Below are 57671 nucleotides of genomic sequence, written 5' to 3'. Positions count from 1 at the left end.
AGGTTAAATAGCCCTTTTATGATCAGTCCTACTCCCAGAGTTAAAATTCCCAAGGCAAAATTGACTAAAAATTCTGTCCATCCTCGGTGCTTGTCCAGTTTGCTATGTGCTGAATTTATAAGTGTTTTACATGTGGATTCAAATTTATTATAAGCTTGTGGACTAGGAGAGCTAAAATAGAGGTCTCCAGCTATTGCTATGTTCATATGGAGGTCATTTGCTGCGTTCCAGGCTTTGTCCAATGCGTCAAATTTTTCAAGGTTGGAAATGTGTTCATTTCGGCGTTTGGCAAGATCATCCATTTTGTTTTTAAGCGAATCGAGATGTTTTTGAAACTCTTGTTGCGCTAACAGTATTTTCATTGATAGAGGCTTATCACTGTTTGTTCGTTGTTCTTCATCATCCTGTCCGAGTGCAATTTGCCCTGTTGCCAGCATATGTGCCAATTGCTCACGGGTATCTGAAATCTCGTCTTCAGGATGAACATTTTGAGTATCTTGCGCTAATTGCTGGCCTGCAGGCAGAGTTAGCTCTACCTTGTCGCGTGCCCAAAGTTCTTCATCCTGAAGTCGTCTCGCTAATTGCTCACTTTCAATAAGGTTTTTTTCACGTTGTTCCATCTCAAAACGCTCAATAGCCTGTAATGCCTCAGCAAATTCTCTGTTTGAATCTTGCTCATTAGGCAGTGTAGCTTCAACGTTTACAGGAAAAAAAGATTTTGGCACAGGTGCCATAAGCCGATTGATTAATTGTTGTTCTTCTGCGTTTAATGTTGGTTTAAATTCGTCAAGAGCTCTTATCCATTGCTCAAATATTAGATTGTGTTCCACTTCTAGAAAGTCATATTCCTCAATGAATCGGCGGGTAATTTCAGATAAGCCGTTCCCTAATAATCGAATAGCATAAATTTTGGGAACTGAATTAATGTTATTAAGGTATTTGAGTATTTGAGCCACTGCGATATGTAGTTCCGCAAATTCAGTTTCAAATTGTATTGACTCATTGTGCTTCTCCTGAGTCCGTGCAGTAATCTGAACATGCTTTTTTAATAATTCGAAGCCAAAAGGATTGACTCCAATGTTTTGACCTAAAAGTTGAATGATTTCATTGAGTTGGGTGTCGTCCTGGTTTTGAATATCAAGACTTTCCAAGCCTCTATCTGTGCGTTCCCAATGGCCACCAAATTGCGCACCATCTATTCCTCCTTGATGAAATATATGAACTGTGGACAGTGCATTGGAGGCTAACAATTGAGTGGTTTCCCCTACCTGAGGATGATAAATCAAACTTAGACCTAATTCTTTACTGACGTATTGATACACTTCGTCAGGAGCCAAACTGGCGTAACGACTGGTATCAGGTTGTACTTCTGTCATGCTGTTGATATACAGTTCAGGCGACGTGTCACTCGCTGCGGCCAGACTGGGAAGAAGTTCGTCATGGGCCATGTGTTCTTTCATAAACGAACGTAATACCGGGCCTAATATGATTTGCGTATCAAATGCATTATAACAATTCAATATGCCGGCGAATGTGCTCCAGGTAAATTCAGCAGGATCAAATCCATAAAACACCGCGAATTTATCTTTTAAAATAGAATAACCCGCTGTATGTTGATTGTCATAGAGCTCATTTTCCCCAAATTTTAAAACTTCCAATTTTATTTCAGGAGTAAGTGCATGTAATGGACAGTTATTCAATACTGCTGAGAGTTTGGGAAATGGCATTGGTTGTACTCCAATTTAACATCAAGAAATTATAGGGTAGTTACGTTAAGGAATTATTAAGGATGCACCAAAATTAGGCACAAAGGCAATAGGTTGGATGAGTTTTTGGCGTAGAGGAAAGAAGCTTTTGATAATAACCTATGGATCTGCGAATTGGGTATATCACCTGGCTCAGTTTTTCTCTACAATAGAACTTTAAATCAAATTAATGTAATTATGTATAAACCATTAGCTCTTTTTATAGGGTTACGTTACACCAGATCCAGAAAAAAAAATCATTTTGTCTCTTTTATATCATTAAGCTCGATGTTGGGTATTGGCATGGGAGTGATGGTATTAGTGACCGTCTTGTCCGTTATGAATGGCTTTGATCATGAAATTCATAAACGATTTTTTGGCATGGCGCCAGAAATTACTATCTCTGGACCAGATGAAAAATTAACGGATTGGCCTGCCCTGGAAAATAAAATCAAAGCCATCCCTCAGATCAAGGCGATTGCTCCTTATGTTGGTGGTCAAGGTTTGTTGACTCATGATGGGCAAGTTTTACCTATAGTGCTTACAGGTGTATTGCCCGAAAAAGAAATTGCAGTAACTCATCTTAATGATAAGTTGCTGGCTGGAGATATGAACAACCTGAAGCATTTTGGTATTATCTTGGGTAAAGGTCTTGCTGACACCCTTGGCGTGATGATGGGAGATAAAGTGACCATCATGATTCCGCAAGCAACAGTAACTCCGGCAGGCATGATTCCTCGTTTTAAACGATTTACAGTAGCGGGTGTGTTTTCTGCAGGTACTGGATTTAACTTTGATACCAAACTGGCCTTTATCAACCTGGCTGATGCCCAAAAACTGTTGCAGTTAGGTGATGATGTCACGGGCCTTAAAATGAAGATTGATAATGTTTATCAGGCTCCTGAACTTTCAGAGCGCTTATCCAATCTATTAGGTGAAGAATATCAGGTAGGAAATTGGACTCAACAATTTGGTGCATTTTTTGAAGCAGTAAAAATGGAAAAAACCATGATGTTTCTTATATTAATGCTCATCATTGCAGTTGCTGCATTCAATCTGGTTTCTTCGTTAGTGATGGTAGTGAATGACAAACAGGCTGAAATTGCTATTTTAAGAACAATAGGCGCTACACCATCCACTATACTCTGGGTGTTTATTGTTCAAGGGATGATGGTAGGAATAGTTGGCACAGGAATTGGGTTGGCTGGTGGTTTGGTATTAGCAAAAAATGCTACTGCCATAGTCAATTATTTACAGAACCTGTTCAACGTAAAAGTATTGTCTTCAAGTATTTATTTTGTCGATTATTTACCATCAGAAATCTTGTTTAGTGATTTATGGCATGTCTGTGTTATGGCTTTATTAATGAGTTTTGCTGCTACAATTTATCCTGCCTGGCGCGCTTCAAAAACAGTGATTGCGGAGGCTTTGCATTATGAATGATTCTATTTTATACAGTCAAAAATTAGTCAAATCTTATAATGACGGGGCCTCAAGAGTAGACGTGTTGAAAGGAATCGATTTGAGGATAGCGAAAGGCGATAGCGTCGCGATAATTGGCCCATCTGGTTCTGGAAAGAGCACTCTGTTGCACTTGCTGGGAGGTTTGGATAAACCAACAAGCGGTTCAGTCTCCATTAATGATGTGAACTGGCAAAAAATTAGTGAAAAACAGCGTTGTCAATTGCGTAATCAACGGTTAGGATTTGTCTATCAGTTTCACCATTTGTTACCTGAATTCACAGCGCTTGAAAATGTTGCCATGCCTTTATTAATTGCGGGGATGCAAGTCAAGCAGGCAGAGCAAAAAGCCAGTGATATGTTGGATCATGTTGGCCTAAAGCCAAGAATGGAACATAAACCTGCCCAACTTTCAGGCGGAGAGCGGCAGCGAGTCGCAATTGCCAGAGCCTTGGTGCACCAGCCTCACTGTGTTTTGGCAGATGAGCCTACAGGCAATTTGGATCAGGCAACAGCCACTAAAGTGTTTGATTTAATGCTGGATCTGAACAAGCAAATGAAAACAGCTTTAGTGATCGTAACGCACGATCAGCAAATCGCCAAACGTATGGACAGGATTATGATATTGCATGAAGGGACTCTATCAGTGCAGGATTAGTTTATAACAAGGAGCAATAAGGATGTTTAAACGAGTTGATGGAACATTAGAAAAACCGAATGTTGATTTATTAGAGGATACCAAACAAGATACTGCCCCCGTATCACAAAAAATCCCCTTGAGATTTTTTGCTCACAGAAGAGACAGATCCATTTCGTATCCTTTGATCACTAGAAAGGCAGATGGAGCTGAAGAAGGTCAATCTACGGAGCAATCCCGGGAAAGCCAATTAATCAAGTTTCTTAAAGAAAAAGACAGCAAAACTTATGATAGAATAGACTTTGGTACCCCAGTTTTGCGCCAATCTGAGAATAAAAAGCTCGAGGTTTCCGAGTCTGATGGGCGTCAGCAATCGGAACCCCAGCCGGATAATGAAATTACCCAGGTTGAGTATAAATCGCCACGCCCCTAAAATAGAATTAATAATCAGCATGACCTGGTGTGCGTGGGAATGGAATCACATCACGCACATTGGCTACACCGGTAACGTAACTGATTAATCGTTCAAAGCCCAAACCAAATCCTGAATGAGGTACTGTGCCGTAACGGCGCAGATCTCGATACCATTGGTAATGTTCTTTATTCAGGTTGCATTCATCCATGCGTTTATCCAGAATCGCCAATCGTTCTTCCCTTTGGCTTCCTCCAATAATTTCACCGATGCCAGGTGCTAAAACATCCATAGCTGCAACCGTCTTTTCATCATCATTCAGCCTCATATAGAAGCCTTTAATCTCTTGAGGGTAATTGGTTATAATTACAGGTTTCTTGCAGTGCACCTCTGCCAGAAAACGTTCATGCTCTGATTGTAAATCAAGCCCCCAACTGACTGGAAACTCAAATTTGTGGTCAGTGGATTCAAGAATTTTTATGGCATCAGTATAGGTCATTACCTCAAAATCGGAATCTGCTATCAGTTCCAACCGCTCAATACAACCTGGTGCGACAAACTGGTTAAAAAAGTCCATATCATCAGAGCGTTCATCAAGAACTGTTTTGCATAGATAGCGCAGCATCTGTTGGCTTAAATCACAGATGTCGTTTAACGTTGCAAACGCGATTTCTGGCTCGACCATCCAGAATTCGGCTAAGTGACGGCTGGTATTGGAGTTTTCTGCACGGAACGTAGGGCCAAAGGTATAGACTTTGGACATGGCCATACAGTAAGCCTCAAGGTTTAATTGACCGGAAACGGTAAGAAAGGTTTCTCTACCAAAAAAATCCTTCGTGAAATCAATTTGTCCTTGATCATTTTTCGGGATATTCAACAAATCAAGGGTTGAAACTCGAAACATTTCACCGGCACCTTCACAATCACTGGCAGTGATGATAGGAGTATGAATCCAGAAAAAACCTTTTTGATCGTAAAATCGGTGAATGGCTTGAGCCAAACAATGGCGAATTCGGGTTACCGCACTGATGGTATTGGTCCGTGGGCGTAGATGAGCTACGTCTCTCAAAAACTCGAGGGTGTGTCTTTTGGCCTGTATGGGATAGCTGTCAGGGTTTTCTACCCAGCCAGCAACTTCAATGTGCTCCGCCTGGATTTCAAAAAGCTGTCCCTTACCTTGGGACGCAACCAATTTACCGGTAGCAATGATGGAGCAACCCGCGTTCAGTTTTATTACTTCTTCATGGTAATTGGATAAGCTGTCGGTAGCTACTAACTGTATTGGAGAAAAACAGGAGCCGTCATGCAGATTGATAAAGGATAAACCCACTTTAGAATCCCGCCGGGTTTTTACCCAGCCTCTTACAGTAACGGTTTCATCAACGCTGATTTCACCATCCAGACATTGTTTTATAGTAAAGACTTCTGTCATTATGTACTCCAAAATCGATAAAGGCATTTAAAGGGCTGTTGACCTTCCTGCTCAGTTGATAAAATGGTCTGATTTTCGCGTGCCTATCCTTGGATGCTGCGCTTCAATAATCGAACATCAGGCCATTTTGGCTCAAGCTAGCAAAATCGAAACAGCCGCTTGTTTAGTATGTGATGATACACTAAATAAAATCAGTGGGGGAACACTATGTTGCAAAGAGTTTTATTAGTAGTGCTGTGTTTTTGTTCTTTTTTAGCTACTGCTGGCGATACTGTATTAAAACTGTATAGACCATTTGGTGAAGTGGTTGAGCAAATTGCACCTGTAGTCAAAAATAAAGTGTCCGGGGAATGCTTTTCCCAGTCACAGTTAATTGTTCGCGAAGACGCATGGCGTTGTCAGGCTGAAGGTAGAATTTATGATCCCTGTTTTGTCAAAGCCGGGAGCAACCTAATGGAGGCTTTATGCCCTCAGTCACCCTGGGATAGTGACAGTGTGTTAATCCAGGTGAGTGCTCCACTAAATAACGAGAACCATACTCTTCTGGATATGTCGCGCACTTTTCCCTGGGCTATTGAATTGACAAATGGCGAGCATTGTCAGGCGATTGAACCCACCGAGGTCTATGATGCCATGCCCATACGTTATCGTTGCAGTAATGAACATGTTTTAATGGGGTATCTTCAGCGATGCAAGACGGTATGGAGCATGTTAGAGAAAACACCTCAGGGGGTTGTGACTGTTGAATTCAGCAGAGCATGGTTTTAATGCAACAGTTGCTTCGATTTTGTGAAGCTCTATCAGGGCTTGTCCGTAAAGCGATGAGAATTTATTGATGAGTTGTCCATACACCCTGATTCAGGTTTGAATCAATTTAAAATTTACGGAACCTATTCAATCTCTTTGGTATAAGTAAGCTCTGGACATGACTGTTTTTTTGTCATGTTCAGAGATAAGTAATTGAAAAGACATAGTTATTTGCTTTATTTTGGCGAAGCATTTTGAAAAGCCGGAATAGTCAAACAATAGTCGTTTATTGCATTGATTAACGGGTAAGGATCCATAGCAAAATTGAAACGATGCGCATTATAAACCTGTGGTATTAAACAAAGGTCAGCAAGACTGACTTTATTGCTGTAGCAAACCGGTTCGACGCGCTCCAGATGTTTCAATCGCTCTTCAAAGGCATCAAATCCGGTTTTTAGCCAGTGATGATACCAATCCATAACTTGATCTTCATTGGCTTTGAACTGTTCCTTCAGGCGATTGAGTACCCTCAAATTGTTAAGAGGGTGCATGTCGCAAGCCACAATTAAGGCCAACGATTTTAAAGTGGCCTTCATGAGTGGATCTTCAGGAAGTAACGGAATTTCAGGATGGATTTCATCCAGATATTCTATAATCGCCAAGGATTGGTGGATTATGCGACCATCAACCTCCAGACTGGGAACCAGACCTTGAGGGTTTATTTCTTTATATTCTGGCTTATTCTGTTCGCCATCATTATGGATTAAATGCACTTCCTTTTTGTCATAGGCAATATTTTTGAGATTCAGAGCAATGCGAACTCTGTAACAGGCCGTAGAGCGGAAATAGTCATACAAAATCATGAAGGATCCTATTGATGACGTTGAACGGTTTGGTCTATTGCGCCAAAAATATTGTTGCCCTGTTCATCCAGCATTTCGATTCGAATGGAATCTCCAAAACGCATGAAAGGTGTTTTGGCTTCGCCTGATTCAATGATTTCCAGCATTCTTTTTTCAGCGATACACGAAGACCCTTTGCTGCGATCCAGATTGGATACTGTTCCAGAACCTATAATGGTACCTGCAGTTAATGTTCTTGTTTTAGCTGCATGCGCAATCAAATCAGGAAAGGAGAAGGTCATATCAATTCCGGCATTAGGTTGGCCAAATAATGTACCATTCAAATGACTTAAAAGTGGCAAATGAACCCGCTGACCATCCCAACTGGAACCTAATTCATCAGGAGTAATTGCTACTGGAGAAAAACTGCTGGCCGGTTTTGATTGAAAGAAGCCGAATCCTTTTGCCAGTTCACCAGGGATTAAATTACGGAGGGATACATCATTAACCAGCATCAAGAGTTTAATATGTTGTTGTGCTTGTTTGCTGTCGATACCCATGGGAACATCATCAGTGATGATGGCAATTTCGGATTCAAAATCAATGCCATAGGATTCACTGGCTACAAGAACGGGGTCTCTGGGGCCAATAAAGGCATCAGAACCTCCTTGATACATTAAAGGATTAGTCCAAAAATCAGCAGGCATTTCTGCTCCTCGTGCTTTTCGGACTAACTCTACATGATTCACATAGGCACTACCGTCAGCCCATTGATACGCTCTGGGAAGAGGGGAGGTGCAGTTTCGAGGTTCAAAATCAAAAGAGCCTTTTAGCGATTGTTCATTCAGCTGACGATAGATGGCTTTCAGGTCGGCTTCCACCTGAGTCCAATGATCAAGAGCATACTGTAAATTGGGAGCGATAGAGGTGACTTTGATTGCGGTGGTCAATGATTGATTGACCACACATAATTCTCCATCACGAGAAGACGATGATTTTAAGCTGGCAAGTTTCATGTAGACCTCTTAATTGTACTCTTTCAGGGTTCCGCGTTTGACTTGATCTCGTTCAATCGCTTCAAATAAAGCCTGGAAGTTACCTTCACCAAATCCCTGGTTTCCTTTACGCTGAATAATCTCAAAAAATACAGGTCCAAAAATATTTTCAGTAAAGATTTGCAACAATAATCCATGTTCTGGATCGACTTCACCATCCATGAGAATTTTTTCAGCATTCAGTTGGCTTACTGGTTCTTGATGCCAGGGAAGACGTGTATCGAGCATTTCATAGTAGGTATCCGGAACATCAAGGAATTTAACGCCTTGATTTCTTAAACTATGAACGGTTTTATAGATATCATCAGTAGATAAAGCGATGTGCTGTATGCCTTCCCCTTTATATTCATGCAGGAATTCTTCGATTTGAGAGAGATTATCCTTGGATTCGTTCAATGGAATCTTGATTTTTCCACAAGGACTTCCCAAGGCTCTACTGACCAAACCGGTCATTTTTCCTTTAATATTAAAAAAACGAATTTCCTGAAAGTTAAACAGCGATTCATAAAATGCAGCCCATTTATCCATGTTACCTCGGTAGACGTTATGGGTCAGATGATCGATGTGAACCAGACCGTTGCCAATAACGGGAGCGGTATTTTTTATGTTCCATTTTTGGGCAAAGGGTTGATGAGTGTCATCAACAAAATAAATGACGCTACCGCCTATGGCTTCAATAGCAGGTAAACCGTGATGAGCATGAGCAGAATCTTCAAATGCAGTAGCCCCATGAGATATGGCGTATTGAAAAGCAGCCTTGGCATCTTTAACCTTGAAGCCCATTGCACAGGCTCCTGCACCGTGAGTTACGGCATGAGCTGCTGCCTGGCATTGGGTTGCTGCATTAACTATAAACTCTATATCACCTTGTTTAAATAATGTAATGTCCTGTTCCTGATGAGTTGCAACGGGCTGGAACCCCATATCAATAAATTGTTGATGTAATTTATTTTTATCTGGCCCTGAAAATTCCAAAAAGGCAAAGCCATCTAATCCGCAGGGGTTATTATTTGTGTGCATTATCAGGTTCTCCTTGTCTATATGTCACATTATGCTACTCGACGGGTTGTACCAGAAATAATCCATCAGCTATTGCTAATAAACTAATATGAACTCGTTGATCGTTTTTAATCAATTCATTCAATTTTTTAATTTCCCTTGTCTGCCCGCTTACATCATTGGGATTGATCACATTACCATCCCAGAACACATTATCTATGGCGATTAATCCTCTGGGTTGAATCAATTTTAAAGCCAACTCATAGTAATTAAGATAATTGGTTTTATCCGCGTCAATGAATATAAAGTCAAATTGGTGTTCCCAACCCTCGTTTAATAAGGCATATAACGTGTCTTTTGCCGGACCAAGCCGTAATTTGATTTTATGATCTTGCTGGGCAGCCCGCCAAAATGGATGTGCTCTTTTAGTCCATTCAGCGCTTATATCGCAGGTAATCAGCTGTCCGTCATCGGGTAAGGCAAGTGACATTGCCAGCGCGCTGTAACCAGTAAAGGTTCCTAATTCCAGAACTTTTTTTGCCCGGATCAGCCGGATCAGGAATTGCATGAATTGCGCCTGCTCTGGTGCAACCTGCATATTAGCCAGCTCCATAGTTGATGTTTCTTTGCGCAAATCTTTTAAAACAGAGTGTTCACGCAAGGATTTATCAAGCATGTATTCATACAATTCAGGGGTAAGAGTTAACTGTTTCATCTAACTACCCAATCAAGCCAGTTTTTCTTGAGCTAAAGTATCTGCAATTTCGCTGGCAGGTAAATTATCTTTAGCTGAACGGGTAAATATTTCAGTTAATGAAGTATAAATGCCGTCGATCTGGTCATTTACTTTGTCTTCAGGAGTATGCAAATATTTGGATGCGGCAAAAATTAAACCGCCAGCGTTAATGACATAATCCGCTGCAAACAAGATGCCCTTTTCATGCAGTTTTTTACCATGGTATGTGTGTGCCAGCTGATTGTTCGCTGCGCCTGCAATAATGGTCGTCTGAAGTTGAGGAATCGTAATATCATTTATGATTGCGCCCAGTGCACATGGAGCAAATACATCGCAGGGTACTTTATGGATGACGTCGGTACTTATGGGTTTCGCGCCAAATTCATTTACTGCTTGCTCCACAGCTGCAGAAGAAATATCGGCAACAGTAAGCGTCGCTCCTAATTCATGCAAGTGCCTGGCCAGTAAATAACCTACATGACCCAGTCCCTGAATGGCAACATGAAGTCCTTTCAGGTTGTCTTTACCTAGTTTAAATGCTACCGCTGCCTGAATACCACGTAAGACACCTTTAGCTGTAGATGGCGACGGATCCCCATTGTGTTTGGACAGGCTGGCTACATAATCTGTATGCTGGGCAATGATGTCCATATCATTTAAAACAGTTCCACTGTCCAGGGCTGTAATGTATCTGCCATTTAGCTCGTTAACAAATTTGCCAAATTGATGCATGTATGCGTCGCGGTTAAATGTGCCTTTAGGTTTTATAATTACCGATTTTCCACCACCCAGGGGGAGATTTACTGACGCAGCTTTAAAACTCATGCCTCGTGCCAGACGCATGGCATCTTTCAGTGCTGCTGCTGTGTTGGGGTATTCTATAAAACGGCATCCGCCCAAGGCAGGACCCAGCTTCGTGTTGTGAATGGCTATCATGGCCTTCATTCCGGTTTCAGGATCGACTTTAAAGTGTAGATCGCCGAAACCATGGGACAATGCGTACTCGAGGAAATCATCTTCTGCTATTGTTTGATTGTTATTTGTTATATTGTCAACAGACATCATTTATTCGGCTCCTCTTGCAATAATTTGCGACAAGTTATAGACCTATTCGAAAATTAAATCAATGGTAAGATTTCAACAAGTGGGATAAACGATTGTATTTGGGGCACCTTGAAAAAAATTGTTCTAAAATTTAAGGAATTAGTTTTGGGATCGCTATCTTTTTGAACAGGAGAATGATTTGGTATCTTGGGGGTTGGTGGTATACACTATTTTAAACATTTATTCTGAATGGAGATAATCATGAAACATGCTGCCGGTATTCTTGCTTTAATGGCATTTACCCCTATTGCATTAGCTGGTGATGATGTTCCTGAATTGGTTCTTGATAAAGTTTTGTTTCAGATTTCTGCCAAACAATGGGTAACCACTCAAACTGCCTTGTTAAATGTTAACATTAATGTGACATTGAGTAGTGCTGATTTGGTGAAGGCTCGCGCTGACATTATGGACAGTCTGAATAAAATTGCCAAGGGTGATTGGCATTTGGTTGAATTTGATCGCTCTCAGGACAGCTCCGGGTTGGAAAAACTTTTTGTGCAGGCTCAGGCGAGAGTGGATCAATCTGCTTTAACGGATATTTATCACAATGCCAAGTCGGTCAGTATGCCTGGGGCCAAATATGAAATAAGCGGTGTCGAATTCAAACCCAGCCTGGAAGAAACTCAGGCCGTTCGGGCCAAAGTGCGTGAAAAATTATATCAGCAGGTTAATGAAGAAATTGCTCGAATGAATAAAGCTTATCCTACTCAAAATTACAGTCTGAGTAACCTGGTGTTTTTAGAAGGCGATAACATTCCTCCTCAACCAAGAGCTTATCAGGCAAAAGAAATGAATGCAGTCGTCATGGCAGCTGCAGCTCCAGCACCCTTAACGGTGAGTAATGAGTTGGTGTTGACTGCCTATGTTGAAGCGGCTTCAAACCGTAAGCAGGGGAATTAAATTGTTGGTTGTAGAAAGGGTCATTGGTCATCGTGGAGCATGTGCTTATGCTCCTGAGAATACTCTTGCTTCTTTTGATAAGGCACTGTCTTTGGGCTGTCGTTTCATTGAGTTTGATGTGATGTGCAGTGCTGATGGTGAGCCTTTTCTGATTCATGATGATAATTTAAAAAGAACAACCAACGGACGAGGTGAAGTCGGGCAGGTGGAGTCGGCCTATTTGCAAAGTCTGGATGCTGGTTCCTGGTTCTCCAAACAGTTTAAAGGCGAGAAAATTCCTCATTTCAGAGATGCTTTAAAATGGTTGTCTTTTTCTGATGTTCAGGCCAATATAGAAATTAAACCTTATCCTGGAACAGCCGAACAAACGGCAGTGGCTGTGTTGAGTCACATCCACCGTCATTGGCCTCAAGGAAAGGATTTGCCTTTGGTTTCCAGCTTTGATTGGGAGGCGTTACTTTTATGCAGAACGATTGCTCCTGAGATGCCTTTAGGTTTATTGCTTCACGAGTGGGATGAGCAATGGCTGCAGAAAGCCAAACAACTCGAGTGTTTTTCGGTTCATTTTAATCGAAAAATATTAACTGCGGATCGTGTTAAAGAAGTAAAAGATGAAGGGTACATCGTGTGCGCTTATACGGTGAATCGAAAACGTCAGGCAAACAAATTATTTAATTGGGGTGTTGATGCTGTCTTTAGCGATTATCCAGACTTATTAACATGAAAGGTCTATTCTCATTCCTTTTGGCAATATTGACAGCTGTGGTAGCACAGGCAAAACCTGTTGAGCTGGTGCTGTGGCATGGCATGGCAGGTCATTTGGGTGATGAAGTACGTTTGCTTGCTGAGGAATTTAACAACAGTCAAAAAGAATACAGTATCAAACCCGTCTATAAAGGAGATTATATCGAGACGTTGACCAGTTTTGCTGCTGCATTCAGGGCGCGTCAGGCTCCGTCCATAGTCCAGATCTTCGAAGTTGGCACTGCAATTATGTTGTCTCCGAAAGGAGTCATCAAACCTGTAGAAGCGATGATGCAAGAACAGGGTATGAGCTTGCCTGAAGAGGATTTTATTCAATCGGTACGTGAATTTTACAGCAGGGATGGTCAGTTGATGGCTATGCCTTTTAATCTTTCAGCTCCTGTTTTGTATTACAATCAGGATGTATTGGCAAACGTTGGCTACACCAAGGCTAATTTTCCGCGAACCTGGGATGAGATGGAAGTACTGGCCGAGAAAATTAAAAAAGCCGGTTATCATTGCACTTATACTACTGCATATCCAGGGTGGATCCTGTTTGAGTCTTATCTGGCAATTCATGGTTTGCCTATTACAGCTACCAATCCAGTCCGGGCCGTTTTCGAAACGCCTCAACTGGCACGGCATTTTGAACGTTTAAAACGCTGGCATAATTTGCGTTATTTCCGATATGGGGGACGAGTGGATGATGCGACTATTCTGTTTACCAGTAGCGTTTGTCCTTTATTCAGCCAATCATCTGGCGCTTATAACAGTTTGTCCGCGTTGGTTCCGTTTCAATTGGGTGTAGCAGCAATGCCTCTGGATACTCAGGCCAGCAAAGTCAGGCATGCCAATGTTGCTGGTGGCGCTGCTTTATGGGCTGTAGCGGGGCAAAATGAAGTGAATTACAAGGGTATCGCTCTGTTTTTTAAATTTATTGCAAAACCGGAAATTCAAAAGCGTTGGCATGAACATACCGGATATTTGCCCATAGGCTTAAAAGGGCGTTACAGTGAAATTGTCGAATCAAGCCGTCATCCCGCATTATTGATTGCCCGGTCTGATTTGGAAGATAATGTTCAGGCTGGAGCGTTAAAACATACCGGTCCACAAAATCAGATACGTGGTATTAATGATGAGGTATTAGAAGCCATGTTTGCAGGGTTAATCAGTTCTACTGATGCCTTACATGAAGCAGTTGAGCGTTCCAATCACATATTGTCGCGATTTACCCGAAATACTCAATGGGACGACAACAAACCGGCTTCTCCCAAATTAGGGTAGTTCATGCTTTATCAACCGTTTGACTTCATAATCAGTACTTTTTAAGCCGGTATGGTGTTCTAGCTGGGCCCCGTTAACGACAGTGTTGCCTGAGCTTCGGAACCATGTTGTTTCTCTAGCCAATCGACTAACCTGGTGCGAAATGCTAAAAAAAACAATTGAAATCGGCTGGCAGATCGAATTTGAGCTAATTCATCGCTACGATATAAAGTCATCAGTTCATCGGGCGTCGTTAAATTAAGATTGAGAGCAATTTTTTCCATATGGAAACAGAGATCAGTTAGCCCTGGGTTCTCTAATTTAACCTCACCATCAATAATTTCCCTGCCATTTCTTTTAAAGTCTCTCAGGGTGAACCGGTGGTGGTAAAAAAAGAAACAATCTTTCCCGTCAGTATTTTTTAATTGATCATTTGCCCCGGCAACCCTTAGTTCCTCAATTAAATCATCAAAATGATAGAAACAGGCCCAATGGAGGGCGGACATCCCATGGCTGTCTTGTTGATTGACATCACAATCCAGTTCCCTCATTTTTGCTAAAATCAGCCTGGCTGCTGCTCTGTCTCCTAACTTGCAAGCTAATAACAAAGCGGTATTTTCATAAGATGCGCGAATGAGTAACTTGTGATTGGCCAAGCTAAGGGATGTTTCCAGATTTGCCCTGTTGCGCTCAATGACACTCAGATGTAAGGGGGTATTTGATGAAATTTTATCATCGTAGCTTTCTGCGGAAACTTGGGTTAGCTGACAATAAAGTGGCAAAAACTCCAATATGCTCAACTGTGTGTGGTTTTGCTGTAGCTCCAGGTGATATACAGTAAAAAAAGTCCTGATCGAATTTATATGTTCTAATCGTGAGATAACCAGTTGTAATACCTTTTCGTGTAATAAATCATGTTTCAGAAGAAATTTAAATACGGATTCAAGCGTTTCGATTTGTGCTGTGCTATGAAAACAGGACATAAGCTCTTTGAAGATCTTCTGATGAACTACCAGAGTTCCTCTCATTGTGTTAAGAAAGTTGATAATGGCACTAAAATGCATGATGGAGGGGGTTGTTTCGATGAGCCAATCCGCAATAATGGGAATTAATTCGGGTGGAGCAATTCGTGTTAAACTGAACAGTTCAAACAGGAAATACCATTCCGTATATTCATCATATTCATCATATTCATCATGTTCAGATCTTCGATAAATGCGAACAGGGGGAACCATGCTGATATTGGTATAGTATTCCAGTTTATTTTCCTGTGCCAGACGACAAATAACTTCATATGATTTGTCGTCTTTTTCCTGAGTCATCAAGATGGCGCTGATTAAGGCTTTATTCGTTTCTGGTCGGGTATTTTTATCAAGGAATATGTGCAGTGCCCATAGGGGATTAGTAAATTGTCTTTGTCTTATAAAACTGACTAAATGCCCCAAATGAGTTAATAAATCCAATTCGTATGAGACCATGTCGGGGTTGGATCCATAATAGTGCAGTTCTTCCTGGACAATCTGGTCTATTTCATCAAGTTGAATGAATTCCCTATTGATAATGAGTATCAGTTTATCGTGAAGAATTTTTTTTTTGATAACAGAAGCTGATGCAGACATAATTATTCCTTTAACTATTAATTACTGAACATGCATACCATTTCAAAATCATCTTATGTTAAAAAAAATCACTTAACAATGCCTAGAACCCACTTATCTGGAATTGCTTTCTGATCGGACTCATGGAATAAATTTCATCCGCCTATTCATCGTTCAATCAATGAATAACTTTTTTAACTCTCTGATTTAATCTTATTTTTCAATTTTTATTAAAAATAATTCATGTGAATTAATTGACATATACCCATACGGGGTATATACCTATAGGGGTATAGGAGAAAAAATGAATAATCACTCAACTCATGAAAAAGAATTACATCGCTTAAATCGTGCAATTGGTCAACTTGAAGGTATTAAACGCATGATTGAAGAGAAACGTTATTGCATCGACATCTTAACTCAAATTCGAGCAGCGCGAAGTGCTTTGAAATCCATAGAGTTAAGTGTTTTGGATACCCACATTAAAGGATGCCTGGGGCATATTGCCACACTAAGTGATGGGGTAATGCGTGATAAAAAATTGAATGAAATCATTGGATTATTGAAAAAATACGAATAGGTGTACTATGAATCATCATCATACCGGACATCATCACGACACAGCGGAATCTGCTTCATGTTGTCATAAGCATAAAGTACCGAAAGATGCAGAGAAAATAAAGCCAGGTGGTTATTATATTTGTCCAATGCATCCAGAGGTTCGTCAAAACCGGCCGGGTAATTGCCCAATATGTGGTATGGCTCTGGAGCCAGAAGCATTGAGTATTGAAGAAGAGGCCAGTTCAGAGTATCTGGATATGAGGCGCCGTTTTGGAGTAGCTCTCATTTTGACTTTACCCTTGTTTCTATTAGAGATGAGCGGACATTTATTAACCCATAGCATTGCTGGAGGTTTTTCTTCCTGGTTACAACTTATCCTGGCAACTCCAGTAGTTTTATGGTGTGGTTGGCCTTTTTTTCAACGAGGACTGCACTCCCTTAAAACCAGGCAATTGAATATGTTTACTTTAATTGCTATGGGTATTGGTGTGTCCTGGATTTACAGTCTGGTCGCAACCCTGGTGCCTGGTTTATTTCCAGCCGCATTTCAATCGGTCAATGGGCAGGTTGCTGTTTATTTTGAAGCTGCGGCAGTCATTACAACCTTGGTTTTATTGGGACAGGTTCTTGAGTTAAAAGCTCGTGAGCAAACTGGAAGTGCAATTCGCGCCTTGTTGAGTTTAGCGCCAGACACAGCCCATCGTATTGGAGCAGAGGGCAATGAAGAAGAGGTTCCTCTGGAACAAGTTCAGGCTGGTGATCTGCTGCGTGTTCGCCCTGGCGAAAAAGTACCCGTCGATGGGATTTTGATAGAGGGAAAAAGCTACGTCGATGAATCAACGATCACGGGTGAGTCTATGCCAGTGAGTAAAGAAATCGGAGCAAAAATAATAGGTGCTACGATAAACCAAACGGGTAGTTTTGTGATGAAAGCGTCACATGTAGGAAGTGAAACTGTGCTTTCACGTATTGTGCAGATGGTAAGTGAGGCACAACGTAGTCGGGCACCTATAGCTCGTCTCGCAGACAAAGTTTCAGGATGGTTTGTGCCAATTGTCATTCTAACAGCCTTATTGACATTTATCATATGGACACTGGTGGGGCCACAGCCTTCATCCGGTTATGGGTTGATTGCGGCTGTATCGGTTCTTATTATCGCATGTCCTTGTGCCTTAGGTCTGGCAACACCGATGTCAATTATGATTGGTGTAGGGCAAGGTGCACGGGAAGGTATTTTGATCAAAAATGCCCAGGCATTAGAACAGATGGAGAAAGTTAATGTGTTGGTTGTGGACAAAACCGGAACATTGACGGAAGGGCGTCCAGCATTGACTCGCATAGTGAGCATCGGCTCATTCAATGAGCAAGAAATACTGGCAATGGCGGCTTCCCTGGAGCATCAGAGCGAGCATCCGCTGGCTCAGGCGGTTGTTAAAGCAGCAATAGAACAGAAACTCTCTTTTGCTCCTGTAGAAGAGTTTAACGCTTTGCCTGGGAAAGGGGTTACCGGAAGAGTGGGAAGCCACCAAATGATCCTAGGCACTCTTCGTTTTATGCGTGAATCTGGTATCGAAATTACTCCGGAGCTTATTCGAATTGCAGATGAAGAGCGAGCGGAAGGGGCAACGGCAGTATTTTTAGCCATTAACAGAACACTGACCTCAATTTTAATCATTAAAGATCCTATAAAATCAAATACTCTAGCGGTAATGAATGAATTACATCAAAGCGGGATTGAACTGTACATGTTGACTGGTGACAGCAAAAAAACAGCTTTGAGTGTGGCAAACTCTCTGGGTATTAAGAATGTGATCGCAGAAGTCATGCCGGAAGACAAGAGCAGACAGGTGCGTGAATTAAAAAACAAAGGTTTTTTGGTGGCTATGGCTGGAGATGGAGTCAATGATGCACCAGCACTTGCTGAGGCGGATATTGGCATCGCAATGGGAACCGGAACCGATGTTGCGATTGAAAGTGCAGGCATTACTTTATTACATGGTGATCTAGAGGGTATTCTTAAAGCCCGCCGTTTGTCGGTTGCAACCATGCGAAATATTCGACAGAATTTATTCTTTGCCTTCATTTATAACGGGCTTGGAGTCCCTGTAGCTGCTGGACTTTTGTATCCTATGACCGGATTACTTTTAAGCCCGGTTATCGCTGCGGCTGCTATGTCATTAAGCTCAGTTTCAGTAATTGGTAATGCGCTGCGATTGCGCAGGATTAAATTCAACGCCACAAGTGAAAAAAAATGATAAAAAAATACAGTATAATTTGTTTTAACTCGTTTTCTTAAGTGAAACCTTTGAGCCTGCTACTGTTGGTAATTTCAATTGAAGGCTGTATAGTTTAAGTCATTTGAATTATTGATTAGCTCAAAAGGAAGGAATGATGATACGGCTATCAAAAATTGTACTTGTAGCAGCGGTTTCTTTTTATTGTTTGTTAACAGCTTTTGGCAACATCACTGATTATGCTTCAAATCTTCCTGCTGTAGAGAAGGCATTATCAATGACGGACGTATTTCCTGGTTCGAAAATCACCTACAGAGCCATTACAAACCCTGAGCTTCAGCATGCCGCTTATATTGGTATTATCAGCATGGAGACATTAACAACCCTTCTCTGCGCTCTGGGAGCCTGGAAGTTGTTCCGAGCCAGAAAAAAGGAAGCTTCTGTATTTAATCAGGCAAAAAGTATGTCCGTAGCCGGTTTAACTTTAGGATTTTTAACCTGGCAGGTTCTGTTTATGTCCATTGGTGGCGAATGGTTTGGCATGTGGATGTCTCCCATGCTTAATAACGCAATAACAACTGCATTTCATATATTTATTATGATTCTGTCCGTATTGATTTATTTAGTGATTAAGGATGAGTAAATTAAGTGGGTTATTCCAATCCTGTACTGTGAATTTACAGCGCTTTTGCCTTGGTATCCAGAAGGGGGGGGGCGTTAAATCAATGGATCCCGCGGTCTACGCCGCGGGAATTCGGATTTGCTGTGATGACACTCTACATTTCGAATTTTCGCGGCTTTGATCGTAAAATCCCAGGTGACAGCGCTAAAACATTGGAGCAACTATGTCTCAGTATCAGGTGGCTGCCGTTAAATAAATCTAATCCGAATTCCCGCGGCGAAGACCGCGGGATCTAATACTTGAATGTCACCATCATGGATCCCACGGTCTACGCTGCGGGAATTCGTATTTTCCGAGATGACACTCTTCATTTTGAATTTCCGCGGCTTTGACCGCGGATCCAGGATAGCCAGGCTAAAATATTTATAATGGCGCTAAAATTTTATTTAAATCGGGTTTCTGATTGAGCCTGTATTGATAAACAACATAAAATGCCATGACGTTCTTTAAATAATTTCGTGTTTCCTGCCAGGGCAGGGTTTCTATCCATACATCGATCTCTTTAGGAGGATGATTTTTTAGCCAATACACAACTTGCCTTGGTCCTGCATTATATGCTGCGGCTACAAGCACGGGATGATTGCTAAAGCGTTTGGTCAGCTGTTGAAGATATGCGATGCCAATATTGATGTTTTTGTTCGACAGGAACAATTGTTTTTGATCGTTGTATTGAATTTTACTCATTTTAGAGACCAAACTGGCAGTTTGAGGCATAACTTGCATTAAACCCCTGGCTCCTGCGGTTGAGACTACATCTTCTCTGAATCCACTTTCCTGACGAATGATGGCATAGACAAATTCAGGAGGAATTGAATACTGATTTGCATAGGATTTAACCGTGGATTTATAAGCGAGGGGGAATCTTAAGCTTAGTTGGTTATTAAGCGTATCATTGTTACTTAAATAGACTGATTTACCGTGCCATCCCAGTTCACTGTCAACCCAATACACCAAAGCACTGGCCTCGTTTTTGGGCAGCTCGCTAATGAAATCATTCAGTAATCTGCTTGCTTCAACAGTTTGTTTCGAAAGGTACAGTGATTTAATTTGATCGATAATGGGTTGATAGGGCTTTAAGGCCGTTAAACTAGTCGTTGCTTTTTCATTTTCAAAATTAGGAGTTTTCTTTAAGCGTATACTGGCCAGAAAACCGTAGTATTGTCTGCTTTTAGCCAGAGTTTCATAAATTGCCTTTGCATCTGTTGTGTTTCCCTGAGCCTCTAGGGAGCGAGCAAGCCAATATTGCCAGCATGGTGTGTCTTTATTTTTAGAGCTGTTGATAAATTTCGCAACATGTTCCCAGTCCTGATTTTTTAATGCAAAACGGATCTGCCAATCCACCAGTACATCGTTGTAATATTCGGGTTTGACTTTTGCAAACCATTCCATTGCGTCTTCATGGTTTCGCATCGCTTTATAGAGGGCTACATGAGCTAAAAATGCCTGTTTTTGGGATTCATTTAACAGTTTATTGGTTTTTGCCTTTTGCCATAGGGTTATGGCTTTATCCATGTTAATGGACACCATACGTTTTAAACCATAGAGATACAATTGGGCATTGATTTCGCCAGGGGATAGTTTGTTTATATTTGCTGGATTTTGGTGAACATCAGTTAATGATTGCACTTCCGCAATTTGAGGTATTTTATACTGTTTTAAAAGATAACGTGCCAGTTGAATGTTTCGTTTATCAAGAGCAAGCGTGATGCGCTGCGTAATCAGATTTTGATCGAAATTATCATTTTTCAGCATCAAGTCAAATAAAGTATTGCAGGCAGCAGGACGTGAATCACCCGTTAACCAGATAGGAGTCGATTCGTGTAAGGCTTGCTTTTCCATTCCTAAATTAAATTTTGCGATTTGATCATAACACTGCAGATTGATGTCGTTAGTGGGTTGGTAATAGCTCACATAAGTTGCCCAATCTTTGGTACGAGCTAATTCATAAAGCCATTTATCACGTAATTTATTGGATAGAGGGGTTGTACCTTTTACGAACTCAAGGAATTCAGGTGGTGGATTAATGGGGAGATTCTGGTACCAGGCCATAAAGGTGTTAAATCTATCCATGTAAGCTTGGCCCGATAAAGCACAAGCAGAGAAAGTCCAAATCAGTCCACACAACAGCCCAATAATTTTGTTCATAGTTCCTCTTGCAAAACCTGAAAGAAAAAAGCAGCTACAATTTAAATGTTTGCTAATGCCTCACGCATATTTTTTATGGTTTCATGATAACTGGTGCTATTGAATATAGCAGAACCGGCAACAAACTGGTTTGCTCCAGCGCGTGCCAGAACAGCAATATTTTGTGTAGTCACTCCACCATCGACACACAGATCAAGTTGAGGATAAAGCTGATGTATCTGGGTGATTTTACTAATCACTTCGGGAATCAATTTTTGTCCACCAAAACCAGGGTTCACCGTCATGACGAGGACAAAATCAAGATGATGTGCAATCCAGGTAAGATGATCAATGGCTGTTGCAGGATTAAGCACCAACCCCGCTTCACAACCCAGACTTTTAATTAATTGGATGCTGCGATCCAAATGGATTGTTGCATCAGGATGGATGCTAATCCTTCGGGCTCCCGCTTTGGCAAATGACTCAATCAGTGCGTCTACGGGAGTTGCCATCAGGTGTACGTCAATAGGAAGATTGGGAAAACGTTTTACTAAGGCTTCGCAAAAAGTAGGGCCAAAGGTTAGGTTGGGTACATAATGATTGTCCATGACGTCAAAATGAATGTAGTCAGCTCCAGCATTCATCACTGACTCTACCTCCTCCCCAATTCGAGTCATGTCAGCAGATAAGAGGGAGGGTAAAATTTGGTAGCTCATTATGTTATTTCAATAAAGATAATATGTGTATATCATATGCTGTCTGCGAATAACATTCCAGATACACGCTCTGATTCCAGGAATAAGATGAGTCAATACTGGAAGTGATTGGTTCAATTTTTGAACTGAGTATTGAGTATTTGTTCAAGTTATGGCATAATAATCTATGATTTCTGCCCTTGTAATTTTTAAAGTTACCCCCATCTAGTGGAAATTATTGTGATTCAACTCATGTTTTTAGGGAGTGTTTTATGAGTCAAAATTGGCCTACCAGAGACAGAGATTTGCAAACTGCTCGTGTGATTATGGAAGAGTATGCTAATGATCGCGAGAGCGATTCATTGGGGCTTTTTGAAATAGTAGTGGATCAAATCGAAAAGAGAATGAATTTTCGTTTATCGGGTTGGGTGGTTATATTAGCCAAACATTTTTCATCGATGTACGGTGCCAGTCAGGGTGATTTCGTTACTCGACAGGTGATCAGCCGTTGCATTACACAGGGCCAGACCGTCCACTAATTTTAGGGTGTTTAGCCATTTAGGTATGGGCAATATAATCCAGGTTGCCTTGACTTATTGAATTGGATAAAAGCCTGACTGCAGCCATTCTCAGTAATGTTCCTTGAGAATGGCATTTAAAAGGCAATGTTTTTAAAACTCAGCTAAATATCTCTTATAAGATAATTGAAATTCATTCGATTGCTCATACTGTTGCAAGGCCTGATTGATTGATGGCAGTAAATAGTTTTCTTCTTGATTCACGGCTATACCAAGCCCATAACCGTAGACAAAGGGTTGACCTATTACTGTAAACGCGCCGGATGAGTTGGCTGCCCAGTACAATGCTGTAGGATTATCAAAGAGGACATAATCTACGTCGCCTTTTCTTAAATCTTCAAGCATTACTTCGGTATTGGGATATTCTATAACCGTAGGATTAATGATGCCCATATCATTGATTTGGTCTTTAAACACAGTAGCCACTACAACGCCAATTTTTTTATCTTTTAATAATTGCAGACTGAATGTTTGCTGACCTTCATGGGTTTGGTTCGTAAGAAATCGTGAGTAGCTTGATAAATAAGGATTACTGAACCCCACTTTTTTTGAGCGTTCGGCAGTAATTGTTATTGAACTGACGGCTATATCAACTGTTTGATCTTCAACAGCAGCCAATAACTTTTCAAACTTCATCGGTACAAAAGTACAGGTGCGTTGCATGATTTTGCATAGGGCGCTGATCATATCAATATCAAAACCGTAGTAACCCTTATTGGAACCTTGCATAACAAAAGGGGGGGTAAAGCTGTCTATACCGACATTGAGTGGTTCTCCTACTGCGTGTAATGGAGACATCAAAAATATTAGAGTACTCACCAGGATGCAACGTAATAAGTTCATAGTTGGGTTTTCACTTTTAGATAAGATCTGTATATAGAGTATAGCGAGAATATGCTGAACTGGAACAGTAATTTTGGATTTCTGCCAGTTTTCTGAGGAAATAAAATCCGAAAGCAAGGTGATTGATTCAATCGAGGTCTTTATTAATTTTTGAGGGAGGTCAAGCACGGCTGTCCCATTAAAAATATGACGTCTTTCCGAGCGTAGCGAGGAATCTCCTGCAAGGTTGCACGATCCCATTAAAATGCGGCCATTAAAATCATATCAAGAGTTGAGTCTCCCCTGCCAGCCTTTTTCTGCAGGCGCCTAATGCTCATATCCTTAAATTTCTTTAGCGTGTCGAAAGGATATAAAAATCCAGGTACATCTTCTGATGACATCATTAAATTCCTTGTAAAAAAAAGAGTTTAAAAGGTAATGATAATTAATGCATTAATTCAGATTGTGCCAATTTGCAGGAGATTCCTCGCTACGCTCGGAAAGACCTCACATTTTTAATGGGACAACCGTGGGAGGTCAAGGACAATATGTTGTAATGCCACCAGGTCATAAGGTAGTCTTGAAGCTATATCCTAATCATGATTTCAGATTTGCCTATGACACAGCACGTTCTATTCTCCGAACTTCTCGCCTCAAAAGCATGGTTTATTGAAAAACATCTATCGAATCTTGAGCATCCATTAAAAGAACATGTAGAACAATTGCTTTTAATCAGTGATTATTCCTGCCGACAAATTAGCGTGCTGGAGCGTTTATTACAGGAGGATGATTGCAGTTGTTTGTTACTTCGGCAGGACTATTTTAATGCCGTTAATCAATGCAATATAGAGTCAGCTCAGCCTCTTTATTTGAGAGATTTGCGTCAGTTTCGAAACACTCATTTTTTACGGTTACTACTGCTAGAACTTGCTGGAATCGCCAATACCGAAGATGTATTGCGATCCTGGTCTGATTGTGCTGATGCAATTATTATTCATGCTTTGCGCTATTGCAGACACTCATTGTCGTTGCGCTATGGTACGCCTCGGAATGAGCTGGGTGATGAAGTTCTTTTATATGCGCTGGCTATGGGAAAACTCGGTGGTAGGGAACTGAATTACTCCTCGGATATCGATTTGATTTTTGCTTTTGGTGAAGCGGGTTCAACTGATGGTGAAGAGGCCATAACCAATCAGCAGTTTTTTAGCAAGTTGGTACAGCAGTTTATTCAAATTTTGCAAAACGTCACCCCAGATGGATTTGTATTCAGGGTGGATTTAAGACTTCGCCCCAATGGGGATAGTGGGCCTTTGGTTTCAAGTCTTGCCGCAATGGAAACCTATTATCAGGAGCAGGGCAGGGACTGGGAGCGGTATGCTATGGTGAAAGCTCGAGTGATCACGGAATCGCTTAATGAGCCTGTTCCCTGGTATGAACGATTAATTATCCCTTTTGTGTACAGACGATATGTAGATTTCAGTGTTATTGAATCTTTGCGCAGTATGAAATCAATGATTGAGCGAGAGGTACAGCTTAATCCGCGACTTGATGACATTAAGAGGGGACAAGGAGGCATTAGAGAAGTTGAGTTTATCATTCAGAATTTTCAATTGATTCGTGGCGGACGATTACCTCGTTTACAGGTTCAAAATACGATGTCGGCACTTGATGTATTGAAACAGGAAAAACTGCTGCCGCGTAGTGAAGCACTAAGACAAGCTTATCTTTTTTTAAGAAAACTGGAAAATGTATTACAAAGCCTTGGGGATCAGCAGACTCATTCGTTGCCTGATGAGCCGATAAAACAGGCACAGATAATATTGGCTATGGGATTTGCTCAATGGGATGATTTATTAGCCAAATTACAACAATATCAACGCATTATTTCTAATTCTTTTCATTCTGTTTTGGGAAAAGTAGATGATTATGAAGATGAGAAACGAGTGTTGGCCAATCAGTTATCCAGTCTGTGGCAGGGACACGTAGAACAGAGTATGGCAATTAACCTGTTGACCAGTTTGGGTTTTGAAAACGCGCCACATTGTTATCAAATGATTCATGCATTCCGACATGGCCCACGTTGTAGAAGGTTATCTCAGGGGGCGCGGATCAGGCTGGATCGATTTATGGTGATGTTGTTGTCCGAGCTGACTCATTTTACCAATACGGATGAAGTATTATTACAGGTAATGCATTTACTGGAACATATTGTAGGTCGCAGTGCTTATCTGGCTTTATTGACCGAAAACCCAATGGCATTACGAGAGTTGTTGTTTTGGCTAGCTAACAGCCCATTTATTACTTCTTTATTTGTAAATCAGCCGTTTTTGTTAGAGGTTTTGTTAGATCACGAGGAACACTGGCGTCCAGAATCTCGACAAGAATTAGAGTCAATCATCACTGAGAAATTGTCTCACGCAGAGGATATTGAGCTTCAAGAAGAAATTTTACGGCAATTTAAGCTCACTCATTGGTTATTGGCTGCTCGTGCCGAGCTTAATGGTTCAACGAATGCAATCAGGATTGGCAAGTATCTGGCTGATGTCGCTGAAGTAATCGTTACTCAGGTGATGAATATTGCTTGTCAACAATTAAGTCTCCGTCATCCGGAGATGTCCCAAATAAAATCGTCTTTTGCCATTATTGCTTATGGAAAATTAGGCAGCCGGGAAATGAATTATTCATCTGATCTGGATTTGGTATTTCTTCATATGGCTAAACCTGAGGAAGAGGCTTTAATTACTCGATTGACCCAAAAAATATTACACATGTTAACAACCCGAACGCAATCGGGTATTTTGTATTCCGTTGATACGCGCCTTAGACCTTCGGGCTCAGCTGGTTTATTGGTAAGTACCATTGATGCTTTTGTTGAATATCAAAAAGCACAAGCATGGACTTGGGAACATCAAGCATTATCAAGAGCACGCATAGTGGCTGGCAATCGCAAAATAAAGCAGGATTTTATGCGATTAAAAAAAGTGATTTTAGGGTTATCTCGAGAAACGTCTTTTTTGCTAGATGAGGTATTGGCCATGAGGGCTAAAATTGATCAACTTCAGGATCTTGACCCAATCAAACATGCTCCCGGAGGTTTGTTGGATTTAGAGTTTTTAATTCAGTTTTTAGTGCTCAAGACCGGTGACCTGCGATTCGCGCGATACACTCATACTTTGAGTCAACTGGAACAGTTATTTCTAATTCATGTGGTAACAAAAGAGCAATTGACTGTTTTAAAGGATGCTTATCGACATGATCACCATCTCCTGCATCAAAAAATACTTCAGCCTGGAATTGAGTACAGTGACGAGAGAAATAAAGCGGTGTTGGCTGTTTGTAAGGAACTTTATAATTCCTCGCTTTCGCGAGGATAACTGATAAACCAGAGGGGCATTCAGGAACAGGTTGTGGTTGGTTAAACTCCAACTTGCCAACAACCCCAGGTTTTGTAATTTATTACTTCACTTCAGCATACAGATCGTAATCGTCACTATCGACAATAGTGACTTCAACAAAATCACCTACTTTAAGATGTGCGGTTGGTGGAAGATAAACCAGCCCGTCAATTTCAGGTGCATCTGCCTTGCTTCGTGCAACAACCTGATCCGCTGTTATTTCATCAATAAGAACGGTTTGAGTACTGCCAATTTTGTTTTCCAATTTATTTCTGCTGATTTCTGCTTGTAATTGCATGAAGCGATGGTAGCGGTCTTCTTTAATTTCTTCAGGAACGGGATCTGCCAAATCATTCGCTTTGGCTCCTTCGACTGGCGAGTATTTGAAACAACCTACGCGGTCTAGCTGAGCTGCTTCAAGGAAGCTCAATAGTTCGGAAAATTCTTCTTCTGTTTCACCTGGAAAGCCGACGATAAAGGTCGAACGCAAGGTAATATCGGGACAGACTTCTCTCCATGATGCAATCCGTAATAAGGTATTTTCACTACTGGCAGGTCTTTTCATTGCTTTTAAAATACGAGAGTTAGCATGTTGTAAGGGGATATCCAGATAAGGAAGGATTAAGCCATCTCGCATTAAAGGAATGATCTCATCGACGTGAGGATAAGGGTACACATAATGTAAACGAACCCAAATACCCAACTCACCCAATTGTTCACACAAATCATAGAAACGGGTATTAACAGTTTTTCCTTGCCATTCAATGGGCTGATAACGAGTGTCAACTCCATACGCGCTAGTGTCCTGAGAGATGACCAGAATTTCGTTTACTCCAGCTTCTTTCAGTTTTTTAGCTTCTGTTAACACTTGGGTCAAAGGGTAACTTTGTAATTTGCCGCGCATGGTAGGAATAATGCAGAAGGTGCATTTTTGGTTGCAGCCTTCAGAAATTTTCAAATAGGCATAATGACGGGGTGTTAATTTAATTCCTTGTGGTGGAACAAGCTGAGTAAAGGGATCCTTTGGAGGTGGTAAATGTTGATGCACTGCATTTACTACTTCTTCATAGGCGTGAGCTCCACTGATATGAAGCACATCAGGACACGCTTCCTTAATGATGTCGGCTTTGGCTCCAAGACAACCGGTTACGATAACCCGACCATTTTCTGCCATGGCTTCCTTTACTGTATCCAGAGATTCTTTAACGGCACTGTCAATGAAGCCGCAGGTATTAATGACAACTACACCCGCATCCTGATAACTGGAAACCAGTTCATAACCTTGTGCACGTAATTGAGTGATGATTCGTTCCGAATCGACCAAGGCTTTAGGACACCCTAAACTGACAAACCCTACTTTATGATTCATAAAATTCTATCTGTAAAAAAATTGTACGGATTATACCGCAAATCAGCTTTGGTTGTCGACAGTTTCCTGCACTTCAATGGTTCTTGTTAATCGATTTTTTTGCCAGCAGGTTTCTTATTGATTAAAGGCGTCTTCGATGCAGGATGAATCAATTGATTGTTCTGCAGGTAGCGCATAATGAAATCCAAAGTTTCATGAAACTGAGCAGTGGATTGTTCACCTTGAAACAATTTTTTTGCCTCCAGATAATTGTTCCTGCAATAACGCTTTTTATTCATTTTTTCGATTTTCTTATAATGCGTGTTAAAAAACGACACCAGAGGATAAATTAAATCCTTCTCGGTAGCATGTTGCTGCAAGTGATTGTTAAATTCAGATAAGGACATATAGTTAAATGTATAATGATAGTGCTCGGAGAAATAACGACAGATCATGGGTAAATTCGCGTATTCAGCGGCCAGATGATATACCTTGTGTTTGGGATGTTCCTGCAGTGAAATGGCAATAATGTCTTCAGCAGTTTGATCTACTGGCATAAAACTGATTTGATTCGGGATATCGATTGCTACCTGGTGATTTAATAAATACACCAGCGTTCGTGCAACGATGTCTTTATCGGTGTATTGATTTTCAGATGAGGCAGTGACCATGGCGGGGCGGTAAATTTGAATTGGTATGCCCAACTTTTCTGATTGCCATATTAATTGTTCCGCTACCCATTTCGATTCAGCGTATCCAAAATCAACATACTTGAAGGCAGTGTTTCGGGTGTCTTCAACCAATAATCGTTTTGGTGTCCAGCCAAAAATTAATGTAGTTGAAATATAGTGGATGTATTTTAAATGGTGAGTAGCCGCTAATTGTATCATGGTGTTTGTACCATCCACATTACTGGGCTTTAGGACTTCATACCGGCTGAGATAATGGGTCATTGCACCGTTATGATAAATGCTATCAATCGTTTCAGCCAAGTTCTGCCAGTTGCATGGATCCAGACCAAAGTGCTCCTTGGCCAGATTACCGCAAAGAATGCTGACTCGTTGCCCCAGGCCCATTGCCTGACATCTTTCAAGGAGTCCATATTGATCCAGATTTTTAAGTACACGTGATAGTCCTGTTGGTTCATCAGCAGCATTGACCAGAAGTACTAATTGATAGTTTGTCATTTTCAATAGATTGAAACATAAATAAGCCCCTATAAATCCTGTACTGCCAGTAAGTAAACAATGGTGAATGGCGTTTTTGCTACATGCAGGCAGAATGGATGGTTCAACGGTACAATTGAGTCGTGCGTCGTTTTTAATTTGATGATGGGTATTTTTTGAATCTTTTTTAAAGCGTTTTAACCAATTGGCTATTAATCTGTCTCGCTCTTTGATGGATTTTGAGTTGAGGATGTCCTGATATTCTGACCATTGCATGGAGTACAATCTGGAAACCAGTACGTGATCGCTGTATTCAGGGCTGATTTTTTGGATTAACTGGCCGTGCAATTGGGTAAGGATCAGAGAAGTAACTCCTAATTCATAGAGTGTTTTATGATTTTGCGCCGGATCTTGCTTAACCAAATGATTCAAACAAAGCGTGTCTTTTAGCTGTTTTAAGGCAGTAATTGAGTGTTCTTTATATAATTGTTTGCACGCGAGGCGTTTCATTTTTCCTGAAGTGGTTTTGGGCAGTGTATAGCGAGAACATAAAACAAGATCGAAGAGTGAAATGTTGTGATGTTGAAGTATGAATTGAGTCAGAGCCTCCATATCGGGTAAACAATGTGTGTTTGTAACTTCAGCGATAATAACGATTTGGGTTTCGAGATGCTCCTCCCAGGACACTGCAACACAACCATGTGGCTGGATGCCAGGAAACTGTTCAACGGTGTATTCAATATCCTGGGGGTAAATATTGATGCCATTGCAGATAATGATTTCTTTGATTCGTCCTGTTATATAAAGCTGTTGTTGTTCAATAAATCCCAAGTCTCCCGTTTTTAAATAATTTTTGGTACTGCCCGGTATTTTTGCTTTGAAGATTTCTTCAGTAAGCTCGGGTTTATTGTAATAGCCCAGCGCATTACTTGGACTATGCAGCCAGATTTCTCCTTCTGTGCCATCATCACATGGAATTTGAGTCTGTGGATCGACAATCCGCATTTCAATATCAGGACAAAATCCACACGATATTTTTTTGTCCTTGGCCATCCAGACCGGGGTATTCGCTTGAGTGACAAACAAGGTGGCTTCCGCAAGGCCATAGGTTGGTTTTAATGCTTCTTTACGAAGTCCCATCGATTTAAATGTTTCATAGAATTTATCCAAAGTTGCACTATGGACAGGCTCGGCAGCATTGACGATGTTGTTCAGTGAGCTTAAATCCACTGTACGCCCATCCCATTGGGACACCATAAATTCATAGGCGGCATTTGGGCATTGAATCTGTGTGGCTTTAGTGTCAGAAATAAGCTGAATGAAGGCATTAGGGTTGGTCATGAAGGTGGTAGGCGCCATATAATAACCCGTATAGCCATGATAGAGACTGGCCAGATAGGCGCCAATTAATCCCATATCGTGGTAGTGGGGGAGCCATGAAGCAATGATGTGTTTTGACGATTTGTTCGTCAAATACAATCCGATTAATTCTAAATTGTGCAGCAGATTTTCGTGGGAAACCATGACTCCTTTAGGCGCACTGATTGATCCTGATGTGTATTGTAAAAAGGCAATTTCCGGATATTTTTCGGGTCTTTGAAAGTAATGATTGGAACATTCATCTTTATATTTTATCCAGGGTACGGAACACAGTTCGGAAGTATCCATTGGATCAGAACTGAGGATGCATTGTGGCTGACACTCGTTAATTATGGTCAGTATAGTCCTGAATTTTTTTATGTTGTGAGGATGCTTTAATGGAATGGGAATGATGCCTGATTGCAAACACGCCAGGAACATTACTATAAAATCGATACCTTTTGTGAATAATAATAGAGCCTTATCCCCACAACGTAATGGCGTTGAATGAGTTAAGAACGTACTCATTTGATTTATAGCGAGTGATAGCTCCTTATAGTTCATCTGTTCTGAAATGATGCCCTTTTGATTGACCCAGGCCAGTGCCAGCTTATTCGGTTGTGCTATTGAATGATGATGAATTGCATTGGTAACACATTCCATTTCAGGCCTCTTCATATTCCATGCTTTCTTTGCGATTATTTTTATAATAGGTCTTAAACTGGGTTGGCGTCCAGAATTTGCCAGTATTTCAAATTAAGCATTATACTTAACACTGGGATGAGTTTTTTGGATGGTAGGGAATGAGCAGAGTAACAGTCAGCTCCAACAGGATATTTGGGAATAAAATCCATAATTAAGGAACATAATATGACACATCGGAGTATATGGATTGCTTCCTTGATTTTATTTTTTTGTCCTTTCCTAAATTCATGTAAACAACAGAAGCCGTCTTATCAAACAACAGGCTATGTTGAATCCACCCTGTTTTTTGTATCAAGTCCAGTTGGCGGGCATTTAAAAAAACTATTTGTCCATGAAGGGGATTCCTTACATAAAGGCGAATCCATTTTATCAATAGAAGATCAAAAACCAATTAAAGCGCCAGCAACAGCAACGGTACACGAAATTTTTTATCAAATTGATGAATTAGTTCCTCCCAATCATCCGATTGTCAGTTTGTTGCTTCCCTCCAAGATGCGAATTATATTTTATGTGCCTGAGACGCATCTCAATAAAATAAAATTAGGGAAACGGGTGTCCGTTTTAATTAATAATCAAAATTATCCGGTTACAATAACGTACCTGGCAAATCAGGCAGAGTACACGCCTGATGCCCTCTTTAGTCAAGAGAACAGCCATAAACTGGTTTACAAAGTGAAGGCGGATGTAAAAACATCCAAGTTAAGAAATACATTAAAAATTGGTCAGCCTGTGGAAGTGGATTATGAGTAATCCAGGCTTAACCGAACCAGTTATTGATGTGTGCGGCCTTTCAAAATCTTTTAACGGGATCAAGGCGGTAATCGATTTAACTTTGCAAATTCAAGCGGGAACCATTTTTGGTTTTTTAGGAGCGAATGGCAGCGGAAAAACGACTTCTCTGCGCCTGCTGAGCGGTTTGCTTGTACCTGATCAGGGAAAAGGGCGTTGTCTTGGTCTGGATTTATTTACTCAAACGAAAATGATTCAGGCGCAAATAGGTTATATGCCGCAACAGTTTTGTCTTTATCAGAACCTGACTGTTTATGAAAATCTGGATTTTATTGCTCGAATTTACGGATTAAAAAATAGAAAGGCTCGTCTGGATGAAATTATAAAATTACTTCATTTAGCAGAAAAGAAAAATCAGATTTCTTGCACCTTGTCGGGAGGATGGAAACAACGGATTGCTTTAGCCGCTGCTTTATTGCATTCTCCGCGAATCCTGTTGTTGGATGAGCCGACATCTGGAATCGATCCTCAATCCAGGGTGTTAATCTGGAATCACATACAGGATCTGGTCGGGCAGGGCGTTACGGTATTATTAAGTACACATATAATGGATGAAGCAGAACGATGTCATCAACTGGCTTATATGTCTTATGGTGAAATACTGGCTAATGGTTCCTCAGTCGATATTATCCGATCTTCCAGGTTGTATTCTTGGCGAATAAAAGGAACGAATCTGGCTGAACTTAAACTATTACTAACTCAACACCCGGCACCCGTGCAGCTTATTGAAAAGGGAAGTGAGATTCGTATCAGTTCCGTGCATCCTGATGTCTTAACTCAGTTTGATCCGTCGATTTTTCACAATTATGAAGTTGAAGCAACGGATACGACTCTGGAAGATGCGTTTATTTTTAAAATACAACATGAGGAACCCTGAATATGACTTCCGGGTTTTCAGTTTATCGATTATGGGCCATCATGCGCAAAGAATTTATACTCATGAAGCGCGATCCTGCAACGATAATCATTATGGCCGTTTTACCTTTAATATTGGTATGTATGGCGGGTTATGCGATTAATACCTATCCAAAAAAAGTTCCCACCGTATTAATTAATTTTGACAACAGCGAGATCAGCCGAGAGCTTATCCGCAGTATGGAACATACTGAATATTTCAAATTTGTTGCATCTACCTCCAGTAATGAAGAAGCGTACCATCTTCTCAGAAGCGGGGATGCCTTGCTGGTACTTACTATTCCTGCAGATTTTTCCAAAAATTTGCGTCGTCATGAAAATCCCGCTTTACTGTTAGAGGATGGAAGCATTGACTCAATGTCTACGGGCAGGGCAATAATCGCTCTTGCAGGATTAAAGCAACAACTGTTAAAGACGTTTTTTCCCGGGGCATTTCATACTCTGGATCCCCCACCCTCATTTCAGCTCAATATCCATCGTCTTTATGATCCGGAGCGCATTACTCAGATTTATGTTGTTCCGGGTATGATTGGTCTTGTGCTCATGTTAACCATGTTGTTGATCACAGTAATTATTGCGTTTAGAGATGTGCAGGGAGGGACTATTGAATATTTATTAGCCTCACCTACACGTCCATCTGAAATTTTGTTAGGCGAGATCCTGTCTTACATCATTATTGGTTATGTGCAGTTAACTTTAGGATTATTGCTTTCATATTATTTATTTAATATTCCCTTTATCGGTAATCCCCTCTTGTTGTATTTATGTGCCTTGCCTTACATCATTGCTGAATTATCATTAGGATTAACCATAGCGACCTTTTGTAAAACTCAATTTGAGGCCGCACAGATTGTGAACGTGTTTATTGCTTTTTCAATCATACTGACCGGATTTGTTTTCCCCATTTTTGGCATGCCAGAATGGGCAAAAATTACCGGGTCGTTTTTGCCTCTGACTCATTTTTTTAAAATTTTGTTTGGTGTGATGTTACGTGGTAATGATTTTAGTGAAATCTGGGCCAATTTATGGCCTCTGCTAATTTTTTGCGTGGTTATGATAAGTCTGGCAAGTTTTCGATTTAAACGTCAGTTCAAATAAACTCAATAATCAGATGTTTGTAAATGTTATATCCTTTTAATTGCCTCGTAATGAGTCGTTTGCATTCGTTTGCCCAGAAAATTGGCGTAATAAAATCTAAAAAATAAAATTGTATTCAGTGCCAGTATGAAAAAACCCTCCATGATAAGATTTGGGTAGTAGGGCAGCAATTCATGTTCCAGGCGTTCCCAAATGAGATAGGAAGTAAGTCCTGGGATACCGATGACCGAGATTCCTGTAATTAAGATAATAAAGTTGGATTTTGTTGATTTAAAAAAGCGGCCAGAGAAATTGATGGGTTTATGTACCGTAAAGCCATTGTGCAACAAATCAAACAGAAAATAAGCCAGAATGATGAGGAATACCCATTCGAGATATAAAGCGGTTTGATGGATGTGTTCAAATAATAAAGTAAATACAGTCAGTGTTGAGGTTAGAATGATTATAAAAAAATGTCCTGGTTTGTATTTGTAAAAAGTGGCAATAAAATTAAAACTTAATCCAAGCAGCAGCAGGCTTTCGTCCAAAAGTCCAATCTTGATGTGTAACAAGAAATAGATGCCAACCTCAAAAGTAAAAAACATGGCGAGGCTTATTATTAAGTAATTTTTTATCGTGTTGATTTGGGTTCTTGAGTTCTGTAATCCCAAAAACAATTCAATACCGTGTATGAGCATTCGTGGAATGAAAAATTCATGGTAGGCCAGTTTGTATAAAAAATCGCGTATTTTTTGCGGAATCAAGGTGCTGGAACGCGATCGGTGTTTGAGATGCTCTCTTCGTTTTTCAATGCTATGGCGTTGATAAATAAGAGAAGGTGATTTGAGAAACTCAAAGGAGCGGTATATTCCATTTGCTATTCCATGAATTAATGCCAAAGTATAAAAACCTAACAAAATTTCAATATAGATGAGGCCCAGTTGGGTGATAGAAGCATAAGCAATCGCATTTTTTGCATCGGTAGCTTGTTTACTCATAAGACTGGTGAGTATCGTTGCAAGAAGGATGAATCCTGCAGCCACGATAGTGAATGTCAGGCTGGTATTGGGATGATTCATACTGATGTTCAAAAAGATGAACATGGGGATATGAGTCGCAATTCCGCCATAAAAGATGGCACTGGATGGCGTGGGCCCCTCCATGGCTCTGGGTAACCAAATCCAGGGGAAAATACTCGATTTAATTAAGCAGGCAATAAGAATAAAGAGCCCAGCGATTGGATTGTCAATTTGTGTATAGATATGACTGCCAAAATAGGCAGAAGAGATAAGTGCGGTGTAAAAAATCACATCAGCGATTTTATAAATGACCAGAATGATCAGAGAGTTCTTTAATACAGACTTCCGGTGTTCATAAAAGGCAATCAGCAATACTGATGATAATCCAAGTAACTCCCATCCAATAAAAATACTTTCAGAACTGCTGGTTAATACCAATAGCGATACTGCAAGCTCGAGTATGTAGAGTAGAGAAAAGAATTTATAGAAATAATAATCCCGGTGAAGATAAAAAGAAGAAAAGCGAGCAATCAGAGAAATCAGGCTGATACAAAAAATAAAAAAGACAATGGAGTAGGGATTCCATATTATTTTAAAACTGTCAGAAAAATATAAAAAATCATCGATCGTGATTTGAGAAAGATGGTGGTTCAGGAGGAGAATGAGCATCACATGAATCCCATCGAGGATAATACCCGAGCTAACCACCAGTCTTACTCTCTTTTCGCCTAATGAAATGGGCGTTTGACCACTAAATATCAATACCAGGAAAAACCTTAATAAAGAAGAAACAGTGAAATAATAAAAAAAATATTCTGATAAAAATTTATTCATGATCTGAGGTGTCCAAAGCTGAGGTGGTGTGCGTGATTAAATACATCTTCATCCTGATGAAAATAAGTTGGAGGGAAGCTGGAATTTTTGATGGGTTCAAACAACCCATCCTCATAAAGGTATACTTTTTTATCTTCTGTATTATGAACTGATAGTTTAACCCAACGGTTATTGGCTAATTCACTGAATTCCCCCGGTGTTTTTAATGCCTTTTGTAATGCAGGTAAAGAACAGATGACCAGAATACATAATCGGATGGGTTGATGTATTTCTATCATCTGACTGGAGAGTCCATTTTGTAGATCGCTCTGATATCCATTCATGACACCAATTAATGACGTGACATTATGAGGGAGTTTGGTACCGCAGCCATAAGTTTCATTGTCGATGTAGCTGAAATAATATTCGAGATTTATTCCAGCACAAACAGGGACGGCTGTATTCAAAATTTTATTCAGGATGATACCGTCTTTGTCCTGGGCCGGATCATAGGAAATTAGAAATGAACGCCTGTCCAGAAACAGATTTTTGGAGTGGCTTCTCGGCCCAATAATACATAAAGCATTGGTTGAATGACCATACTCTGGCCTAGGCTGGCGTAAATCAATGGATCGTTCTTGTACTTTGCGATGATAATAGGTGGGGGATTTGCCAAAAGGTACTGATGAAAAACGCCTGCATCGCTCTTTGGCATTTAATTGACTGGCACGTTTGATTCGGTTCTGAATGGTTTTGAAGTCAGATTGTATTTCCAGGGGGATATCATAATAGGAAATATCATCACTGCAGGTATTATGATAAGCACCAATAAAAGTCGTGTGGTTAGGGATGGCAATAGCTCGTTCCTTAAGACGTTCTCTGACCGTAGGTTCATTCAACAAAAGAGCCATCAAGCGAGAATTCGCTCCTCCTCTACCGCCTCCGCAGGCACCACAATCATAGGCCGCTTCATGAGGATTATTCAAACTGGACGATCCATGCCCCATAATGATGACATAACGGCCAAAATGTTGTGTCAAGCCTATCGCTGATAATAAGTTGTAAGCCAGAGTGCTTCGTGCTTCCAAATCCATTCCTGATGGACAGTCCTCTTTTTTGTAGACCAGTTCGGTATGCACTGTATTATTGATTAATTGAGTAAAGGAGTGTTTGATTTTTGCGGTCAGACGAGGGGAAATGATATCCAGGCTAAATGGGATTACTTTGAGAAAGCAGCTTAAAAATGTATCAACAGAACTGCGAAGAATGGTTTTTGAACTTAATACGGAAAGCCATAATAATTCGCCCCATAGAAACAAGGACTTAAGCCCCATCTCATTATTGACTGTTCCGTTCTCGGTGATGAGATATTCTGGCTTGGCATTAACTGGACACAGTGCTCTGGTATGTTTATCAAAATAGCCTTTAAATTGAATATTTAAACCGAAATGTCCAGCATAGCCAAAGGTTTCACAGGCTGGATCTCTTTCCAGGTATCGTCTGAACGACTCTTCTCGCTCATCAAGGCAGCAAATTATTTGATACTCAGGAGGTATTTCAGTGGGGGTCGGTGATTGGGTAACGTAGGCATTAAAGAAATTGTTATAGAACGTCCGTTCAAATGCTCGGTGCAGAATTTCTTGTCGCGATTTATCATCCAAAAAAGGCAGCGCTTGAATAAAAGCTGAGTGCAGATCCGGGTGTTTCAAGAGCTTGTTGAAAAAATGGTGGATAAATTGTTCTGAATGAAGGTAACTTGATTCGAATTTTGGAACAGTCGGCAGGTGTTTTGTGATGGTTTTGATGGCGGCCCATTCACAGATCATAATGATCGTCATGAATTCTGTAAAACAGGGTTTGATATCGGCAACTTTTATCCATTCAGGATGGTGGTTTAAACTTTTTATCATCCCCGCCCACCCTTTAAATCTATAGGCTAAATCAAAAAGATAGTCTGGCAGATCTTCAGAATCAATCTGTAATGCTTCAAGGAGTTCCTGCATTATTAATGACGGACTCATTTGCCCGTAGTTATTAATTTGCTGGCTTAATGATTTTACAAAAGCAGAATCAACAAATGAGGACGACACATAGAGTGCTCGGAAGCTTACCCACATTCCTTCCTTTTTATTCGTCATTGACCAATAGGCTGAGCCAAAATCAAAGTAGGTCGCCATGAATCTTAATAAATGAGGCGCGATAAAATGATCAATGTCTATCCCTGATTCCTCACGCAGCGCATAGTGATAAAAATTTTTTTTTGTTTGTATAAAATAATTTCTAACAGACTCGCACTCCTGCTTATCCAGGTAGTGATTCGCTGTTTCACTCTGGATTAACAGTCGGTACAGAATGTGATTGGGGATTTGGAGTTGGTGCTCTTTGATGTAGCAGTCAATTTCATAAAAGAGATCAGATTTATTAATGCCTCTATTGGCATACTCTTGCCAGTAAAATTCTTCTGGCATGAACGCATTGCATTGATAATCCAATGCTGCCTTTTTTACTGCATCACAGAAATCGAGATGCTGATAATGATGAATGGTGTTATGGTGAACAAAGTATTCAAGAGGTCCTTGTTCAGGGATCAGCTCCATAGCGTGATTGATTGAATCAATCAGTAACTCCTGTGTCATTTTCATGTTAACCCCAATACATCCTGGTTGAAAGCTCATGATTGTAGAGCGGCCTTAAATGACCGATTCCTGAAATTTGTAACAAAGTATCATCGGACAATTCTCTTAATGCATACAATTTTGTCATGATGGTATGATCAACAAAATTGCTGTTAAAATTCCGGCACGTGGCGGAAATTGACTGGCTAAAGCGATGCCCAGACACAGTGGCAGAGCGAGTAAAAACACACTAAATCCTGCGATTAAATCCGATTTAAAGGCATTCATTGTTGATCTCAAGAAATGAAGTTAACCCTTGCTTAGCATATTTTATGCCAAGGACATTATCGCATTGTGTGTTGGGTTATCAGCATACATGAAAAAGAACAGAGCAATCCGGGAGCACGTTTTTTCCTGGATTGCAGGTTGTTCAATAAGTGTAACGATATATCAGGAGTTGCGGTTTATCTGGTTTAAGTTGTGTAGAAAATCATTCGCTGAGCTTTCACCAACCAGCTTAAACTCATTGAGTTCTTTTCCTTGTGAGTTAAAAAAGACAAAAGTTGGCGGAGCAACTACTTGATACTCATTCATGATGGCCTTGTTTTCAGCATCATTAGCCGTAACATCAATTTTAATGATTTTAAAGTGATTTAATGCGGCCAGGACATTGGGATCCTGGAAGGTCGTTGCTTCCATAACCTTGCAGGAGGCACACCAGTCTGCATAAAAATCGAGCATGACAGGAGTTCCTTTTGCTTGTTCGATTTCTCGCTTGATGGCGGCCAGTGTTTTGGGTTGATTTGGTGTCTGTTGCGCAGGGCGTATTGTAGCCGCTTGCAGATTTGCCAAAGGTTGTAATGGATTGGTTGACCCCATGCTGGCGCCAATCAAAATGAGCAAGCCATAGCCCAACATGATGATTCCTGCTCCCTGGCAGAATTTTTCTTTACTGGAGACGGAGTGTGTTAAAGCTCCCGTATAAATACCGGAAAAGATGAGTAAACTTCCCCATAATCCCATAGTCAGTCCAGCGGGTATAATGCGCTCCATCAAATAAATGGCCACAGCGATGAGCATGACGCCAAAAAATGCTTTAACACCATTCATCCAGCTTCCGGTTTTAGGTAGCCATCTTCCGGCAGAAGTCCCAATGAGCAGCAGGGGGGTGCCCATCCCCAGGCTTAAGAAGAACAAGGTCAGTGTACCTAAAAGAACATTACCCGATTGAGCAATATAGGTTAATACACCGATTAATGGCGCAGTAACGCAGGGTGACAGAATGAGGGTGGAAAGACAGCCCATAATCGCGGCACCAAAATAGTGTCCTCCTCTTTGACTTCTGCTGGATCCGGCTATTTTAGCTTGCCAGGAATCAGGGAGTTTAAATTCATAGAAGCCAAACATGGATAAAGCCAGTACTATAAAAATCAGGCTGAACAGGCTGATTGCCCATGGTGATTGCATGCTGATTTGCAGATTGGCGCCCAGCTTTGCAACGATTGCCCCGACTACAGCATAAGTGATGGACATACTAAGAACATAACTTAGCGAGAGAAAAAATGCTTTTTTTGTCGTGACATCCTTACCATGGCCAACGATGATCCCCGACAACACGGGAACCATGGGCAAAATACAGGGTGTAAACGACAGCAGTAAGCCAAATCCAAAAAAAATAAACAGTATGGTTACCCATCCATTATTTTCAAATACCTGTGCTATTTCGTTACGCGGTGCCTTGGTGGTGACTTTGGCATCATTTGATGATTGTTCCAGAGTAACCAGTGAAAGGGCCAATTGGTCATCAATAGCTATTTTAATGTGTTTGACTTCAGGAGGATAGCAGAAGCCATCATCAGAACAGCCTTGATAATGCAGATTCAGGATGGTTTCACCTGGTTCTTCACCCAGAATTGCAACCGGAAGAACGAGTTGATTTCTGTAAACATCATAAGTATGCCCCTGCTTGTCAGTTTTTTTCAGGGTTGGAGGAAAACGTAAGGTCCCTAAATGAATATTACTGTCTTTTTGTTCTGTTAGTTTGATTCGGTCACCGTATAAAAAATAATCGGGTTTTATTTCCCACTGGATTACAAAAGTATTGGGATCGACTTTATTTATATTCACCTGGAATACTTCCGATGCAGGAAGAGGGTCAGCATTGGCGAGCGAAGTAATAAAGTAAAGTATTGATAATAAAAGCCATTTTTTCATGCTTTGCCTTTATATAGTAAAAAGTTAATCCTCATTGTAGTGCCAGTATCGATAAAAGCGAAAATATTTTTTGTTTTTACCCTTGAAAGTTTTATTCTCGGCCCCATATGCCAGTCATCAGGATTGTTTGCCAGTTGGCAGGCAAGACACATAAATCATAGTTTAATTAAAATCAGGAGATAAAAGTATGAAAATTCGTCCTTTACACGATCGCGTAGTTGTTCGTCGTATGGAAGAAGAGCGTACCACTGCCGGTGGTATTGTTATTCCAGATAGTGCTACTGAAAAGCCCATGAGAGGAGAAGTTGTTGCTGTTGGCGTTGGCAAAGTTCTGGATAACGGCGATGTTCGTGCTTTGGCAGTAAAAGTTGGTGATGTAGTACTGTTTGGCAAATATTCTGGTACAGAAGTTAAAATTGATGGCAAAGAATTAGTCGTGATGCGTGAAGATGACATCATGGGTGTAATTGAGAAGTAATCTAATCTAATTGTTTAAGGAGATTGAGTAATGGCTAAAGAATTACGTTTTGGTGACGATGCTCGCCTACAAATGCTTGCTGGTGTCAATGCATTGGCTGATGCCGTACAAGTGACCATGGGTCCACGTGGCCGTAATGTGGTATTGGAAAAGTCTTATGGTGCACCTACTGTCACTAAAGATGGCGTATCTGTTGCTAAAGAAATTGAATTTGAACAACGCTTCATGAATATGGGCGCTCAAATGGTTAAAGAAGTGGCTTCCAAAACTTCTGATACTGCGGGTGATGGTACAACTACTGCTACTGTATTAGCACGTTCTATTCTTGTTGAAGGAAATAAAGCGGTTGCTGCCGGTATGAATCCAATGGATCTGAAACGCGGTATAGACAAAGCAGTATTGGCTGTTACTAAAAGATTACAAGAGATGTCCAAGCCTTGCAAAGACACTAAAGCAATTGCACAAGTTGGTACTATTTCAGCTAACTCTGACGAAGCTATTGGTTCCATTATTGCTGAAGCAATGGAAAAAGTTGGAAAAGAAGGCGTGATCACTGTTGAAGACGGCAATGGTCTTGAAAATGAATTGTCTGTTGTTGAAGGAATGCAATTTGATCGCGGTTACATTTCTCCATACTTCATCAACAATCAACAAAACATGACTTGTGAGCTGGAGCATCCATTCATTCTGTTAGTTGACAAGAAAGTTTCCAGCATTCGTGACATGCTGTCAGTTCTTGAAGGCGTTGCAAAATCAGGTCGTCCTTTATTGATAATTGCAGAAGATGTTGAAGGCGAAGCTTTGGCAACTCTGGTTGTGAATAACATGCGCGGTATCGTTAAAGTATGTGCTGTTAAAGCACCTGGCTTTGGTGATCGTCGTAAAGCAATGTTACAAGACATCGCGATTTTAACCAGCGGACAAGTTATTTCTGAAGAAATCGGCAAGAGCCTTGAAGCGGCTACTCTGGAAGATCTGGGTACTGCCAAGCGGATTGTTGTTACTAAAGAAAATACAACCATTATCGATGGTGAAGGTAAAGCTGCTGAAATCAATTCACGCATTACTCAAATTCGTGCTCAAATGGAAGAAACTACTTCTGACTACGATCGTGAGAAATTACAAGAGCGTGTTGCCAAATTGGCTGGTGGTGTTGCGGTAATTAAAGTTGGCGCTGCTACTGAAGTAGAAATGAAAGAGAAGAAAGCTCGTGTAGAAGATGCGCTTCATGCGACTCGTGCTGCTGTTGAAGAAGGTATTGTTGCTGGTGGTGGTGTTGCATTGATTCGTGCTCAAAAAGCTCTGGATGCACTGAAAGGTGATAATGATGACCAAACTATGGGTATCAACATTCTGCGTCGTGCTATCGAATCTCCAATGCGTCAGATCGTAACTAACGCTGGTTATGAATCTTCTGTTGTTGTAAACAAAGTTTCTGAACATAAAGATAACTATGGATTCAACGCAGCAACTGGTGAATACGGTGATATGGTTGAGATGGGTATTCTGGATCCAACTAAAGTAACTCGTATGGCATTACAAAATGCAGCTTCTGTTGCAAGCTTAATGTTAACCACTGAATGCATGGTTGCAGATTTACCTAAGAAAGATGAAGGCGTTGGTGCTGGCGATATGGGCGGCATGGGCGGTATGGGAGGCATGGGCGGCATGATGTAAGCTACCCTGCTTCTCTTAAAAACCCGCCTTATGGCGGGTTTTTTTTTGATGACATGAACAGCTGGGCGCTTCGCCCAATATTTCTTTGTATACCATTATTAACTTTGCTTTTGTAATTATGGACATGCATCAAAGTCGATTTGTTTATGGTGATCATTGATTGGGGATTGAGGTATCCGTTTACAAATAAATTGAAATAGGTTGTTTTTAAGTCATTTTAAACTATTATTAATATCATGATAATAAATAAGGGATATATTATGAGCAGCGTGATTAAAAAACTGGAAGTGGCTTTGGCTGATACTTATGCTTTATATCTTAAAACTCAAAATTATCATTGGCATGTCAAAGGCCCCCAATTTAAGAGTTTACATGAACTTTTTGAAATGCAATATAAAGAATTGGCGGAGGCTGTTGATCAGGTTGCCGAGCGAATATTGATTATGGGGCATAAAGCACCGGCGACTTTTACGGAATATAATCAATTAAAAACCATCAAAGACGGTGATTCCAGCCTGAGCGCCAATCAAATGGTTATTGAATTGGCCAAGGATAACAGTACCTTAGTCAATGATTTAAATCAGGCTATCAAAATTGCCCAGGAGAATAATGACGAGGGAACGGTTACTTTATTAAGCGATCGTATCGCCGCTCATCAAAAAGCGCATTGGATGTTAACTGCATCAGTTGATTCGAAATAATTAAACGAACTTTAGGGACGTTGCCTCTATATCCCGGTCACATTTCTGCGTTGATTTAACAACATGTAATGTTTAATGGGATTGGAATAACATAAAGAATGCAACAGATGGAGCTCTGGCCTTAAGATCCCCTCATCCGCCTGTCGGCACCTTCTCCCTCCGGGAGAAGGTCGTTAGCGAGATCTCACTGGAATTGCTTTCTCTCCCTTTTGGAGAAGGCCATTGGTTAGCGAGATCTCACTGGTATTGCTTTCTCTCCCTCCGGGAGAAGGTCATTTGTTAGTGAGATCTCTCTAGAATGGCCTTCTCCCTCCGGGAGAAGGTGCCGGCAGGCGGATGAGGGGATCAGACATTATTCACTAAACTTGGAGTATCATAATATGAAAAATGAGCCATTTAGTATTATTTTTGATAAATAGGAGATTTTTCGCAATCATTCTCTCTTCTCTAGCGTAAGGACGTTAACTGCACCGGAACTTAAACCAATAATGTGAAACTATTGTAACCACTCCTTACATTCCCTATTATAGGCCATTGAACCATAAATGGCTTCTTTGTGAGTATGCGATAATTTGATACTCTGTTTTTAATAACCATGTGTCGTCAGCCAAGGATTGCTTCGTGTTGCGTTTTCTTTTTCCAGTGAGTTTATTTCTAAGCGCGGTTCTTTTATTTAGCATCCAGCCTATGGTTGCCAAGACCATCCTGCCGGTTTATGGTGGAACACCTGCTGTATGGACCGTCTGTATGCTCTTTTTCCAAGGGATTTTGCTCATATCTTATGGATACGTTTGGTTATTGAGCTTTTTTAATAAATCCTTGATCTGGCGTTTGGTTCATACCGCGCTGATTGTGGTAAGTATCATTGCGATTCCACTTTTATTTAAGCCTTCAGAAATGGAAGCATATCCAGAATGGAACATCCTTTATGACTTACTCTCGCAATTGGGTTTGCCTTTATTGATTATTGGGGCATCTGCACCATTGTTACAATTTGCTTACAGTCAAACCACCAGCAAAGGAGCATCAGATCCTTATTACTTATACATAGCCAGTAATTTGGGCAGTTTAATAACTTTGTTGCTTTATCCATGGATTATAGAGCGAGTTTGGGGGATAACTCTTCAATTTCATCTCTGGAGCATTGGGTATCTGGTGTATTTGTTGTTGTTATTGTTTGTTTTATACAGCGCTCGTTATAAACCCTTGGAGCAACACCGTATTGAGACAGGCTCTTTGCCCTGGCGCTCTATGGTGTATTGGGTATTTTTAAGTTTTATTCCGTGTAGCTTGATGTTAGGAGTTACCTTATACATTTCTACTGATGTTGCGGCCACTCCTTTATTTTGGGTGCTGCCTTTAGCCTTGTACTTACTGACCTTTGTTTTAACCTTTACAAGCAAACCATTAATTTCCAATGAATGGATAAAAAGAAATTGTGTTTTTATCCTGGTATTTACTCTTCTTAGTTATATTTTAAAAGCAAATCAGGTTCGAGTCTGGCAGGTGATACTGGCTAATTTGACCAGTTTTTTTGTTTTGGCTCTACTTTGTCATGGGCAGCTGTTCCAGAGAAGACCCAAACCACATTTGTTAACTTTATTTTATTTTTGTTTGGCTCTGGGCGGAGTGCTTGCGGGGATATTCAATGGAATACTCGCTACTCATCTGTTTAATCAAATTTATGAATACCCATTGGCAATCCTGTTGAGCTTGTTTGTTTTGCCTTTGTCCAATTACTCAAAAGATTGGTGGGTACCACTTGTTGTGACCTTCTTGCTTCTTCTGCATTATTTGATACCTCATATTAACTGGTATGCAGGATTTTCAACCTTTCAGATTACTGCGCTTTTGGCTTTGATTGTCATTGTCGTTTATTATAAAAGCAGAGTAAGTCTCATTTTATCCTTGTTTATTTTATTTGCCTTTCTCTATTCTCCTATTTTTCTTGATAACAATATTTTATTGCAACAGCGGAATTTTTTCGGAGTAAAACAAGTATTGGTTAAAGAAAATACTCATGTATTAGTCAGCCAGTCAACGGTGCATGGGTTTCAATTGCTTGGAGAGAAAAAACCGATCAGTGGCTTCAGGGCTTATTATGGTGCGATAAAACCAGTTGTTGAAGCGATGCAACAGGAATCGCATTCCATGTCAGTGACCATATTGGGTCTGGGGGCTGGGACCATGGTCTGTCAATTTAGAGAAACAGACCAATTAAAAGTTATTGAAATTGATCAACAAGTGATTGATTTGGCAAAAAATCCCAAACTGTTTACCTATCTGCGTGACTGCTCGCCCTCAGTGCAGATTATAAAAGATGATGGTCGATTGGCCTTAAATAAAATACCTGATGGTTCGCAACAGCTTATTATTTTGGATGCCTTTAATTCAGACGCAATACCTGTTCATTTAATGACCCTTGAGGCGTTTACCCTGTATAAGAAGAAATTAACTGAAGATGGGGTGATTTTGGTGAATCTGAGTAACCGACATCTTCATTTACTTCCTGTGGTGAATTCAGTAAGCCGTTCTTTGGATATGATGTTGCTCAATCTGGTTCACAAGGGAGATCCCAAGCTTGGGCAGTTTGATTCAGAATGGGCTTTGCTTACCATGAATCAACCATTGGCTTTACAATTGATGAAAGGCACGAATTGGCGTTTTGTCAGTGACAACAATCAGTTTTTATGGACTGATGATTATTCCAACCTGATACCGATGTTGAAATGGTAATAATCCATTCTATGTAAAGCCCATATTTGACTCTGGATCTTGATTGACCGTGGTGCACGCGGTCAATCAGGAATGCAGAATATGAGCTTCATTTGATTAGATCTCGGCAAGGTTTCCTTTAGTTTCCAACCAGATTTTTCTATCACCGGCCCGTTTTTTATTAAGCATCATGTCCATGACCGCTTCTGTTGATTCTTCATCATCCAGGGTTAGTTGTACCAGGCGTCGTGTATTGGGATCCATGGTTGTTTCTCTTAACTGAATGGGATTCATTTCTCCCAGTCCTTTAAATCGCTGCACGTTCACTTTTGCCTTGGATGTCTGATTCAGATGATTGATGATTCGGGTTTTTTCCTCGTCATCCAGAGCATAATGTACTATCTTTCCTGCATCGATCCTATAGAGCGGAGGCATGGCAACAAAAACATGGCCAGCTTTGACCAGTGGTTTGAAATGACGAAGGAAGAGGGCGCATATCAAGGTGGCAATATGGGCACCATCTGAATCCGCATCAGCAAGAATACACAATTTTCCATAGCGAAGACCACTAAGATCGTCTGAACCGGGATCAACGCCTATTGCGACGGATATGTCATGAATTTCCTGAGATGCTAAAACCTGGGATGATTCAACTTCCCAGGAGTTAAGTATCTTGCCTCGTAAAGGTAATATAGCCTGGAAATCTTTATTGCGTGCTTGTTTTGCAGAACCACCGGCCGAATCCCCTTCTACTAAAAATAATTCGGCTTGACTCAAATCGGTTTGTAAGCAATCCGCCAGCTTTCCAGGCAGGGCAGGGCCCTGGCTAACTCGTTTCCTTGCAACCTGCTTGGCTTGTTTCAGACGTTTTTGTGCGCGTTCTATAGCCAAAGTGGCAATTGCTTCACCCTGATTGCGGTGTTGATTTAGCCAGAGAGAAAATGCATCTTTGATGACGTTGGTAACAAAAGCAGCCGTTTGCCGAGAGCTTAGGCGCTCTTTTGTTTGTCCAGCAAACTGGGGTTCTTTCATTTTGACAGACAAAACATACTGGCAGGGTTCCCAAAGATCATCCGCTGTAAGTTTTACGCCACGCGGCAAGAGATTTCTTAATTCACAAAACTCGGCCATTGCATCAAACAAACCAGAGCGTAAACCATTCACATGGGTTCCACCCTGAGCCGTTGGAATCAAATTAACGTAGCTTTCATTCAATGTACTGTTAGCCGCATCCGACCAGACTAATGCCCAGTCAACGGTTGCTTCATCGCTTTTAAATTCACCGGCAAAGGGCTCTTCAGGTAAGTAATCATCAGGCAGGGTTTGGCTTAAGTAATCCGTTAAACCTTGTTCGTAACACCAGTGCGTTTCTTCATTGGTTGCCTTGTTAATGAAGGTCATTGAAAGGCCAGTGCATAATACTGCCTTGGCTCTTAAGACATGGGTAAGATGTTTTAAAGAGATTTTAGTCGTGTCAAAATATTTTGCATTGGGCCAGAAACGAATAATCGTGCCCGTATCTCTTTTTTTAGTTACGCCAGTTTCATTGAGTTCACAGAGTTTGTCGCCATTGGCAAAAGACATTTGATAGATTATGCCATTTCGTTTAATGGTGACATCAAGCCGTTCAGACAAGGCATTAACAACCGATACTCCTACCCCATGGAGTCCACCGGAAAAGCTGTAGTTTTTATCAGAAAATTTTCCGCCAGCATGTAATCGGGTCATGATGACTTCGACACCACTAAGACCCAACTGAGGATGCAGATCAACCGGCATGCCTCTTCCATTATCTTCCACTTCAATTGAACCGTCTTCATGAAGGGTAACTGTGATATGGCTAGCAAAGCCTGCAAGTACTTCATCCACGCTATTATCAATGACTTCCTGAGCCAGATGATTTGGACGTGTTGTGTCGGTATACATACCCGGACGACGTTGAACAGGCTCAAGACCACTTAAGACCTCAATCGCTTCCGCAGTGTAGTTTTCAGACATAGGTATTCACTCAAATTTAAACTAGAACTATTTTAGCATACTACATTTGGGAACAGGGGGGGATAGGCTCAATTTCAAAAAAAAAACTGATCTTTTAATCTAATATCCCTTGAAAAACACATCATCGTGAGCTTGCTCTTGAAGATAGTGTTCAATCGTTTGCTTGGTATGTTCGCTAATTGGAGGTAACGTATTCAACTTTTTAGATGCTCATTAGGGGCTCTTGCCATTTCATTATTTTCAAGCCTACTTTTCGCGACTTGAATTGTCTACAGCTCCTAATGACAACAAAAAATTAATGTTGTCCAAAATGGGATCTACATACATAATAGAACTTCATCTAGAAACTCCAGATTTAATAATAATAATGAAAATTTTGGTTATTCAGCATAAAAAAATTGGTGATGTTTTACTAAGTAGTGTGATTTGCAACAATTTAAAAAAAATAATACCTAACGCAGAAATTCATTATTTAATTAATAGAGAAGCGTTACCAGTAATAGAAGGAAATCCTAATATCAATCAAGCAATTACAATCCATCCTGAGCATAGGGCAAGTGTACGGGCTTTTATAAAATTTGCTCTGCAAATACGGCTCCAACGATATGATGTTGTGATTGATGCTTATACTAAATTGGAGAGTTGGATTATTGTTTTGCTTTGCGGAGCAAAACGTCGCATCTCATATAAAAAAAAATACAGAACTTTTCTTTATACAGATAATATTCCCAGAGAATCTGTTAAAGTTAACCAACACGGGCGAATGATAGATTTAAAACTTCTTTTACTTCAACCCTTTTTAAATAATAGGTTGCCTGAGCGCTTTCCCAAAATATATCTTTCTGAACATGAAAAACAAAATGCAGCATTTTTATTTAAAAAACACGGTATTCCGTCTAAAAAAAGTCTCATGTTGAATATTGTTGGAAGTTGTCCACTTAAAACCTACCCCCTGGAATACATGGCAACACTTGTAAATCAAATAGCAGGCCAGGTGGATGTTAATATTTTATTTAATTTTTTACCTCATCAAAAAGATACAGCACAAAAAATTTATGATTTATGCAATGATAAAGCAAAAGAAAATATATTCTTTGAGTTATCGAATTATGATTTAAGAACATTTATTTCAATCATGAATCAATGTGATGCAATCATAGGAAATGAAGGGGGCGCAATACATATAGCAAAAGCATTGAATAAGTCTTCATTTACAATTTTTTCTCCCTGGATATGCAGACACGATTGGTCGACCTTCGAAGATGATTTTTATCATGTCGCAGTTCATCTTGACGACTTTAAACCGGATTTATATCAAAATACCCCTAAACATTTATACAAAGATCAAACTGTGGATCTTTTTAAAGAACTTAAACCAGAATTAATCTGGCCGAAATTAAGTTCCTATGTCGCCAATCACTTTGGCAATATGCAAAATGCAGATTAGGGTCTGTTGACAATTCAAGTATCGACGTCCCGCGACGTGTTCGCGGGATCCAATTCACTCTTTATAGGCGCAATATATTCTTGTTTTGCGCACGATCTATCGATTCCGCGAACAAGTCGCTGAAAATAGGCTTGAATATAATAAAAATGTCAACAGCCCATAGAGAGAAGGGGTTAAATGATTACAAAAAACCATTCGTTGAAGCAGCACTTTTCAAGTTTATTATAGTAAAAGCAGCATCTGGTTTATTGGGATTATTAGGCTGATCAATTTTACGGGGATGTGATTGATCTTCTGATAAATTATAATTTGTTACCAGTGCTTTATTAATATAACTTAGCTCAATAACATTAGGTATTGTACCTAGCGATTTTGTTGTTGAAAAACCGGTACTCGTAGCATAATTATTGCCATGAACGTGAATTAATACAAAGTGTTTTTCTAACTGTTTTAATAATGTGATGGCATTTTGCACGCTTCTTGCGTCATTAAAATGAATCTCTAGAGCAATACCAGTAACATTATCTTTATGCTTCATAATTCCTGAAAAAGCATCATACTCTGCCCCTTCTATATCCATCTTTATAAATAGTTTTTTACCCTCTATTTTCAAGTTATCTACCTGTTCAGCAAAAGAAGTTACTTTATGATTCGTATTGGCTGGTTTATATAAAAAAGCATCACTCACGATACACTCTTTTACCAGAGTAAATAATTTACTTTTGCTCTTTATATACTCAACACCACAATCAAAGCCATAAGACGGCTTGTTATAAATTAATGAGAAATAATCTTCAAAACTGTTATCTTTATGTATACCGTAACCTAAAAGCACATCAGCTTGTTTTAAAGCTTTTACAGCGGCTAAGTAACCTCCATCATTTTCTTTTCCATGACGGACTAATTCCAAAGGTCCATTTTCATCACGAGCAGAATAGACCTTTAAAAGCTCAACCAGATTTTCATGAAGAGGCGCTAATAGATAATTTTGTATCTGAAAAGTTTGCTGTTGCAGTTGTGAAATTTTTTTATTTAATACTTTATTTGATATTATTAATAATATAATAATCGTAATACTGAAACAGATACAAAGAATACTGAAAAGATTTGATTTAATTGTTTTCAAGATATAAGACGCAGGTAAATTGAAGTTAAGCTTAGAATACAAACGTCCAGTATACTACTGACCATCCAAGATATGCAAGTTTAAGATATTTAAAAAGAAATTATCCTCCATATTCAAACTGTAGATTATATTAATTAAGGTGACCACGGCACAATACCACGGCTGTCCCATTAAAAATGTGACGTCTTTCCGAGCGTGGCGAGGAATCTCCTGCAAATTGGCACAATCTGAATTAATGCATTAATTATCATTACCTTTTAAACTCTTTTTTTTACAAGGAATTTAATGATGTCATCAGAAGATGTACCTGGATTTTTATATCATTTCGACTGATATGATTTTAATGGCCGCATTTTAATGGGATCGTGCAACCTTGCAGGAGATTCCTCGCCACGCTCGGAAAGACGTCATATTTTTAATGGGACGGCCGTGGGCACAATATAGAGGATTAGAAAGCACTCAAACTCAAGCCTATTTTGCTGCTTTGACTTTAAATGTTAAGAGATTGATATTTTTTTATTCTTTACGAAATAGCACCAATTTTGATCCAACTTTTATAAGTTATAAAGAAGTTACAATTCCCAATCTGGGTAGAATCAAAAGTATGGATTAGATTTTGTCGCCATAATCCTGTTCTTTATTGCCAGTTAAACCGTTCTCTTGTTACAGTGTAAGATTATGACTTCGTGACTTCTCGCATGCAAAATACTGCTGAAATTAATCAATTATCTGTTGCTTTTAAAAGCCCGGCTAAAACAGTTGTGGCTTTGGATAAGGTCAGTTTTAATTTATCTCCGGGCGAGACTCTGGTTTTATTGGGAGAATCCGGGTGTGGTAAATCGCTCACATCATTGGCTTTAATGCGTCTTTTACCTAAAGCAGGCGTGTATGGTTTAGAGAGCCAGATTCATGTTAATGGTGAGGACATATTAAATTTACCAGAGCACCTGATGAGGCAATTAAGAGGCCGTCGGCTGGCCATGATTTTTCAGGAACCCATGACCGCTTTAAATCCAGTAATGACCATTGGGGAACAGATTTCAGAAGTTTTAATAAGGCATCACCAACTGAACTCAAATGAAGTTAAAGAGGCGTTGATTTCATTGTTGACTGAGGTCGAAATGCCTCAACCGCATCATCGAATTCATCAATATCCTCATCAGTTATCTGGTGGACAAAAGCAACGGGTGGTGATTGCCATGGCTTTGGCATGCAATCCTGATATTTTAGTTGCGGATGAACCCACTACCGCCCTGGATGTCACTATTCAGGCTCAAATTTTGGCTTTATTAAAAAAATTGCAAAAGAAACATCAAATGAGTTTGTTATTAATTACTCATGACCTGGGGGTGGCCAAGGCAATGGCTGATCGAGTGTGTGTGATGTATGCAGGCCAAGTGGTCGAGCAAGCAGGAGTTACTGATTTTTTTACCCAAATAAGCCACCCTTATGTTCAGCAATTGATGGCTTCTTTACCTTCTTTTGCCAAAAGAAAAGAAAAATTGTCCATTATTAGCGGCAGTGTTCCAACCCTGGATGCTTTGCCTTCCGGCTGCAGATTTCATCCTCGTTGTATCTATGCCTTTGAGCGATGTCGTAAAGAAGAACCGCAATTACAAACGATTGATCACAGAGAGCTTCGATGTCATTTATATCCTGAATTGAAACAATTACCCCAGTTGGAGAAGGACAGCACCGTATGGAACGTTTCGGACAGAACGGCGGAGACTATTTTTACGGTGACTGATTTATCGATCCATTTTGTTCATAAAAAAGGATTATTCAGTCGAAACAAGACCGTATTTAAGGCAGTTGATGGCCTCAGTTTCACACTTCAGCAAGGCAAAACTTTGGCGCTGGTAGGCGAATCTGGTTGCGGAAAAACAACTGCAAGCCGTGCATTATTACGTTTGATCCCCGTATTTGGCGGCGAAATCAATTATCGAGATATTGACGTGCTTGCTCTTGGGGGCAGCGCTCTAAGGCGATATAGAAAAAAAGTCCAAATTATATTTCAGGATCCTTTTTCATCAATGAATCCGCGAATGACCGTAGGAGAGATCATTGCTGAAGGCATGCATGCCCAGGGTATGAACTCGTCATTAATTTCCCGCAGACAAAAACAATTGATCCAGCAAGTGAATTTACCCAGCACCAGCCTGCACCGTTATCCACATCAGTTTTCTGGGGGACAGCGGCAGCGTATTTGTATTGCCAGAGCCTTGGCCACAGAGCCGGATGTATTGATTTGCGACGAGCCTACAAGCGCATTGGATGTGTCTGTTCAGGCGCAAATTCTGAATTTATTGAAGGAATTGCAACAGGAAACAGGCATATCCTATCTGTTTATAACCCACAATATGGGGGTTGTGTCCTATATTGCGGATGAAGTATTAGTAATGAAAGAGGGAGTGGCGGTTGAATACGGACAATGCGCCACCATTTTACAACACCCGGAACATTCTTATACCCGTCAATTATTAGCTGCTGTTTTAGATGTAGTTTAGGTCTCTTCAGGTTTTCTTAAGTATTAATGTGCTATATTTTGAGCAATAAATTAAATTAGATTATGATGCGAATAATCTAAATTTGAGGAGATTTTGTTGCATGAAGAGCCCTGTCGAACGGTTAGTGTCAAAGAACGTTGCTGAGTTCGTTGAACAATTAGAAATACTAAATCAACAAGACAAGACTCTTTCAGAGGAGCAAAAGCTTACGGTTAAAATATTAATTTCTTTTGGAAAAGAGGCCACTGAGAATCAATTTGAATTGTTACAAGAGTTAAAAGAGCATCTCAATACCCATCGAGTTCTATTGAGGGATATCGCCGGTCTTTTTGATTATCCTCCTTTTCCGGATTTAAATGAATTTTCCATCCAGTTGCGTCGTAAAGACTCATTGCAACTTCAATCCTATATTGACTCTTTTGATAAAGATCCTAAAGCTGGTCGTGATTTTAAAGGCAGTAGAGGACGAATCGCTCAATTAACCAATGAAATTCTCGAAGAACAGTTTGATACTACTAAACTGAGTCGTGTTGTGGCAAAAATCCAAAATCTTGGCGATGGTTCACTTTTGTCAGCAGCACAGCAATTTAATCTGGTTCAACAGGTCGTTTATATTAATGCTATTGGCCGAGAATGTCCTTTAAATGTTAGCAGAAGATCCTATTCTGATTTAACTTCATTGAGCAGAGCACAGTTGCGTCAGCTGTCTGATTTGTTTATTGAACGAGTGAATGATCCTTCATTGGGTGCTCAAGAACGCATTAATGCCCAACTCAATTTGATTGCAGTGATGCGAGAGCAATATTTTCGTTGTACCGGTACATTCCTGAATACAACACAAATTGTTTCTATCTTGTTGTCTTTAAACCAGTTGCAACATAATCGATGTGTTGAATTGCCTCCAGATGAAAATCAAAGGGACACCAAAGTCTTTCTTGCTGCGTTGCAATGGATTTTTGTTCAGAATAATGAAACAGACGTATCTAACGAATTGCTCGTTAAAGAATATAAAGCCACAGATATAAAAGACTTTTTTAAATTTATTGGAATACCAGCGCACGAGCTGAATGAATTGGAATCAGAAGAGCAGAATACTGAAGCAGTATTTAAACCTGAAATAGTCGGTTTAAGTCACAATGTGGATGTAGAACTAGCCTTTCGAGTCCCTTCGCATCACCGCGCTTCTCACAAGGAACCTGTTTCCGAACAGAAGACTTACAGTCTTGAATATTTACAAAAGATACATCTTGGACTGAATGCGGCGAAACATGGACAACCTATAGTGATAATCGCCAAGGATGCCGAGCATGCTTTGGCTTTAAACAAGCAATTAGTTGAATATTTTAAAAGCACAGCAACTTCATATGAAATAAAGACTTTTACAGGTGTTGAGCCTGCAGAAAGACGACATCAGTGGTTTAAGAGTAAAGCAGTCAAGGCGCCAAGAATTGCCATTACTGTTCCTTACCTGGCCAATTCAGGCGAATTTAAAACGGTTCATTCCAAAGGGTGTCTGGCTATTCAATCTTATTTAAGTAAATCAGGTGAGGCACGAAAGATTCTTGATAATCTTTCCGGCTTTGGTAAACCGAGTCAATTTTATGCAATTCATGAAGAGAATGGCATCGTTTCCTCTCTTAACAGTTCGATAAATTCAAATCAGGATAAAGACAAGTTATTAAAAGACGTGCATGAAAATCGCAGGGACAGGAAGCAGGAAAAAGCAATAGAGCGTTATTATATTCAATCAGTCAACACCATCCAAAGAGTTGTACTGGAGCAGTTTGTTCATTGGCAGGAACTGTTACATCAAATTCATCCGCGTGCGGAATGGAAACAATTGGATTCTGAGCTGTCCCTTATCCAGCAGGATTTAATAAGAACACTCGAGTTGCAATGGAAGCTGATTTTAAAAGAAAGTAATCCCGAAGGCGTTTTTTCCAATCCTTATATTCGACGTTCTTCCAGTAAGCATCTGGATACTCAAACTTTAGATACCGCTCTGAGTGATTATGAGAGTCAAGTTGAGAGTATTTGGAACAGTACTCGGCATGAACTTAAAGAAAAAGCTGCGATTAAAGTCATTCCGGATTCGGTTAATGCATTACGTATAAAGTACCTCGATCAACTCACGTTAAGTGAGCAGTTGAATCGTAATAAATTAGCTACCCGTGAAAATATTAAATTCATTCAGCATGAAAAACGAAAAGTAAACCGCATGGTTAAATCAGCGCTTGATGTTAATGGCGCGATGCTCAAATATTCTGATGGTGCTATACAGCAATACAGGCAACCATTTATTCAGTATCAAATCAAATTGCTCGCAAATGATATGATTAATCAAATCAATCAATCTTCATTAAGCTCCAGTGTTAAAAAGGTTTTGGTTGAACGGACAAATAACGCGGATAACTTATTGTCTCTTGAGTTGATTTTAATTGATTACGAAGAGCGATGGTTAAGTGCTGAGCATAATTTTGAAAAATATCGTATGCAGCCTGTTATAAACGACTTACTACGAGTACATCAACAATCGGGTGCTGCGCTGAACCCGGAACTTCAGACTATAAAAGACATCTATTTGAATAATGTGGTTAATGATGTGGTCCAAAAGCTGGAGGATTCACTGTCCTGGGCAAAAGAAGAAAACAGAGGGTTTTGGTATCTTTTGGAACGCTCTGCCGCAACCCGTGCAGCGAATGACTTACTTCTTGCGATAGAAGGAATAAAACGTTCTACTGATCCCTTGTTGCAAAAATCAGCATTAAATAATCTGTTTAAAAAATTAAGTCAACATCAGGCTCAACTCGAAGGGGTGTGGTTGTTTTCATTTGGTCATAAAAATATTCGTGATACGATTAATCAAACATTGAATACTTTGAATGAATTAACTGTGATTGGCAGTGATAAGGATGAACTGGATCTTGGATTTATAAATCAGTGCAAAGAGGAAGCACACAGTGAGGTAGTAAAAGAACAATTCAGAAAAGTTATACGAGAGTTGGAAGCGCGGAATAGTCCCTGGTTAAAAGACAATAAAGATTGGCAGGAAATTATTCAAAATCTTAATGTGATTCGAGGTGAAAACGCCTCTCTTTATGCAATTGCTGAAATGCAGCATTGTGTTGTTTTGAAATGTGAAGAACTCAGTCAATCTAAATCTAAAATTGTGAATCCTTTGATCCATCTAAGAGGAACATTGCGCAGTCTTTGGAATGAAATTTCACATCAACATTATGACTTATTGAATGAATCACAACATGTTGTGATTAAAAAAGAACAGATTAAAAAGGACCTTGATGGACTCGCAGGTTTTAAAACGAATGATGTTGATTTAATCGTGGGAAGTAATGGAAACACTGAATACTTTGATTTGATAGTCAGAGGCTCAGGGGACCTCCCATTATTAAACGATTTCATTCGTTATAATTCACAAGTGACTCAGATGCAAAGTGACTTGTCCCAGTTAAACAAGCAGCTTGAATTACCATTAGTCAGACATATAACCCTTGTAAAACTGCGTGATGAACAACTTAAATTACTTAAAGAAGGCAAAACGAGTCGGATAGACGTTGCGTTATTTCCTGAAGAATTGCAGAGCACGATAAGAACAGTTTTAGAACTACAAGAATATGCTTCTGGAACTACACCTCAACAGTTAATTAATTTCCCTAAAGAAATACAAAATCATTACTTTGATAAAGAGGTAATTAATTCCCTGGATTTGAACCGCTTTTTGGATAAATCAGTGGTAGACCCATTGGAAATCAGCCATGTTATAGCGCATCTTGGTACAATAAAAGATTCCAATTTAAGAGCTGACTTAATTGAATTGTTTAAAAAGATTCATCCTGAGAAGGTAGAACCAGCAAGTTCAATATGGTCACCCAAAACATGGATATCTGGTGTTGCTTCATTTATAACCAGTCCATTTCAATTGGTTGAGACCGAGCAGGATTTGAACTATCAATTAGCAGAATTACGAACAAGGCCTGATTGTCATTTGGGAGAATATTTATCTGCATCCATTCAGCAACACCTGACCAGTTTAACTAAAGAATTAGACCGTCAAATTGCTGATGAGGCTAAAAAGATAGATGTTCTTCATGAGAAAATAGACTTCACCAAAGAACGTATTGCAGATGAAAAGAACAAGGGAGGAGTATTCATTCGTCGATTTGCTTCCATTAGTCATCTATATGATTTTGAACGTGATTTAAGACAATATAAAGCAGA

42 protein-coding genes (2 of these 42 running past the window's edge) are annotated in these 57671 nt (G+C 40.2%); 22 read left to right on the top strand and 20 right to left on the bottom strand.

Translation table 11 applies throughout. The annotated features are described in order from the left end of the window. Positions 1–1727, bottom strand: the 5' portion of a protein-coding gene (locus ELY21_RS02225) for a hypothetical protein (protein ID WP_127106487.1). Its footprint begins 100 nt before the window's first position; only the first 1727 of its 1827 coding nucleotides appear in the window; its start codon is at positions 1725–1727; its stop codon lies off the left edge, out of view. A 216-nt stretch (positions 1728–1943) separates the two neighbouring features. Here ELY21_RS02225 and ELY21_RS02220 point away from each other — a divergent pair, with 216 nt between their 5' ends. The 3 genes from ELY21_RS02220 to ELY21_RS02210 are packed head-to-tail and all read left to right on the top strand — an operon-like array spanning position 1944 to position 4276. Beyond that, a complete protein-coding gene (locus ELY21_RS02220) occupies positions 1944–3188 on the top strand; it encodes a lipoprotein-releasing ABC transporter permease subunit (RefSeq protein WP_127106485.1) in 1245 nt (414 codons plus the stop codon). Next, positions 3181–3864, top strand: coding sequence for a lipoprotein-releasing ABC transporter ATP-binding protein LolD (gene lolD, locus ELY21_RS02215; RefSeq protein ID WP_127106483.1), 684 nt, complete (start codon positions 3181–3183; stop codon positions 3862–3864). Before ELY21_RS02220 ends, lolD begins: the two co-directional genes overlap by 8 nt. 22 nt (positions 3865–3886) lie before the next feature. Then, the gene (locus tag ELY21_RS02210) at positions 3887–4276 is read left to right on the top strand and encodes a hypothetical protein (RefSeq protein WP_127106481.1); all 390 of its coding nucleotides are present in this window, start codon (positions 3887–3889) and stop codon (positions 4274–4276) included. 7 nt (positions 4277–4283) lie between these two features. On the opposite strand, the gene asnS is transcribed toward ELY21_RS02210, so the two are convergent. Further along, complete coding sequence (gene asnS / locus ELY21_RS02205) at positions 4284–5687, bottom strand: asparagine--tRNA ligase (RefSeq protein WP_127106479.1); 1404 nt, start codon at positions 5685–5687, stop codon at positions 4284–4286. 207 nt (positions 5688–5894) lie between these two features. On the opposite strand from asnS, the gene ELY21_RS02200 reads away from it, so the two are divergent. Next, the gene (locus ELY21_RS02200; protein WP_127106477.1) at positions 5895–6455 is read left to right on the top strand and encodes a hypothetical protein; all 561 of its coding nucleotides are present in this window, start codon (positions 5895–5897) and stop codon (positions 6453–6455) included. Positions 6456–6670: 215 nt separating this feature from the next. Here ELY21_RS02200 and maiA read toward each other — a convergent pair whose 3' ends face one another. From maiA to ELY21_RS02175, 5 genes are read right to left on the bottom strand one after another with little or no spacing between them, the layout of a single operon-like run. Further along, positions 6671–7297 carry a maleylacetoacetate isomerase gene (gene maiA / locus ELY21_RS02195; protein WP_127106475.1) on the bottom strand — a complete coding sequence of 209 codons (627 nt, stop codon included), beginning with the start codon at positions 7295–7297 and terminating at the stop codon, positions 6671–6673. Positions 7298–7305: 8 nt separating this feature from the next. Further along, on the bottom strand, positions 7306–8292 hold the full coding sequence (locus tag ELY21_RS02190) for a fumarylacetoacetate hydrolase family protein (protein ID WP_127106473.1): 987 nt from the start codon (positions 8290–8292) through the stop codon (positions 7306–7308). Positions 8293–8301: 9 nt separating this feature from the next. Then, complete coding sequence (gene hppD, locus ELY21_RS02185; RefSeq protein ID WP_127106471.1) at positions 8302–9351, bottom strand: 4-hydroxyphenylpyruvate dioxygenase; 1050 nt, start codon at positions 9349–9351, stop codon at positions 8302–8304. Between the two features lie 34 nt (positions 9352–9385). Beyond that, complete coding sequence (locus tag ELY21_RS02180; protein WP_127106469.1) at positions 9386–10045, bottom strand: class I SAM-dependent methyltransferase; 660 nt, start codon at positions 10043–10045, stop codon at positions 9386–9388. A 12-nt stretch (positions 10046–10057) separates the two neighbouring features. Continuing rightward, complete coding sequence (locus ELY21_RS02175; protein WP_127106467.1) at positions 10058–11131, bottom strand: amino acid dehydrogenase; 1074 nt, start codon at positions 11129–11131, stop codon at positions 10058–10060. A 240-nt stretch (positions 11132–11371) separates the two neighbouring features. Here ELY21_RS02175 and ELY21_RS02170 point away from each other — a divergent pair, with 240 nt between their 5' ends. From ELY21_RS02170 to ELY21_RS02160, 3 genes are read left to right on the top strand one after another with little or no spacing between them, the layout of a single operon-like run. Beyond that, the gene (locus ELY21_RS02170) at positions 11372–12070 is read left to right on the top strand and encodes a hypothetical protein (protein WP_199741614.1); all 699 of its coding nucleotides are present in this window, start codon (positions 11372–11374) and stop codon (positions 12068–12070) included. Beyond that, on the top strand, positions 12033–12794 hold the full coding sequence (ugpQ, locus tag ELY21_RS02165) for a glycerophosphodiester phosphodiesterase (RefSeq protein WP_370272433.1): 762 nt from the start codon (positions 12033–12035) through the stop codon (positions 12792–12794). The genes ELY21_RS02170 and ugpQ overlap by 38 nt, the downstream gene beginning before the upstream one ends. Beyond that, complete coding sequence (locus ELY21_RS02160; protein WP_127106463.1) at positions 12791–14098, top strand: extracellular solute-binding protein; 1308 nt, start codon at positions 12791–12793, stop codon at positions 14096–14098. Before ugpQ ends, ELY21_RS02160 begins: the two co-directional genes overlap by 4 nt. Positions 14099–14157: 59 nt before the next feature. On the opposite strand, the gene ankQ is transcribed toward ELY21_RS02160, so the two are convergent. Next, a complete protein-coding gene (gene ankQ, locus ELY21_RS02155) occupies positions 14158–15696 on the bottom strand; it encodes a Dot/Icm T4SS effector AnkQ/LegA10 (RefSeq protein ID WP_127106461.1) in 1539 nt (512 codons plus the stop codon). Between the two features lie 283 nt (positions 15697–15979). Between ankQ and ELY21_RS02150 the strand changes: the two genes are divergently transcribed. The 3 genes from ELY21_RS02150 (at position 15980) to ELY21_RS02140 (ending at position 19113) form a co-directional block, all read left to right on the top strand. Further along, entirely contained in the window at positions 15980–16255 is a 276-nt protein-coding gene (locus ELY21_RS02150; protein WP_127106459.1) for a metal-sensitive transcriptional regulator, read from the top strand. 7 nt (positions 16256–16262) lie between these two features. Then, complete coding sequence (locus ELY21_RS02145; RefSeq protein WP_127106457.1) at positions 16263–18491, top strand: copper-translocating P-type ATPase; 2229 nt, start codon at positions 16263–16265, stop codon at positions 18489–18491. 133 nt (positions 18492–18624) lie between these two features. Next, positions 18625–19113 (top strand): DUF2165 family protein, encoded by a 489-nt coding sequence (locus tag ELY21_RS02140; protein WP_127106455.1) that lies wholly within the window; start codon positions 18625–18627, stop codon positions 19111–19113. Between the two features lie 402 nt (positions 19114–19515). Here ELY21_RS02140 and ELY21_RS02135 read toward each other — a convergent pair whose 3' ends face one another. After that, a complete protein-coding gene (locus ELY21_RS02135; RefSeq protein ID WP_127106453.1) occupies positions 19516–21297 on the bottom strand; it encodes a transglycosylase SLT domain-containing protein in 1782 nt (593 codons plus the stop codon). A gap of 41 nt (positions 21298–21338) precedes the next feature. After that, the gene (gene rpe / locus ELY21_RS02130; RefSeq protein WP_127106451.1) at positions 21339–21992 is read right to left on the bottom strand and encodes a ribulose-phosphate 3-epimerase; all 654 of its coding nucleotides are present in this window, start codon (positions 21990–21992) and stop codon (positions 21339–21341) included. 251 nt (positions 21993–22243) lie between these two features. On the opposite strand from rpe, the gene ELY21_RS02125 reads away from it, so the two are divergent. Further along, positions 22244–22510 carry a hypothetical protein gene (locus ELY21_RS02125; RefSeq protein ID WP_028384788.1) on the top strand — a complete coding sequence of 89 codons (267 nt, stop codon included), beginning with the start codon at positions 22244–22246 and terminating at the stop codon, positions 22508–22510. 132 nt (positions 22511–22642) lie between these two features. On the opposite strand, the gene ELY21_RS02120 is transcribed toward ELY21_RS02125, so the two are convergent. Together ELY21_RS02120 and ELY21_RS15540 are read right to left on the bottom strand one after the other, a co-directional pair. After that, positions 22643–23632 carry a transporter substrate-binding domain-containing protein gene (locus tag ELY21_RS02120; protein WP_370272431.1) on the bottom strand — a complete coding sequence of 330 codons (990 nt, stop codon included), beginning with the start codon at positions 23630–23632 and terminating at the stop codon, positions 22643–22645. Next, positions 23632–23775, bottom strand: coding sequence for a hypothetical protein (locus ELY21_RS15540; protein WP_158618497.1), 144 nt, complete (start codon positions 23773–23775; stop codon positions 23632–23634). Before ELY21_RS15540 ends, ELY21_RS02120 begins: the two co-directional genes overlap by 1 nt. A 213-nt stretch (positions 23776–23988) precedes the next feature. On the opposite strand from ELY21_RS15540, the gene glnE reads away from it, so the two are divergent. Continuing rightward, positions 23989–26745: a bifunctional [glutamate--ammonia ligase]-adenylyl-L-tyrosine phosphorylase/[glutamate--ammonia-ligase] adenylyltransferase gene (gene glnE, locus ELY21_RS02115; RefSeq protein ID WP_127106449.1), complete on the top strand. Its 2757-nt coding sequence runs from the start codon at positions 23989–23991 to the stop codon at positions 26743–26745. An 82-nt stretch (positions 26746–26827) separates the two neighbouring features. On the opposite strand, the gene rimO is transcribed toward glnE, so the two are convergent. After that, on the bottom strand, positions 26828–28135 hold the full coding sequence (gene rimO / locus ELY21_RS02110; RefSeq protein WP_127106447.1) for a 30S ribosomal protein S12 methylthiotransferase RimO: 1308 nt from the start codon (positions 28133–28135) through the stop codon (positions 26828–26830). 86 nt (positions 28136–28221) lie between these two features. Then, positions 28222–31302, bottom strand: a complete 3081-nt coding sequence (locus tag ELY21_RS02105; protein WP_158618496.1) for a thioester reductase domain-containing protein — start codon at positions 31300–31302, stop codon at positions 28222–28224. Positions 31303–31509: 207 nt separating this feature from the next. Between ELY21_RS02105 and ELY21_RS02100 the strand changes: the two genes are divergently transcribed. Genes ELY21_RS02100 through ELY21_RS02090 form a run of 3 tightly spaced genes read left to right on the top strand, consistent with a single transcriptional unit; the run spans position 31510 to position 34146 of the window. Next, the gene (locus ELY21_RS02100) at positions 31510–32094 is read left to right on the top strand and encodes an HlyD family secretion protein (RefSeq protein ID WP_127106443.1); all 585 of its coding nucleotides are present in this window, start codon (positions 31510–31512) and stop codon (positions 32092–32094) included. After that, positions 32087–33010, top strand: a complete 924-nt coding sequence (locus tag ELY21_RS02095; protein WP_127106441.1) for an ABC transporter ATP-binding protein — start codon at positions 32087–32089, stop codon at positions 33008–33010. Before ELY21_RS02100 ends, ELY21_RS02095 begins: the two co-directional genes overlap by 8 nt. 2 nt (positions 33011–33012) lie before the next feature. Further along, positions 33013–34146 (top strand): ABC transporter permease, encoded by a 1134-nt coding sequence (locus ELY21_RS02090; protein WP_127106439.1) that lies wholly within the window; start codon positions 33013–33015, stop codon positions 34144–34146. A gap of 26 nt (positions 34147–34172) precedes the next feature. Here ELY21_RS02090 and ELY21_RS02085 read toward each other — a convergent pair whose 3' ends face one another. The 4 genes from ELY21_RS02085 to dsbD form a co-directional block, all read right to left on the bottom strand. Continuing rightward, positions 34173–35978 (bottom strand): proton-conducting transporter membrane subunit, encoded by a 1806-nt coding sequence (locus tag ELY21_RS02085; protein ID WP_127106437.1) that lies wholly within the window; start codon positions 35976–35978, stop codon positions 34173–34175. Beyond that, positions 35975–38599, bottom strand: a complete 2625-nt coding sequence (locus ELY21_RS02080; protein ID WP_158618495.1) for a putative inorganic carbon transporter subunit DabA — start codon at positions 38597–38599, stop codon at positions 35975–35977. The genes ELY21_RS02085 and ELY21_RS02080 overlap by 4 nt, the downstream gene beginning before the upstream one ends. Before the next feature lie 117 nt (positions 38600–38716). Next, positions 38717–38860 carry a SulP family inorganic anion transporter gene (locus ELY21_RS15535; protein ID WP_158618494.1) on the bottom strand — a complete coding sequence of 48 codons (144 nt, stop codon included), beginning with the start codon at positions 38858–38860 and terminating at the stop codon, positions 38717–38719. A 162-nt stretch (positions 38861–39022) separates the two neighbouring features. After that, on the bottom strand, positions 39023–40786 hold the full coding sequence (gene dsbD / locus ELY21_RS02075) for a protein-disulfide reductase DsbD (RefSeq protein ID WP_127106433.1): 1764 nt from the start codon (positions 40784–40786) through the stop codon (positions 39023–39025). A 187-nt stretch (positions 40787–40973) separates the two neighbouring features. Here dsbD and groES point away from each other — a divergent pair, with 187 nt between their 5' ends. The 4 genes from groES (at position 40974) to ELY21_RS02055 (ending at position 46378) form a co-directional block, all read left to right on the top strand. Beyond that, positions 40974–41264 carry a co-chaperone GroES gene (gene groES, locus ELY21_RS02070; protein WP_028384778.1) on the top strand — a complete coding sequence of 97 codons (291 nt, stop codon included), beginning with the start codon at positions 40974–40976 and terminating at the stop codon, positions 41262–41264. A 30-nt stretch (positions 41265–41294) separates the two neighbouring features. After that, entirely contained in the window at positions 41295–42941 is a 1647-nt protein-coding gene (gene groL, locus ELY21_RS02065) for a chaperonin GroEL (RefSeq protein ID WP_127106431.1), read from the top strand. A gap of 260 nt (positions 42942–43201) precedes the next feature. After that, positions 43202–43642: a Dps family protein gene (locus tag ELY21_RS02060; RefSeq protein ID WP_127106429.1), complete on the top strand. Its 441-nt coding sequence runs from the start codon at positions 43202–43204 to the stop codon at positions 43640–43642. Positions 43643–44263: 621 nt separating this feature from the next. Next, on the top strand, positions 44264–46378 hold the full coding sequence (locus ELY21_RS02055) for a fused MFS/spermidine synthase (RefSeq protein ID WP_199741613.1): 2115 nt from the start codon (positions 44264–44266) through the stop codon (positions 46376–46378). A gap of 96 nt (positions 46379–46474) precedes the next feature. On the opposite strand, the gene parE is transcribed toward ELY21_RS02055, so the two are convergent. Then, positions 46475–48355, bottom strand: coding sequence for a DNA topoisomerase IV subunit B (parE, locus tag ELY21_RS02050; RefSeq protein ID WP_127106427.1), 1881 nt, complete (start codon positions 48353–48355; stop codon positions 46475–46477). A 265-nt stretch (positions 48356–48620) separates the two neighbouring features. Here parE and ELY21_RS02045 point away from each other — a divergent pair, with 265 nt between their 5' ends. Further along, the gene (locus ELY21_RS02045; protein ID WP_233588636.1) at positions 48621–49802 is read left to right on the top strand and encodes a glycosyltransferase family 9 protein; all 1182 of its coding nucleotides are present in this window, start codon (positions 48621–48623) and stop codon (positions 49800–49802) included. A 181-nt stretch (positions 49803–49983) separates the two neighbouring features. Here ELY21_RS02045 and ELY21_RS02040 read toward each other — a convergent pair whose 3' ends face one another. Beyond that, positions 49984–50928 (bottom strand): FkbM family methyltransferase, encoded by a 945-nt coding sequence (locus ELY21_RS02040; RefSeq protein ID WP_127106425.1) that lies wholly within the window; start codon positions 50926–50928, stop codon positions 49984–49986. A 698-nt stretch (positions 50929–51626) separates the two neighbouring features. Between ELY21_RS02040 and ELY21_RS02035 the strand changes: the two genes are divergently transcribed. Both ELY21_RS02035 and ELY21_RS02030 read left to right on the top strand, forming a co-directional pair. Next, positions 51627–53435 (top strand): ABC transporter ATP-binding protein, encoded by a 1809-nt coding sequence (locus ELY21_RS02035; protein WP_199741612.1) that lies wholly within the window; start codon positions 51627–51629, stop codon positions 53433–53435. 100 nt (positions 53436–53535) lie between these two features. Continuing rightward, positions 53536–57671, top strand: partial view of a hypothetical protein gene (locus tag ELY21_RS02030; protein WP_127106421.1) — the 5' portion only. It continues 127 nt past the right edge of the window; the window shows 4136 of its 4263 coding nt (coding positions 1–4136); it begins with the start codon at positions 53536–53538; the stop codon falls past the right edge of the window.

It is taken from the genome of Legionella sp. km535 (genome assembly GCF_003990085.1).
GTDB lineage: Bacteria > Pseudomonadota > Gammaproteobacteria > Legionellales > Legionellaceae > Legionella > Legionella moravica.
The sequence above is the reverse complement of the archived record's forward strand: the minus strand, read 5'-3'. Positions and strand labels throughout refer to the sequence as shown.

What these genes read in the sequence shown, in the direction of transcription:
- ELY21_RS02220 (WP_127106485.1), top strand. Translation starts at nt 1,944, where the DNA reads ATGTATAAACCATTAGCTCTTTTTATAGGGTTACGTTACACCAGATCC.
- lolD (WP_127106483.1), top strand. Translation starts at nt 3,181, where the DNA reads ATGAATGATTCTATTTTATACAGTCAAAAATTAGTCAAATCTTATAAT.
- ELY21_RS02210 (WP_127106481.1), top strand. Translation starts at nt 3,887, where the DNA reads ATGTTTAAACGAGTTGATGGAACATTAGAAAAACCGAATGTTGATTTA.
- asnS (WP_127106479.1), bottom strand. Translation starts at nt 5,687, where the DNA reads ATGACAGAAGTCTTTACTATAAAACAATGTCTGGATGGTGAAATCAGC.
- ELY21_RS02200 (WP_127106477.1), top strand. Translation starts at nt 5,895, where the DNA reads ATGTTGCAAAGAGTTTTATTAGTAGTGCTGTGTTTTTGTTCTTTTTTA.
- maiA (WP_127106475.1), bottom strand. Translation starts at nt 7,297, where the DNA reads ATGATTTTGTATGACTATTTCCGCTCTACGGCCTGTTACAGAGTTCGC.
- ELY21_RS02190 (WP_127106473.1), bottom strand. Translation starts at nt 8,292, where the DNA reads ATGAAACTTGCCAGCTTAAAATCATCGTCTTCTCGTGATGGAGAATTA.
- hppD (WP_127106471.1), bottom strand. Translation starts at nt 9,351, where the DNA reads ATGCACACAAATAATAACCCCTGCGGATTAGATGGCTTTGCCTTTTTG.
- ELY21_RS02180 (WP_127106469.1), bottom strand. Translation starts at nt 10,045, where the DNA reads ATGAAACAGTTAACTCTTACCCCTGAATTGTATGAATACATGCTTGAT.
- ELY21_RS02175 (WP_127106467.1), bottom strand. Translation starts at nt 11,131, where the DNA reads ATGATGTCTGTTGACAATATAACAAATAACAATCAAACAATAGCAGAA.
- ELY21_RS02170 (WP_199741614.1), top strand. Translation starts at nt 11,372, where the DNA reads ATGAAACATGCTGCCGGTATTCTTGCTTTAATGGCATTTACCCCTATT.
- ugpQ (WP_370272433.1), top strand. Translation starts at nt 12,033, where the DNA reads ATGTTGAAGCGGCTTCAAACCGTAAGCAGGGGAATTAAATTGTTGGTT.
- ELY21_RS02160 (WP_127106463.1), top strand. Translation starts at nt 12,791, where the DNA reads ATGAAAGGTCTATTCTCATTCCTTTTGGCAATATTGACAGCTGTGGTA.
- ankQ (WP_127106461.1), bottom strand. Translation starts at nt 15,696, where the DNA reads ATGTCTGCATCAGCTTCTGTTATCAAAAAAAAAATTCTTCACGATAAA.
- ELY21_RS02150 (WP_127106459.1), top strand. Translation starts at nt 15,980, where the DNA reads ATGAATAATCACTCAACTCATGAAAAAGAATTACATCGCTTAAATCGT.
- ELY21_RS02145 (WP_127106457.1), top strand. Translation starts at nt 16,263, where the DNA reads ATGAATCATCATCATACCGGACATCATCACGACACAGCGGAATCTGCT.
- ELY21_RS02140 (WP_127106455.1), top strand. Translation starts at nt 18,625, where the DNA reads ATGATGATACGGCTATCAAAAATTGTACTTGTAGCAGCGGTTTCTTTT.
- ELY21_RS02135 (WP_127106453.1), bottom strand. Translation starts at nt 21,297, where the DNA reads ATGAACAAAATTATTGGGCTGTTGTGTGGACTGATTTGGACTTTCTCT.
- rpe (WP_127106451.1), bottom strand. Translation starts at nt 21,992, where the DNA reads ATGAGCTACCAAATTTTACCCTCCCTCTTATCTGCTGACATGACTCGA.
- ELY21_RS02125 (WP_028384788.1), top strand. Translation starts at nt 22,244, where the DNA reads ATGAGTCAAAATTGGCCTACCAGAGACAGAGATTTGCAAACTGCTCGT.
- ELY21_RS02120 (WP_370272431.1), bottom strand. Translation starts at nt 23,632, where the DNA reads ATGGGATCGTGCAACCTTGCAGGAGATTCCTCGCTACGCTCGGAAAGA.
- ELY21_RS15540 (WP_158618497.1), bottom strand. Translation starts at nt 23,775, where the DNA reads ATGATGTCATCAGAAGATGTACCTGGATTTTTATATCCTTTCGACACG.
- glnE (WP_127106449.1), top strand. Translation starts at nt 23,989, where the DNA reads ATGACACAGCACGTTCTATTCTCCGAACTTCTCGCCTCAAAAGCATGG.
- rimO (WP_127106447.1), bottom strand. Translation starts at nt 28,135, where the DNA reads ATGAATCATAAAGTAGGGTTTGTCAGTTTAGGGTGTCCTAAAGCCTTG.
- ELY21_RS02105 (WP_158618496.1), bottom strand. Translation starts at nt 31,302, where the DNA reads ATGGAATGTGTTACCAATGCAATTCATCATCATTCAATAGCACAACCG.
- ELY21_RS02100 (WP_127106443.1), top strand. Translation starts at nt 31,510, where the DNA reads ATGACACATCGGAGTATATGGATTGCTTCCTTGATTTTATTTTTTTGT.
- ELY21_RS02095 (WP_127106441.1), top strand. Translation starts at nt 32,087, where the DNA reads ATGAGTAATCCAGGCTTAACCGAACCAGTTATTGATGTGTGCGGCCTT.
- ELY21_RS02090 (WP_127106439.1), top strand. Translation starts at nt 33,013, where the DNA reads ATGACTTCCGGGTTTTCAGTTTATCGATTATGGGCCATCATGCGCAAA.
- ELY21_RS02085 (WP_127106437.1), bottom strand. Translation starts at nt 35,978, where the DNA reads ATGAATAAATTTTTATCAGAATATTTTTTTTATTATTTCACTGTTTCT.
- ELY21_RS02080 (WP_158618495.1), bottom strand. Translation starts at nt 38,599, where the DNA reads ATGAAAATGACACAGGAGTTACTGATTGATTCAATCAATCACGCTATG.
- ELY21_RS15535 (WP_158618494.1), bottom strand. Translation starts at nt 38,860, where the DNA reads ATGAATGCCTTTAAATCGGATTTAATCGCAGGATTTAGTGTGTTTTTA.
- dsbD (WP_127106433.1), bottom strand. Translation starts at nt 40,786, where the DNA reads ATGAAAAAATGGCTTTTATTATCAATACTTTACTTTATTACTTCGCTC.
- groES (WP_028384778.1), top strand. Translation starts at nt 40,974, where the DNA reads ATGAAAATTCGTCCTTTACACGATCGCGTAGTTGTTCGTCGTATGGAA.
- groL (WP_127106431.1), top strand. Translation starts at nt 41,295, where the DNA reads ATGGCTAAAGAATTACGTTTTGGTGACGATGCTCGCCTACAAATGCTT.
- ELY21_RS02060 (WP_127106429.1), top strand. Translation starts at nt 43,202, where the DNA reads ATGAGCAGCGTGATTAAAAAACTGGAAGTGGCTTTGGCTGATACTTAT.
- parE (WP_127106427.1), bottom strand. Translation starts at nt 48,355, where the DNA reads ATGTCTGAAAACTACACTGCGGAAGCGATTGAGGTCTTAAGTGGTCTT.
- ELY21_RS02035 (WP_199741612.1), top strand. Translation starts at nt 51,627, where the DNA reads ATGCAAAATACTGCTGAAATTAATCAATTATCTGTTGCTTTTAAAAGC.